The organism is Ensifer sp. KUDG1 (assembly GCF_050434285.1).
Taxonomy (GTDB): Bacteria; Pseudomonadota; Alphaproteobacteria; order Rhizobiales; family Rhizobiaceae; genus Ensifer.
The window spans coordinates 275,430-331,689 of the sequence record NZ_JBNDIG010000005.1; the positions used below are offsets into that span (position 1 = coordinate 275,430).

57 protein-coding genes (2 of these 57 only partly in view) are annotated in these 56,260 nt (G+C 63.6%); 25 read left to right on the forward strand and 32 right to left on the reverse strand.

The window, feature by feature from the left end:
* From mltG to fabD, 5 genes are all read right to left on the reverse strand, one after another.
* Positions 1-627: the 5' portion of an endolytic transglycosylase MltG gene (gene mltG / locus M2267_RS15775; protein WP_043611372.1), read on the reverse strand. Its footprint begins 573 nt before the window's first position; the window shows 627 of its 1,200 coding nt (coding positions 1-627); its start codon is at positions 625-627; its stop codon lies off the left edge, out of view.
* 463 nt (positions 628-1,090) lie between these two features.
* Entirely contained in the window at positions 1,091-2,356 is a 1,266-nt protein-coding gene (fabF, locus tag M2267_RS15780; RefSeq protein WP_429115336.1) for a beta-ketoacyl-ACP synthase II, read from the reverse strand.
* Between the two features lie 222 nt (positions 2,357-2,578).
* Positions 2,579-2,815 (reverse strand): acyl carrier protein, encoded by a 237-nt coding sequence (locus M2267_RS15785; RefSeq protein ID WP_003531676.1) that lies wholly within the window; start codon positions 2,813-2,815, stop codon positions 2,579-2,581.
* Positions 2,816-3,148: 333 nt separating this feature from the next.
* Complete coding sequence (fabG, locus tag M2267_RS15790; RefSeq protein ID WP_043611367.1) at positions 3,149-3,886, reverse strand: 3-oxoacyl-[acyl-carrier-protein] reductase; 738 nt, start codon at positions 3,884-3,886, stop codon at positions 3,149-3,151.
* Between the two features lie 39 nt (positions 3,887-3,925).
* The gene (gene fabD, locus M2267_RS15795) at positions 3,926-4,870 is read right to left on the reverse strand and encodes an ACP S-malonyltransferase (RefSeq protein WP_429115341.1); all 945 of its coding nucleotides are present in this window, start codon (positions 4,868-4,870) and stop codon (positions 3,926-3,928) included.
* 343 nt (positions 4,871-5,213) lie between these two features.
* On the opposite strand from fabD, the gene M2267_RS15800 reads away from it, so the two are divergent.
* The 6 genes from M2267_RS15800 to rplI all read left to right on the forward strand — a co-directional run bounded on the left by M2267_RS15800 (position 5,214) and on the right by rplI (position 9,541).
* Positions 5,214-6,257 carry an aldo/keto reductase gene (locus M2267_RS15800; protein WP_402316276.1) on the forward strand — a complete coding sequence of 348 codons (1,044 nt, stop codon included), beginning with the start codon at positions 5,214-5,216 and terminating at the stop codon, positions 6,255-6,257.
* 19 nt (positions 6,258-6,276) lie between these two features.
* Positions 6,277-6,789, forward strand: a complete 513-nt coding sequence (locus tag M2267_RS15805; RefSeq protein WP_429115343.1) for a ClbS/DfsB family four-helix bundle protein — start codon at positions 6,277-6,279, stop codon at positions 6,787-6,789.
* Positions 6,790-7,064: 275 nt separating this feature from the next.
* On the forward strand, positions 7,065-7,511 hold the full coding sequence (gene rpsF, locus M2267_RS15810; protein WP_034803973.1) for a 30S ribosomal protein S6: 447 nt from the start codon (positions 7,065-7,067) through the stop codon (positions 7,509-7,511).
* Positions 7,512-7,537: 26 nt separating this feature from the next.
* On the forward strand, positions 7,538-7,786 hold the full coding sequence (gene rpsR / locus M2267_RS15815) for a 30S ribosomal protein S18 (protein ID WP_025426448.1): 249 nt from the start codon (positions 7,538-7,540) through the stop codon (positions 7,784-7,786).
* Positions 7,787-7,979: 193 nt separating this feature from the next.
* Positions 7,980-8,933: a DUF2232 domain-containing protein gene (locus tag M2267_RS15820; protein WP_429115346.1), complete on the forward strand. Its 954-nt coding sequence runs from the start codon at positions 7,980-7,982 to the stop codon at positions 8,931-8,933.
* 32 nt (positions 8,934-8,965) lie between these two features.
* A complete protein-coding gene (gene rplI / locus M2267_RS15825; protein ID WP_034803982.1) occupies positions 8,966-9,541 on the forward strand; it encodes a 50S ribosomal protein L9 in 576 nt (191 codons plus the stop codon).
* A 106-nt stretch (positions 9,542-9,647) separates the two neighbouring features.
* Here rplI and M2267_RS15830 read toward each other — a convergent pair whose 3' ends face one another.
* From M2267_RS15830 to M2267_RS15840, 3 genes are read right to left on the reverse strand one after another with little or no spacing between them, the layout of a single operon-like run.
* Positions 9,648-10,745, reverse strand: coding sequence for an HlyD family secretion protein (locus M2267_RS15830; RefSeq protein WP_429115349.1), 1,098 nt, complete (start codon positions 10,743-10,745; stop codon positions 9,648-9,650).
* 18 nt (positions 10,746-10,763) lie between these two features.
* Positions 10,764-12,476, reverse strand: coding sequence for an MFS transporter (locus M2267_RS15835; RefSeq protein ID WP_429115352.1), 1,713 nt, complete (start codon positions 12,474-12,476; stop codon positions 10,764-10,766).
* 5 nt (positions 12,477-12,481) lie between these two features.
* Positions 12,482-12,925 carry a MarR family winged helix-turn-helix transcriptional regulator gene (locus tag M2267_RS15840; RefSeq protein WP_043611356.1) on the reverse strand — a complete coding sequence of 148 codons (444 nt, stop codon included), beginning with the start codon at positions 12,923-12,925 and terminating at the stop codon, positions 12,482-12,484.
* A gap of 332 nt (positions 12,926-13,257) precedes the next feature.
* On the opposite strand from M2267_RS15840, the gene M2267_RS15845 reads away from it, so the two are divergent.
* Positions 13,258-14,760 carry a replicative DNA helicase gene (locus M2267_RS15845; RefSeq protein ID WP_043611355.1) on the forward strand — a complete coding sequence of 501 codons (1,503 nt, stop codon included), beginning with the start codon at positions 13,258-13,260 and terminating at the stop codon, positions 14,758-14,760.
* Positions 14,761-14,980: 220 nt separating this feature from the next.
* Here the strand turns inward: M2267_RS15845 and M2267_RS15850 are convergent, their stop codons facing one another.
* From M2267_RS15850 to M2267_RS15860, 3 genes are all read right to left on the reverse strand, one after another.
* Positions 14,981-15,280 carry an AzlD family protein gene (locus tag M2267_RS15850; RefSeq protein WP_429115354.1) on the reverse strand — a complete coding sequence of 100 codons (300 nt, stop codon included), beginning with the start codon at positions 15,278-15,280 and terminating at the stop codon, positions 14,981-14,983.
* Positions 15,277-15,930, reverse strand: a complete 654-nt coding sequence (locus M2267_RS15855) for an AzlC family ABC transporter permease (RefSeq protein WP_429115356.1) — start codon at positions 15,928-15,930, stop codon at positions 15,277-15,279. The genes M2267_RS15850 and M2267_RS15855 overlap by 4 nt, the downstream gene beginning before the upstream one ends.
* 156 nt (positions 15,931-16,086) lie before the next feature.
* Positions 16,087-16,944, reverse strand: a complete 858-nt coding sequence (locus M2267_RS15860; RefSeq protein ID WP_402316248.1) for an AraC family transcriptional regulator — start codon at positions 16,942-16,944, stop codon at positions 16,087-16,089.
* Positions 16,945-17,095: 151 nt separating this feature from the next.
* On the opposite strand from M2267_RS15860, the gene alr reads away from it, so the two are divergent.
* The 5 genes from alr (at position 17,096) to M2267_RS15885 (ending at position 22,921) form a co-directional block, all read left to right on the forward strand.
* Positions 17,096-18,235, forward strand: a complete 1,140-nt coding sequence (gene alr / locus M2267_RS15865; protein ID WP_429115358.1) for an alanine racemase — start codon at positions 17,096-17,098, stop codon at positions 18,233-18,235.
* A gap of 149 nt (positions 18,236-18,384) precedes the next feature.
* Positions 18,385-19,788: a DNA repair protein RadA gene (gene radA / locus M2267_RS15870; RefSeq protein ID WP_043611486.1), complete on the forward strand. Its 1,404-nt coding sequence runs from the start codon at positions 18,385-18,387 to the stop codon at positions 19,786-19,788.
* A gap of 123 nt (positions 19,789-19,911) precedes the next feature.
* Positions 19,912-20,535, forward strand: a complete 624-nt coding sequence (locus tag M2267_RS15875) for a CvpA family protein (protein WP_034803987.1) — start codon at positions 19,912-19,914, stop codon at positions 20,533-20,535.
* Positions 20,536-20,680: 145 nt separating this feature from the next.
* Positions 20,681-22,168, forward strand: coding sequence for an amidophosphoribosyltransferase (gene purF / locus M2267_RS15880; protein ID WP_429115361.1), 1,488 nt, complete (start codon positions 20,681-20,683; stop codon positions 22,166-22,168).
* A 12-nt stretch (positions 22,169-22,180) separates the two neighbouring features.
* Positions 22,181-22,921 (forward strand): SDR family NAD(P)-dependent oxidoreductase, encoded by a 741-nt coding sequence (locus tag M2267_RS15885; RefSeq protein WP_429115362.1) that lies wholly within the window; start codon positions 22,181-22,183, stop codon positions 22,919-22,921.
* 82 nt (positions 22,922-23,003) lie between these two features.
* Here the strand turns inward: M2267_RS15885 and pssA are convergent, their stop codons facing one another.
* The 4 genes from pssA to M2267_RS15905 all read right to left on the reverse strand — a co-directional run bounded on the left by pssA (position 23,004) and on the right by M2267_RS15905 (position 28,621).
* On the reverse strand, positions 23,004-23,879 hold the full coding sequence (gene pssA, locus M2267_RS15890) for a CDP-diacylglycerol--serine O-phosphatidyltransferase (RefSeq protein WP_052202086.1): 876 nt from the start codon (positions 23,877-23,879) through the stop codon (positions 23,004-23,006).
* Positions 23,880-23,888: 9 nt separating this feature from the next.
* Positions 23,889-24,587 carry a phosphatidylserine decarboxylase gene (locus M2267_RS15895; RefSeq protein ID WP_192447378.1) on the reverse strand — a complete coding sequence of 233 codons (699 nt, stop codon included), beginning with the start codon at positions 24,585-24,587 and terminating at the stop codon, positions 23,889-23,891.
* A gap of 178 nt (positions 24,588-24,765) precedes the next feature.
* Positions 24,766-26,652, reverse strand: a complete 1,887-nt coding sequence (locus tag M2267_RS15900) for an ABCB family ABC transporter ATP-binding protein/permease (RefSeq protein WP_429115365.1) — start codon at positions 26,650-26,652, stop codon at positions 24,766-24,768.
* A 205-nt stretch (positions 26,653-26,857) separates the two neighbouring features.
* Positions 26,858-28,621: a LysM peptidoglycan-binding domain-containing protein gene (locus tag M2267_RS15905; RefSeq protein WP_429115367.1), complete on the reverse strand. Its 1,764-nt coding sequence runs from the start codon at positions 28,619-28,621 to the stop codon at positions 26,858-26,860.
* Positions 28,622-28,864: 243 nt separating this feature from the next.
* Between M2267_RS15905 and M2267_RS15910 the strand changes: the two genes are divergently transcribed.
* Positions 28,865-29,485 (forward strand): TIGR00730 family Rossman fold protein, encoded by a 621-nt coding sequence (locus M2267_RS15910; RefSeq protein ID WP_192447381.1) that lies wholly within the window; start codon positions 28,865-28,867, stop codon positions 29,483-29,485.
* A 70-nt stretch (positions 29,486-29,555) separates the two neighbouring features.
* Here M2267_RS15910 and rarD read toward each other — a convergent pair whose 3' ends face one another.
* The 8 genes from rarD to cysS all read right to left on the reverse strand — a co-directional run bounded on the left by rarD (position 29,556) and on the right by cysS (position 36,665).
* Positions 29,556-30,488, reverse strand: coding sequence for an EamA family transporter RarD (gene rarD, locus M2267_RS15915; protein ID WP_043616557.1), 933 nt, complete (start codon positions 30,486-30,488; stop codon positions 29,556-29,558).
* 217 nt (positions 30,489-30,705) lie between these two features.
* Positions 30,706-32,322 carry a citramalate synthase gene (gene cimA, locus M2267_RS15920; RefSeq protein ID WP_402316224.1) on the reverse strand — a complete coding sequence of 539 codons (1,617 nt, stop codon included), beginning with the start codon at positions 32,320-32,322 and terminating at the stop codon, positions 30,706-30,708.
* A gap of 24 nt (positions 32,323-32,346) precedes the next feature.
* Positions 32,347-33,315: a prolyl aminopeptidase gene (gene pip, locus M2267_RS15925; RefSeq protein ID WP_429115371.1), complete on the reverse strand. Its 969-nt coding sequence runs from the start codon at positions 33,313-33,315 to the stop codon at positions 32,347-32,349.
* Between the two features lie 2 nt (positions 33,316-33,317).
* Entirely contained in the window at positions 33,318-33,839 is a 522-nt protein-coding gene (locus M2267_RS15930; protein ID WP_429115373.1) for a GFA family protein, read from the reverse strand.
* Positions 33,812-34,288 carry a GFA family protein gene (locus M2267_RS15935; RefSeq protein WP_192447384.1) on the reverse strand — a complete coding sequence of 159 codons (477 nt, stop codon included), beginning with the start codon at positions 34,286-34,288 and terminating at the stop codon, positions 33,812-33,814. The genes M2267_RS15930 and M2267_RS15935 overlap by 28 nt, the downstream gene beginning before the upstream one ends.
* Entirely contained in the window at positions 34,285-34,776 is a 492-nt protein-coding gene (locus M2267_RS15940) for a GFA family protein (protein WP_429115375.1), read from the reverse strand. Before M2267_RS15940 ends, M2267_RS15935 begins: the two co-directional genes overlap by 4 nt.
* A 12-nt stretch (positions 34,777-34,788) precedes the next feature.
* Positions 34,789-35,166 carry a VOC family protein gene (locus tag M2267_RS15945; RefSeq protein WP_429115377.1) on the reverse strand — a complete coding sequence of 126 codons (378 nt, stop codon included), beginning with the start codon at positions 35,164-35,166 and terminating at the stop codon, positions 34,789-34,791.
* A gap of 107 nt (positions 35,167-35,273) precedes the next feature.
* Entirely contained in the window at positions 35,274-36,665 is a 1,392-nt protein-coding gene (gene cysS / locus M2267_RS15950; protein ID WP_205239206.1) for a cysteine--tRNA ligase, read from the reverse strand.
* Between the two features lie 414 nt (positions 36,666-37,079).
* Here cysS and M2267_RS15955 point away from each other — a divergent pair, with 414 nt between their 5' ends.
* On the forward strand, positions 37,080-37,223 hold the full coding sequence (locus tag M2267_RS15955) for a hypothetical protein (protein WP_429115380.1): 144 nt from the start codon (positions 37,080-37,082) through the stop codon (positions 37,221-37,223).
* 20 nt (positions 37,224-37,243) lie between these two features.
* Here the strand turns inward: M2267_RS15955 and M2267_RS15960 are convergent, their stop codons facing one another.
* Entirely contained in the window at positions 37,244-38,023 is a 780-nt protein-coding gene (locus M2267_RS15960; RefSeq protein WP_429115383.1) for an SOS response-associated peptidase, read from the reverse strand.
* A 58-nt stretch (positions 38,024-38,081) separates the two neighbouring features.
* Between M2267_RS15960 and M2267_RS15965 the strand changes: the two genes are divergently transcribed.
* The 9 genes from M2267_RS15965 (at position 38,082) to M2267_RS16005 (ending at position 43,766) form a co-directional block, all read left to right on the forward strand.
* Complete coding sequence (locus tag M2267_RS15965) at positions 38,082-38,555, forward strand: NUDIX hydrolase (protein ID WP_429115473.1); 474 nt, start codon at positions 38,082-38,084, stop codon at positions 38,553-38,555.
* Positions 38,552-39,004, forward strand: coding sequence for a TIGR02301 family protein (locus tag M2267_RS15970; protein ID WP_192447390.1), 453 nt, complete (start codon positions 38,552-38,554; stop codon positions 39,002-39,004). Before M2267_RS15965 ends, M2267_RS15970 begins: the two co-directional genes overlap by 4 nt.
* Before the next feature lie 158 nt (positions 39,005-39,162).
* Entirely contained in the window at positions 39,163-39,432 is a 270-nt protein-coding gene (locus M2267_RS15975) for a hypothetical protein (RefSeq protein WP_089043914.1), read from the forward strand.
* 15 nt (positions 39,433-39,447) lie between these two features.
* A complete protein-coding gene (locus M2267_RS15980; RefSeq protein ID WP_429115385.1) occupies positions 39,448-40,242 on the forward strand; it encodes a hypothetical protein in 795 nt (264 codons plus the stop codon).
* A gap of 156 nt (positions 40,243-40,398) precedes the next feature.
* Complete coding sequence (locus M2267_RS15985; RefSeq protein WP_429115387.1) at positions 40,399-41,247, forward strand: YgfZ/GcvT domain-containing protein; 849 nt, start codon at positions 40,399-40,401, stop codon at positions 41,245-41,247.
* Positions 41,244-41,852 (forward strand): YfbR-like 5'-deoxynucleotidase, encoded by a 609-nt coding sequence (locus tag M2267_RS15990; protein WP_429115390.1) that lies wholly within the window; start codon positions 41,244-41,246, stop codon positions 41,850-41,852. Before M2267_RS15985 ends, M2267_RS15990 begins: the two co-directional genes overlap by 4 nt.
* 1 nt (position 41,853) lies before the next feature.
* Complete coding sequence (locus M2267_RS15995) at positions 41,854-42,393, forward strand: tyrosine phosphatase family protein (RefSeq protein WP_429115391.1); 540 nt, start codon at positions 41,854-41,856, stop codon at positions 42,391-42,393.
* Complete coding sequence (locus M2267_RS16000; protein ID WP_402316186.1) at positions 42,329-43,363, forward strand: NUDIX hydrolase; 1,035 nt, start codon at positions 42,329-42,331, stop codon at positions 43,361-43,363. Before M2267_RS15995 ends, M2267_RS16000 begins: the two co-directional genes overlap by 65 nt.
* A 157-nt stretch (positions 43,364-43,520) precedes the next feature.
* Positions 43,521-43,766, forward strand: a complete 246-nt coding sequence (locus tag M2267_RS16005) for a hypothetical protein (RefSeq protein ID WP_043616603.1) — start codon at positions 43,521-43,523, stop codon at positions 43,764-43,766.
* A gap of 12 nt (positions 43,767-43,778) precedes the next feature.
* Here M2267_RS16005 and nadC read toward each other — a convergent pair whose 3' ends face one another.
* The 5 genes from nadC to M2267_RS16030 form a co-directional block, all read right to left on the reverse strand.
* Entirely contained in the window at positions 43,779-44,687 is a 909-nt protein-coding gene (gene nadC / locus M2267_RS16010; RefSeq protein ID WP_429115394.1) for a carboxylating nicotinate-nucleotide diphosphorylase, read from the reverse strand.
* A 50-nt stretch (positions 44,688-44,737) separates the two neighbouring features.
* A complete protein-coding gene (locus M2267_RS16015; protein ID WP_429115397.1) occupies positions 44,738-46,336 on the reverse strand; it encodes an L-aspartate oxidase in 1,599 nt (532 codons plus the stop codon).
* Positions 46,337-46,391: 55 nt separating this feature from the next.
* Complete coding sequence (nadA, locus tag M2267_RS16020) at positions 46,392-47,471, reverse strand: quinolinate synthase NadA (protein WP_043616689.1); 1,080 nt, start codon at positions 47,469-47,471, stop codon at positions 46,392-46,394.
* 173 nt (positions 47,472-47,644) lie between these two features.
* The gene (locus M2267_RS16025; protein ID WP_429115400.1) at positions 47,645-48,883 is read right to left on the reverse strand and encodes an MFS transporter; all 1,239 of its coding nucleotides are present in this window, start codon (positions 48,881-48,883) and stop codon (positions 47,645-47,647) included.
* Positions 48,884-48,981: 98 nt separating this feature from the next.
* Entirely contained in the window at positions 48,982-49,848 is an 867-nt protein-coding gene (locus M2267_RS16030; RefSeq protein ID WP_429115402.1) for a helix-turn-helix domain-containing protein, read from the reverse strand.
* A gap of 126 nt (positions 49,849-49,974) precedes the next feature.
* On the opposite strand from M2267_RS16030, the gene M2267_RS16035 reads away from it, so the two are divergent.
* Positions 49,975-50,907: a phytanoyl-CoA dioxygenase family protein gene (locus M2267_RS16035; RefSeq protein ID WP_429115404.1), complete on the forward strand. Its 933-nt coding sequence runs from the start codon at positions 49,975-49,977 to the stop codon at positions 50,905-50,907.
* Positions 50,908-50,947: 40 nt separating this feature from the next.
* Here the strand turns inward: M2267_RS16035 and M2267_RS16040 are convergent, their stop codons facing one another.
* The 3 genes from M2267_RS16040 to M2267_RS16050 all read right to left on the reverse strand — a co-directional run bounded on the left by M2267_RS16040 (position 50,948) and on the right by M2267_RS16050 (position 55,484).
* On the reverse strand, positions 50,948-51,799 hold the full coding sequence (locus tag M2267_RS16040) for an MOSC domain-containing protein (protein WP_429115405.1): 852 nt from the start codon (positions 51,797-51,799) through the stop codon (positions 50,948-50,950).
* A 172-nt stretch (positions 51,800-51,971) separates the two neighbouring features.
* Positions 51,972-52,628, reverse strand: coding sequence for an HD domain-containing protein (locus M2267_RS16045; RefSeq protein ID WP_429115407.1), 657 nt, complete (start codon positions 52,626-52,628; stop codon positions 51,972-51,974).
* Between the two features lie 6 nt (positions 52,629-52,634).
* Positions 52,635-55,484 (reverse strand): DUF2339 domain-containing protein, encoded by a 2,850-nt coding sequence (locus M2267_RS16050; protein WP_429115409.1) that lies wholly within the window; start codon positions 55,482-55,484, stop codon positions 52,635-52,637.
* 195 nt (positions 55,485-55,679) lie between these two features.
* Between M2267_RS16050 and M2267_RS16055 the strand changes: the two genes are divergently transcribed.
* Positions 55,680-56,260: the 5' portion of a PhoX family protein gene (locus tag M2267_RS16055; protein WP_429115411.1), read on the forward strand. Its footprint extends 1,432 nt past the window's final position; only the first 581 of its 2,013 coding nucleotides appear in the window; the start codon lies at positions 55,680-55,682; the stop codon falls past the right edge of the window.

Here is a 56,260-nt window from a genome sequence, read left to right on the forward strand (position 1 = left end):
CTTGGTGCCGCGCGTGAACTTGTAGGTGTCAGGCATCAGCGAGCCTTCGGCCGGCAGTTCCGACGGCAGATCGCCGACGAGCACCGGATCATCGGCGAGCCTGTGGAACATCTGCTTGACGGTCAGGCCTTCGGGCAGGGAAACGGAATAGAGGATCGACTTGCCCGACTTCAGGAGCTGCATGACCTCCTGCATCGACGAGCCTGCCTTGATCTCGTATTCGCCGGCCTTCAGCGTCTCGTTGTCGAGATAGGCTTCGGAGACGAAACGGAAAACACGCGCATCGGTGATGATGTTGCCGCGCTCAAGGCCGCTTGCGATCTCGCTCATGCCGGCGCCGCCGCGGACGATGAAGTTTTGGTTCGCCTGCAGCGGGCCCGGCTTTTCGTACTGGTGCATCGCATAATAGACCGTGCCGGCGGCGGCGAGCGCTGCAAACACGATGACGGTCATGACGAAGTTCAGGAAGATCACGACCTGGCTGCGTGCTTTGCGCGATCGTTTCGGCGGCTGCGGCACCTTTTCCGGACGCAGCGCTTCGTTTGCCGATTTCGGAATGATCGGTCCGTTGCTCGCGTTTTCACTGCGGCCGAATTGCGCCGCGCCGTTATCGTTTGAGTCGCTCACGATTATCCCGAACCCGAAATTCGCGGCCTCATTCTCTTCCTGCTTCCGGTGCGAATTTCGGACTGGACCGTGGCAGGCATAGGTCAAATTTATAGAACGGTGCCGCCCAGAAGGCCGGCGTCCGCAGTTACTCAAAAATCCGCGGCCGGTGCAATCTCACCGAAGAACCACAGAAATGTGTCGAATCACCGTCCGTTCAAGGGAACGCGGCGGACGACCGACACTTTAATCCGGAACCTCGGCCCGCGGCAAAAACCGGGCAAACCGTCGTTCCAGGCAATGGCTGAATGGCAATCTGACAGATATGCCTTGCGCGAACATCGCGGTCGGCGAGCGCCATCTTCCATGACGGCGCCTCCTCCCAACACATGCTTGTAGCGAGCAATACGGCAAAAGCTGGATCATCGCGCCGCCTTCTGCGGTCGGCGCAATGATTGGCTCAGGCGACGCTCCGGGCGCGCGATCAGGCGCCGGTGTAGCGACGCAGGACCAACGAAGCGTTGGTGCCGCCGAAACCGAAGGAATTCGAGAGCGCCACGTTGATTTCACGCTTGCGTGCGACATGCGGCACGAGGTCGATCTTCGTCTCGACCGATGGGTTGTCAAGGTTCAGCGTCGGTGGCGCGATGTTGTCGCGGATCGCCAGCGCCGAGAAGATCGCTTCCACCGCGCCGGCAGCGCCGAGCAGGTGGCCAATGGCCGACTTGGTCGAGGACATCGAGATCTTCGACGCGTGCTCGCCAACCAGACGCTCGACGGCGCCAAGCTCGATCGTGTCGGCCATGGTGGAGGTGCCGTGGGCGTTGATGTAGTCGATATCGGCAGCCGTCAGACCGGCGCGCTTCAGCGCCATCTGCATGCAGCGATAGGCACCGTCGCCGTCTTCCGACGGGGCAGTGATGTGGAAGGCATCGCCCGAAAGGCCGTAACCGACGACTTCCGCATAGATCTTGGCGCCGCGCGCCTTGGCATGCTCGAGCTCTTCGAGGATGACGACGCCGGCGCCCTCGCCCATGACGAAGCCGTCGCGGTCGATATCGTAGGGGCGCGAGGCCTTCTGCGGATCGTCGTTGTGCTGGGTCGACAGCGCCTTGCAGGCGGCAAAGCCGGCGAGCGAGATCCGGCAGATCGGCGATTCCGCGCCGCCGGCCACCATGACGTCGGCATCACCGAGCGCGATCAGACGGCTCGCGTCGCCGATCGCATGCGCGCCGGTCGAACAGGCGGTGACGACAGAGTGGTTGGGGCCGCGCAGCTTGTGGCGGATCGACACCTGGCCAGAGGCAAGGTTGATGAGGCGGCCAGGAATGAAGAACGGCGAGATGCGGCGGGGGCCCTTGTCGCGCAGCGTGTAGCCGCCTTCGACGATGCCCTCGAGGCCGCCGATGCCTGAACCGATCAGCACGCCGGTCGCGATCTGGTCCTCGTCCGTCTGCGGCTTCCAGCCGGCATCGGCGAGCGCCATGTCGGCAGCCGCCATCGCATAGACGATGAAGGCATCGACCTTGCGCTGCTCCTTCGGTTCCATCCAGTCGTCGGCGTTGAACGTCGCGTCCGGACCGTCGCCGAAGGGAATGCGGCAAGCGATCTTGGCGGGAAGGTCCTCGACCTCGAATTCGGTCACCTTGCGCGCGGCATTCTGTCCGGCAAGCAGGCGCGCCCACGTCGCCTCAGTTCCGCAACCCAAGGGAGATACCATGCCGGTACCGGTGATAACGACACGTCTCATAGTCCGCGACCCACCCTGATCTTTTCAGTTTCAGAGCCGGATCGGACCACGTGTAACGAACCCGATCCGGGCATCCATTTTAAGGTTCTTATTCACGATCAGAGGGAAATGCGGAAAACGCTTGCTGATCGAAATCCCCGCTCAGCGCGGGATAGCCCACTTCCCTGGGCTGAAACGGGCCGCTTTAGGCGGCCCGTCCACGGCCGAAGCCGCTTCAATATATTAGGCCTGGGCCTTTTCGATGAACTTGACGGCGTCGCCGACAGTCAGGATCGAGTCAGCAGCGTCGTCCGGGATTTCAACGCCGAATTCTTCTTCGAAAGCCATGACCAGTTCGACGGTGTCGAGCGAGTCCGCGCCGAGGTCGTCGATGAAGCTTGCGCCTTCGCTGACCTTTTCGGCGTCGACGCCAAGATGATCAATAACAATTTTCTTTACGCGTTCTGCGATATCGCTCATGTCGGAGTTCCTCGACCTTCGTTTCTGTAGGCGCCTATTCCGGCACCGGTACTCTTCTGTAAGCCTGATAGACCAAGACGGCCCACCCGGCAATCCATCCAACCGGAACTGCGGCAAACCCAAGGCAGCCAAGGCTGCCGGACGCCTGGCGGGACCGGTCGACTGCTAACAGTCATGGCCCGATTAACACGGTTTAACGCTGTCGCAAAGTCCGAAAATGCCTGTCATTCGCTTGCTCAACATTGAATTTCAGGCATTTGGCAGGCGGCATCCCGGGACGTTGAAGATCGCCCGCCGCACAATCTCGGCGGGCGGCCCATCCCGGAAACCGGATCAGATCATCGCCATGCCGCCATTGACGTGAATCGTCTGGCCGGTGACATAACCAGCTTCGTTGGAAGCGAGGTAAGCGACCGCCGAAGCGATTTCGGCGCCGGTGCCCATGCGCTTCATCGGGATCGCGCCCATGATCGCGTCCTTCTGCTTGTCATTGAGCTTGCCGGTCATCGCGCTTTCGATGAAGCCCGGAGCCACGCAGTTGACCGTGACGTTGCGCGTCGCGATTTCCTGGGCAAGCGACTTGGAGAAGCCGATCATGCCGGCCTTGGAGGCGCAGTAGTTCGCCTGGCCAGGGTTGCCGGTGACGCCAACAATGGAGGTGATGTTGACGATGCGGCCGAAACGGCGACGCATCATCGGATGGGTGAGTTCGCGCGTCAGGCGGAATACGGCCGTCAGGTTCACTTCGAGAACGGCATCCCAGTCCTCGTCGCTCATGCGCACGAAGAGGCCGTCCTTGGTGATGCCGGCATTGTTGACGAGGATGTCGACGCCACCGAGTTCGGCTTCAGCCTTTTCGCCGAGCGCCTTGACTTCGGCGCGGTCGGAAAGGTTTGCCGGGAAGAGCTGCACGCGATCGCCAAGTTCGTTGGCAAGCGCTTCGAGCTTTTCGACGCGGGTGCCGTGCAGGCCGACGATGGCGCCCTGAGCGTGCAGCATGCGGGCGATTTCTTCGCCGATACCGCCGGATGCGCCGGTAACGAGAGCCTTGCGGCCGGAAAGATCAAACATCTCTTTGATTCCTTATAACTGGAGCGCCTAGGCGCTCGCTCAGGCGAGCAAGGCGGCGAGTGCTGCGTCGATATCGGCGGGCGTATTGACGGCGATACCGTTGACGGTCTTGTCGATACGGCGGGCAAGCCCGGTCAGGACCTTGCCGGAACCGAGTTCATAAAGCGTCGTGACGTTGTTGGCGGCAAACCACTCGACCGTCTCGCGCCAGCGGACCTGGCCGGTGACCTGCTCGACCAGCAGACGGGCGATCTCTTCGGCATCGCTGACGGGGGCGGCAAGCACGTTGGCGATGACGGGCACCACCGGATTGCGCTTTTCGACCTTGGCCAGCGCCTCGCGCATCGCGTCGGCAGCCGGCGCCATCAGGGCAGAATGGAAGGGTGCCGAAACTGGCAGCATCAGCGCGCGCTTGGCGCCCTTTTCGGAAGCGAGTGCCGCGGCCTTCTCGACGGCAGCCTTCTCGCCGGAGATCACCAGTTGGCCACCGCCATTGTCGTTGGCGATCTGGCAGGAACCGAGGGCCGACGCTTCGCGGCAGACGGCTTCGACGTCCGCATGTTCGAGGCCGATGATCGCCGCCATCGCGCCCTTGCCGACGGGAACCGCCGCCTGCATGGCGTTGCCGCGGATGCGCAGCAGGCGCGCCGTGTCGGCAATGGAGAACGTACCGGCGGCACAGAGCGCCGAGTATTCGCCGAGCGAATGGCCGGCGACGAAGGAAACCTTGGACTTGAGGTCGAGGCCCCTGGCTTCGAGCACGCGAATGACGGCCATCGATACGGCCATCAGCGCCGGCTGCGCGTTCGCCGTCAGCGTCAGCGTTTCCTCGGGGCCGTTCCACATGATCTCGGACAGTTTCTGGCCGAGTGCTTCATCGACTTCGGCAAAGACGGCTGCCGCTTCCGGAAAAGCGTCGGCCAGATCCTTGCCCATGCCGACAGCCTGGCTGCCCTGGCCTGGAAACGTGAATGCAATGCTCATGGGATCGTCCCTTCCCTAGATCACTAGGATTTCGGGTCAGCGCGACACGAAATCCTAGTGATCGGTTCTTATGAGTTAGAGCGGGATGCAGGCAGAAACCATACATCTCCGGTTTCCTCTCCATTCACATTCCTTACCGACGAGTCAAGCTTGGAGGGCGGCGGGGACGCGGCCGACAGGCCCTTTTGCCCTTGATCTTCAACAATCAAGGCGTAAGTTTGCCGCCCGATGTCGCTCTGCCCTTTCCCCAACCACTGGGGCTGAGGCGACCGCTCCATTCCCGGTGCCGGCGCCCCTTCCCTCCCCAGGTCGGCGCTCGCCCTTCACAAGGATACTTATCTAGATGCGCTACAACACGCTTGGCCGCACCGGCATCAAGGTTTCGGAAATCTGCCTGGGCACCATGACCTGGGGCTCGCAGAACTCCATCGCCGAGGCGCATGAGCAACTGGACTACGCCTTCGACAAGGGCGTCAACTTCATCGACACCGCCGAACTCTATCCGACCACCCCGCTGTCGCCGGAGACCTACGGTGACACGGAACGCTTCATCGGCGAATGGCTGGCCAAGCGCGGCCGGCGGGATGACGTCGTTGTCGCGACCAAGGTTGCCGGTCCCGGCCGCCCCTATATCCGCAATGGCAACCCGACGACACCCGAAGGCATCGATCAGGCGATCGACGCCAGCCTCAAGCGGCTGAAGACCGACTACGTGGATCTCTATCAGCTTCATTGGCCGAACCGCGGCCACTATCATTTCCGCAACGCCTGGTCCTACGACCCGTCCAAGCAGGACAAGGACCATGTCGCGAGCGACCTCCGGGCGATCCTCGACAAGCTCGGCGACCTCGTAAAAGCCGGCAAGGTGCGCGCCATCGGCCTCTCCAACGAAACGGCGTGGGGCACGATGAAATTCATCGACATGGCTGAGCGTCATGGCCTGCCGCGCGTCGCTTCGATCCAGAACGAGTACAACCTGCTTTACCGCACCTACGACCTCGACCTTGCGGAACTGTCGCACCATGAGGATGTAGGCCTACTCGCCTATTCGCCGCTCGCCGCCGGCCTTTTGAGCGGCAAGTATCTCGACGGCGCGAAGCCGAAGGGCTCTCGTCTCTCGATCAACGGCGATCTCGGCGGCCGCTTCACGCCGCACCAGGAGCCGGCCGTCGAAGGCTATGTCAAACTGGCACGCGAGCACGGCCTCGATCCGGCGCAGATGGCCATCGCCTTCTGCCTGGCGCGGCCGTTCATGGCGTCCGTCATCATCGGCGCGACGTCGATGGAGCAGTTGAAGACCAACCTCGGCGCCATCGATCTCACGCTGTCGCAGGACGTCGTGAACGGGATCCGGCGTCTGCACCGAATCTATCCGATGCCGATCTGAGTGTGAGAGCAGATCGCCGATGCCGGTGCCCCAGACGAAAGCCGAACTGCTTGAGGCAATCGACCTCCAGTTCGCCAGGCTGATGCGCGAGTTGGAACGGGTTCCTGACCAGCGCTACCGCGAACCTTCGCTCGAGGGCCACGCCAAGGGCACCGTGATGAGCGTCGGCGATCTCGTCGCCTACCTCATCGGCTGGGGCGAACTGGTGATCAAATGGATCGATCGCGATCAGCGCGGCGAGCCGGTCGACTTCCCCGAGACCGGCTATAAATGGAACGAACTCGGACGGCTGGCGCAGAAATTCTATGCGGACTTCCAGGCTCTTTCGCCGGGCGAGCTTGTCGCCAGGCTGAAGCAAAGCAAGGAGGCGATCGAAGCACGGATCAGGGATCGCGACGAGCAGGCGCTCTACGGGCGGCCATGGTACGGAAAATTCACGCTCGGACGCATGATCCAGTTCAACACGTCCTCTCCTTATGCCAATGCCCACGGCCGCCTGCGCACATGGAAGAAGGCGAACGGGCCGACGTAAAAAGCGGAAAAGATGTGGCAAGCCTTGCCTTCCGCGGAAAAATGCGTATAAGCGCGCTGTTCGAAATGCCCGGTCTTCTGGCTGGTGGCTGAACGGAGGGCCGGCTTCCTCGAGGGGAGCCGTTAGGATTGCACGTCATTCCGGCCTCCCGTGTCTCCGCTCTCGACCGTCTCGATACAACACTTTCTTGCCGGCTGCCTGTCAGCCCCTAAGAACAGTCGTTGAGGCTTAGCCGCCGAGGTCCGGGCTGATTAACGCAAGAAAGGCAAGCCACAATGGCTCTTTATGAACACGTATTCCTGGCCCGCCAGGACATCACGCCGCAGCAGGTCGACGGTCTCGTCGAGCAGTACAAGGGCGTGCTCGAAGCAAACGGCGGTAAGGTCGGTCGCGTCGAGAACTGGGGCCTGAAGTCCCTCACCTACCGCATCAAGAAGAACCGCAAGGCTCACTACGTTCTCATGGACATCGACGCTCCGGCAGCGGCTGTTCACGAAATCGAGCGTCAGATGCGCATCAACGAAGACATCCTGCGCTACATGACGATCGCCGTCGAGAAGCACGAGGAAGGCGCATCGGCCATGATGCAGAAGCGCGACCGTGACGACCGTCCGCGCCGCGATGGCGACCGTCCGGAGCGTGGCTTCGGCGACCGTGGTCCGCGTCCGGACCGTGGCGACCGCGAAGACCGCCCGCGCCGCCCGCGCGAAGACCGCGCGTAATCAAGAAACTTTAGGAGATTAAGACAATGGCTGAAGTTTCTTCCGCTCCGGTTCGTCGCCCGTTCCACCGTCGCCGCAAGACCTGCCCCTTCTCGGGCGCAAACGCTCCGCGGATCGACTACAAGGACATCCGTCTTCTGCAGCGCTACATTTCCGAGCGCGGCAAGATCGTTCCGTCCCGCATCACGGCCGTTTCCCAGAAGAAGCAGCGCGAACTCGCCCAGGCGATCAAGCGTGCACGCTTCCTCGGCCTGCTGCCCTACGTCGTTTCCTAAGAACGGCTGACCGTCCGTCCGTCTTCTGACTCGACGGAACCCGACGTGTTGGGAGAGGCGCTCCCCTAAGGTGAGCGCCTCTTTCACTCCCTTCCGCGATGGGCGCGGATCGGAACCGGCGCGATGCGCCAAAATCCCATGCTGGGGACAAGGCTTCGGCCATCCCCTAACTGCACGAAGCAGGACAGCGAACGTGACGAATTTGAACAGGACATCGCTGCTGACCGGCGTTCTCGCCGGCTTTACCGCCGCCCTCTTGTCGATGGGCGCGAATACGCAGTCGTCTCTTGCGATCGTCCTTTACGCCGCCTCGGCCCTTCCGATCCTGATTGCCGGCCTCGGCTGGGGCAATGCCGCCGCGATCACCGCGATCGTCACGGCCGGCGCCACCGGTGCCGTTCTCGTTTCGCCCTATTTCTCGCTGCTGATCCTCGTCGTCACGCTGATCCCGGCCGGTTGGCTGAGCCACCTCGCCAATCTCGCCCGCCCGGCGTCCGAACTCGGCGGTCCGGACGAGGCGCTCGCCTGGTATCCGCTTTCCGATATCCTGAGCCATCTCGCTGGTCTGGTGACCGTCGGCATGATCATCGTCGGCGTCATCGTCGGCTATGGCGCCGATATCTCCGATCGCATGGTCGATATCGTCATTCAGGCGGTGAAGGCGCAGGACAGCGCCTATAACCCCGATGCAGCCGCCATCGCCCAGATCAAGTCGCTCTTCACCCTCGCCTTGCCGCTCGTCCAGGGCGCGATCTGGGTGCTGATGCTGTTTACCGCCTACTACCTTGCCACCCGCATCGTGCAGATGTCCGGCCGGTCGTTGCGCCCGCGCGAGGATATTCCTTCGACGCTGCGCATGCACCGCAACGCGATCTTCATCTTTCTCGGCGGCCTGGTCCTCACCTTCCTCGGCGGCGCACCCGCAACGATCGGCGCGCTGATCTGCGGAACATTCGGCGCGGGCTTCCTGCTTGCCGGTTTCGCCTCCTTCCATTTCCGCACGCGCGGCAAGTCCTGGCGGCTTCCCGTGCTGTGGATCGCATACCTGTCGGTGCTCGTGTTCACGATCCCGGCATTCTTCTTCCTCCTGTCCGGCCTGATCGATACGCGACGCACCATCGCGGTCACGCCGGTTGGAAAAAACTGACCAACGAACTGGAACTCTGAAAGGAAACCAACATGGAAGTCATTCTTCTCGAACGTATCGCCAAGCTCGGCCAGATGGGCGAAACCGTAAAGGTTCGCGACGGCTTTGCTCGTAACTACCTCCTGCCGCTCGGCAAGGCGCTGCGCGCCAACGCTGCCAACAAGGCCCGTTTCGAAGCTGAGCGTTCGACGCTCGAAGCTCGTAACCTCGAGCGCAAGTCGGAAGCCCAGGCTGTTGCCGAGAAGCTCGACGGCAAGTCGTTCATCATCGTTCGCTCGGCTGGCGAAACCGGCCAGCTCTACGGTTCGGTTGCTGCCCGCGACATCATCGAAGTGCTCGCTGCCGAAGGCTTCAACGTCGGCCGCAACCAGGTCGACCTGAACCAGCCGATCAAGTCGATCGGCCTGCACAAGGTCACGCTGCACCTGCACTCGGAAGTCGAGATCTCGGTTGAAGTCAACGTTGCCCGTTCGGCCGAAGAAGCCGGTCGCCAGGCCAAGGGCGAAAGCCTGACCTCGGCCGACGCCATCTACGGCGTTGACGAAGACGCCCTGAAGCCGGAAGACTTCTTCAACCCGGAAGCCGAATTCGAAGGCGAAGAAGAATAAGCCTCAAAGGCCATTCAACACGCGAAAGCCCGGATCATCGATCCGGGCTTTTTTCTTGGCCGCTGCACGGCCCGCTCTGGCAATGACCTCCGAGAAGTCCAGCCCCTTATCCGTGAGCGGCAACGGGCGTGCCGCCCTTGTTGGCCTGATCCGGTGCAACATGCACCGGCGCATCCTTGTCGACGCGCACGACGACCGAGAGACCGGGTGAGAGCATTTCCGCCAGCGGCTGGCCGGGATCGACGGCGATGCGCACGCCGACGCGCTGGGCCACCTTGGTGAAGTTGCCGGTGGCGTTGTCCGGACGGATGATGCTGAACTCCGAACCGGCGGCGGGCGAGAACCGCTCGATATGCCCCGTCAGCTCGTTCCTCTGCAGGGCGTCGACCGCGATGGTGACGGGTTGGCCCGCCTTCATGCCGTCGAGCTGCGTTTCCTTGAAATTGGCGACCACCCAGACGTCGTTCGGCACCAGCGCCAGGAGTTGCGAGCCGGCCGTCACATATTGACCGATCCGCGCGCCGATCTCACCGAGCCGGCCGTCCCGCGGCGCGACGATGCGGGTGTTGTCGAGATCGATACGCGCGAGTTCGACGGCCGCTTCCGCCCCGCTCACCGCGGCCTGCAGTCCGGAACGCGCGCCGAGCGTCGTCGCCAGTGCCTGCTTCGAGACTTCCAGCCCAGCTTCTGCCTGGCTCACGGCAGCGTCGGCCTGCTCGAAGCCCGCACGCGCCTGATCGGCGTCGCTGCGGGTCGAAACACCCATTTCCGCAAGCGGGCGAATGCGGTCCCAGGTCGCACGCGCCCGGTTGAAGGCGGCCTTGGCGCTGTCGATCTGCGCCTGGCTTGCGGCGATACCAGCCTTGGCCGAAAGCTCCTGCTGGAAGGAATTGGCAAGGGCTGCCTTCTGACCGGCAAGCGTGGCTTCCGCCTGCGCCACCTTCTGCGCATAGATGCGGTCGTCGATCTTCACCAGCAGTTGCCCGGCTTTGACCGTCTCGTAGTCGTGCACCGGAACGTCGGCGACATAGCCCGCAAGCTGTGGGCTCATGATCGTGACAAAGCCACGCACATAGGCGTTCTCGGTCGATTCGACCGAACTGTGGAACGGCGGCAGCCGCCAAGCGTAGAGCACGAGGGCGATACCGGCAATGCCGGCGAGAAGAACGATGATGCTCGTGGGGGAGCGCAGGGATTTCAACATGGTCGTCAACTCTGTCAATCAGGTGGCCGGCATCGGCGCAGGCGCGGACAATCTCTGCCTGAGCCAGTTGTAGAAGATGTGCAGCAGCAGCCCGGCGAGCGCGAAGAGCGCGACCGCCGAGGCAAGCAGGAAGGCGTCGTTGTAGGCGAGGATGTAAGCTTCGCGGGTCACCTGCTGTGACAACAGCACGGTGCCCTCGCCGCCGAGCAGGGTCTTGTCGCCCATCACCTTGGCGTAGGCGGCGGAAAGCTGGTTGACGCGCTGGGCAACCAGCGGGTTCGAGAGCACGATCTGTTCGGCGAGAATGTTGGAGTGAAACTTTTCGCGGATCGTGACGAAGGTGCCGAAGGCGGCAGAGCCGATCAGGCTGCCGATGCTCTGGGTGAAGAGGAAGATCACGATGAAGCTCAGGATATAGCTCGGCCCCTTGGCGAGCGCCGCCTTGAAGCCGCGCGCCATCGCCGGGGGCAGGAAGAGCGCCGTGCCAGACGCAATCATCGCCTGGCTCAGATACATCTGCTCCGGCCGCGTGAGGCTGGTCGCCTGGCTATCCATATAGGCGCCGGTCGCCAGAAGGCCGAGCGCCAGGATATGCACGCGCTCCGCATGCTGAGGGTTCATCAGCGCGGCGCAAAGCAGGCCGCCACCGATCGCCGCGGCAAGAATGATCCAATAGAGCGTCGCGACCTGCTCGAACTGGAGACCGAGCTGCTGGTAGAAGTTCGCCGCGACCGTCGATTGTTCGGAGGCCACCAGGCGGAAAATGAGGAGAACGGCGGCAAAGTGCACGATCTCCTTGGAGGCGATCCAGCGCACGTCGATCAACGGTACCGGGCGATGGAGCTCGATCAGCACCGCGGTCGTCAGCGTCGTGATCGAGACGATCAGCAAGACACCGAGCCATGGCGCCTCGCCCCACCAATAGAGGCGCCCCATGGTCAGGACCACGGCGAGGCAGCCGAAGGCGACGGCGACGAGCAGGTAGCTCAGGATATCCATGCGCTGGATGACCTTCGCATGCGGGACCGGCGTCAGCGGCAGCAGGTAGATGATCGGCAGCGCGATCAGCGCCAGCGCCATTTCCAGCGTGTAGAGCGCGTGCCACTGGCCGTATTCGATCAAGGTCGGCGAGATCAGGCGGGTGACCGGCGCGGAAATCGTCGTGCAGGTGAGCGCCAACGCCAGACCGACGGTCAGCTTGCGCGCCGGCGGAAAGGCTTCGAGCATGTAGAGAAAACCGAGCGTCGACATCGGTGCGGCGGCAATGCCGCTGATGAAGCGCACGACGATCGCCGAATGCAGATCGGAAACGAAGACGTTCATCAGCGAGACGACGACGAAGCCGGCGATGCTGATTTCGGCAAAACGGCGCAGCCCGTACTGGGCGCGGATCTTCACCAGCGCAATCGACAGGCTGACATTCGGCGCCATGTAGGCCGCCGAGAGCCAACCGGCCTCGATGGCGGTCGCCGAAAGCGAGCCCTGGACCTGCGTGAGGTTGGCGAGCGCCAGGTTCATGCCGAGCCCCTGCGTCAGGAACAAAAGCACAGAGCCCAGGACATAGACCGCCGAAAGCAACAGGCCTTTCTCGACCGGGGCCGGTACGGGCGCTGGCGCCGGTTCTGGCGCAATCGCGGTTTCCCCGCGTTGATCCTCGTCGATGGTCTCCGCAGCCTCAAGCTCGATGGCGAGGCGATTGTCGTTTGCGGCGGCCGTCGCGCCTGCACCCATCGCCGTCACTCCCGCGCCAGCGACTGGACATTGTCGGCGATCGCCCGGATCACCCGCTTCGTCACCGCAAGCTCGGCTGCGTCGATGCCTTGCAGCACTTCGGCCCGGATCTCATCGGCAAGCCTGAGGATCTCGTCGGCAACCGTGCGGCCGAGTTCGGTCATATGGATCTGCTTGGCGCGGCGGTCGGAGACCTCCACCCGCCGCTCGATGAAGCCCTGCTTCTCCATGCCGTCGAGCAGGCGCACCAGGGTCGGGGTCTCGATGTCGAGCTCGTCGGCGAGCTCCCGCTGGTTCAGGCCGTCCTTCTTCGTCAGGGCAAAGAGCGCGCGGGCGCGCGACAACGTCAGCCCCCTCTCCTTCACCCGCGCATCGAACACGGCGCGCAGCTTGCGATTGACCAGTGACAAGGCATCGAACAGTTCGCGGTTCACGGTTGGCTGATACATTGGTATCTTTTCCATATTACTAGCATGCTAATTATATTGCCTCTATCTAATCCAAATGCGGTGGATTTTCAAGATGCGGATTTGAGGCAGAGGAGGACGGCGTTACACTTCGGCCTGTCGGGAAGGTTCGGGTGATTCGCGGCGTCAACGACCAAATTTGTGACGACGGCATAATCCGCACATTTGCGAACCCCCGCCTGTGGATCAGTCGAACAACGGGAACAGCGCCGGGTGCGGTGACGTCGCTCTGCGACTGTGTCCCTCGTGCACTTGACCCGGCCCGCGCTTAGACGCAAACCGGTGCCACACCAGACAGAGGCAGAGATAATCGAATGAACGAAGCGTCGCGAAAGCTATCCCCTATCGGCAAGGATCAGGCGGACCAGCACTACCGCGAGGCCCCGAACAACCTCGAGGCCGAGCAGGCGCTGCTTGGCGCGATCCTCGTCAATAACGACGCCTACTACCGCGTCTCGGACTTCCTGAAGCCCGTGCATCTGCACGAGCCGCTGCACCGCAAGATCTACGAAGTCGCCGGCGACATCATCCGCATGGGCAAGATGGCGAACCCGGTCACCATCAAGACCTTCCTCAAGGCCGACGAGAAGGTGGGCGACGTCACCGTCGCGACCTATCTTGCGCGCCTTGCCGGCGCCGCCGTGTCGATCATCAACGCAGAAGACTATGGCCGGGCGATCTATGACCTGGCGCTGCGCCGCTCGCTGATCACCATCGGCGAGGACATGGTCAACATCGCCTATGACGCGCCGCTCGACATGCCGCCGCAGGGCCAGATCGAAGACGCCGAACGCCGTCTGTTCGAACTGGCAGAGACCGGCCGCTACGACGGCGGCTTCCAGTCGTTCAACGACGCCGTGGCGCTCGCCATCGACATGGCAGGCCAGGCCTTCGAGCGCGACGGCAGCCTTTCGGGCATTTCAACGGGCATCCTGTCGCTTGATGGCCGGATGGGCGGCCTGCAGCGCTCCGACTTGATCGTGCTTGCCGGACGTCCGGGCATGGGCAAGACCTCGCTTGCCACCAACATCGCCTACAATATCGCCGCCGCCTACGAGCCGGAAGTCCAGGCGGACGGTTCGTTCAAGGCCAAGAACGGCGGCGTTGTCGGCTTCTACTCGCTCGAAATGTCGTCCGAACAGCTCGCTACCCGTATCATCTCCGAGCAGACCGAAGTCTCCTCGTCGAAGATCCGCCGCGGTGACATCTCCGAGGCCGATTTCGAAAAGCTCGTCGCCTGCTCGCAGATGATGCAGAAGGTGCCGCTCTATATCGACCAGACCGGTGGTATCTCGATCGCCCAGCTTTCAGCCCGCGCGCGTCGCCTGAAGCGCCAGCGCGGCCTCGACTGCCTGGTGGTGGACTATATTCAGCTCATGACCGGTTCGGGCAAATCCAGCGACAACCGCGTGCAGGAAATCACCCAGATCACCACCGGCCTCAAGGCGCTCGGCAAGGAGCTGAACGTTCCGATCATCGCGCTCTCGCAGCTCTCCCGTGGCGTCGAAAGCCGCGAAGACAAGCGGCCGCAGCTCTCCGACCTTCGTGAATCGGGCTCGATCGAGCAGGACGCCGACGTCGTGCTCTTCGTGTTCCGTGAGGAATACTACGTGAAGAACCTGGAGCCGCGCGACGAGTTCGACCCGAAGTACGAAGAATGGAAGATGAAGATGGAGCAGGTGAAGGGCACGGCCGACGTGATTATCGCCAAGCAGCGTCACGGACCGACCGGCACCGTGAAGCTCGCCTTCCAGTCGGAATTCACGCGCTTCACCGATCTCGCCGATCCATCCTTCACCCAGTACGAAGAACACTAGACAGTTTCATTGTTTCGTCGAAACAGCGAAACAATCCATCACTTGAAGAACGCAATTCCGGACGGAAAACCGTTTCACACGTTTCCTGGGATTGCTCTTAAGTTCCGTGGGGGCGGCCGGAGCGGGCTGGGAAAAATGTTTGCGGTTTCCCAGCCCGCTCTCAATTTCAAAGGTACGTGACCTTCTCGCTGAAGCGCCCCGCCCGTTTCAGCACAAACTCTCAGAATACGAGGCGCAGCAACGCCACCGAGACGACGCCGACGGCGACCGACACCAGGAGCGGCAGCCGCATGGCGGCCACCGCCGTCGCGGCAGCGGCGATCGTTTCCGCTGGACCGGTCACGAAGGCAGTCGGCGCGATGACCGCCATCAGCACGGCCGGTGGGATCGCCTCCAGCGCGCGCTTCTGGTTTTCCCCGATCGTCACATAGCGAATCAGCACGAGGCCGCCGATGCGAGTCGCGATCGTCGCAATCGCCATGGCAAGGATTGCGAGCAGCGTATTGAGATCGACGGTCATGCATGGGCCTCCTTGCGGGCGCCGGAGAGAAGTGCCACCACGACGCCGGCCGCAGCCCCGGCAGCGATGTACCAGACCCCCGGCAGCAATTGATGCGTCAGGACCGCGGCGAGCGCGCTTGCAGCCAGAACGGCCCCGGTCTCGCGCCCCTTCCAGAAGCCCATGACCAGCACGATGAAGACGGCGGGGAACGCAAAATCGAGGCCCGTAACCTTCGGATCGCCCAGGAAGGCGCCGAGCAGCGCGCCGCCAAGGCTCGTCAACACCCAAAGGCAATAGAACGGCACCGCAAGGCCCGCATACCAGGCAGGCGTCAGCTTGCCGTTGCTCGCGCGCATCTCGGCCATGGCCCAGATCTCGTCGGCCAGAAGCAGCATCGACGCATAGCGCGCCGGCCCGGAGAAACTGTCGAGCTTGCCGCCGATCGAAGCGCTCATCAGCACATGGCGAATGTTGACGAGCAGGGCCGAAAAGCCAAGCGCTGCCCAGGACGCCGGATGCGTCCAGATATCCATAGCGACGAACTGCGATCCGCCGGCAAAGACCAGCGCGCTCATCAGCGCCACCTCGGCCGGCGTGAGCCCCTTGCTCGCAGCCACCGCGCCGAACACGAGGCCAACCGGCATGACCGCAACGATCAGCGGCGTCATGGCGACTGCCGCGGCCCGAAATTCCTGAAACGCACTTCTTTCCTGCAACGTCCACGTCTCCATTCGCGCGATGCGCCGCCTTTCCACGCAGGCGCGCCATCGCAATCACCCGCGTGTTCTAGGTCTCGGGTTGAGGATCGTCTTGAACGAAAGTGATCAGCCGGCGCGGAAGGCCCCGGGGGTGACGCCGGTGCGCGCCTTGAAATGACGGCTGAAATGCGCCTGGTCGGCAAAGCCGCATTGATAGGCCGCGTCCACCGCCGACCAGCCGTGCCGCAGCAACGTCTTTGCCGCCCGCACGCGCTTGTCGGTCAGGTACGCGTGCGGCGTGATGTGGAACTCCTTACGGAACGCGCGGATGAGGTGGGCGCGGCTGAGGCCGGCGACTTTCGCCAGTTCCTCGAGCCCGACATCCTCGGCATAGTTTTCCGCCAGGAAGTCGCGCGCCCGGTGCACGGCCGATTGCTCCCGCGTTTCGATCGGCGTGATGATCGTGCTGCCATGGCGCTCGAACATCGTGGCGAGAACACTGAACATGCTCTCTTCCGCCTCGAGGGTGCTGCCATTCAGCTCGAGCATGCGGTGCGCGTGATGAAAGGCTATCGCCAGGTCCGGCGCCTGCAGCACGCGCCTGGAAAAGGACGGCGTGCCCTTGAAGGCGCGGCCGGTCACGTCCTCGATGATGTTCACCAGAAGCTCGGCGCTCGGGTAAACCATGCGATAACGGTAACCGCTGCCACCGGGATGGCCGTCATGGATCTCGTCGGGGTTGATGAGATAGAAAAAGCCCGGGCCTGCTTCCGAGCGCTCGCCCTTGATCTTGCTGATCTGCGAACCGGCCTCGATGGCGCCGATGCTGAAAGTCTCGTGCGCATGCGGCGCGAATTCGTGGGTGATAAAAGTCGCCGTCAGACATTCCATGCCCATGAAACGGGGATCCCGCCAGAAGCGCGTGCGCTCGGCGCCCTCAATCGGCGTGTCATCGATGGCCTGCTGCTGCGAAATCGTCTGCATGGGGAGAGAATAGTGATGCCACGCGCCCGCGTCTTGCACAAAAGTGCTCGTTCAAAACCGAGGCGCTTTCAATCGGTGCGACAGGCCGGCATTTGCGACAGTGGGCGCTAGGCTGTATTGCTCTTGGATCGTCCACGGCAGAGTACCCGGCATGCTCCCTCCAGAATTTCTCGCCGCCTCCAACCGGCTCACCATCGACCTCGGCGCCCTCACCGACAACTGGCGCGCGATGAATGCCCGCTCGGGCAAAGCGCGGGCGTCGGCAGTCTTGAAGGCGGACGCCTACGGCCTTGGAATCGATCAGGCAGCCACTGCCCTCTATGCCGCTGGCGCGCGCGACTTCTTCGTCGCCAATGCCGAGGAAGGTGCCGATCTCCGCCCCCTGGTTCCGGACGGCCGGATCTACATTCTCGCCGGCATGTGGCCCGGCAACGAGGCGCTTTTCTTCGACAATGACCTGGTGCCGGTCATCAATTCGGACGAGCAGCTGGCCGTGTTCATGGCCGCACTCTCCGAACGGGGCGACCACCCTTGCGTGCTGCATGTCGATACCGGCATGAACCGGCTCGGCCTTACGGTCGAGCAGGCCGCTGCGCTTGCGACAGACCCGGCGCGGCCGGCGAGCTTTTCGCCGGTGCTGATCATGAGCCACCTCGTCTGCGCCGACGATCCCGACCACCGGCTGAACGGCATTCAGCTCCGGCGCTTTCACGAAGCGACCGCCGCCTATGAAGGCGTCGATGCGAGCCTTGCCAACTCCGGCGGCGTTTTCCTCGGGCCCGACTATCATTTCGACCTGACCCGGCCGGGCATCGCCGTTTATGGCGGCGAGGCGGTGAATGACGTCCCCAACCCGATGAAGCCGGTGGTGACCGCCGAAGCGCGGATCATCCAGGTGCGCGATGTGGCCGCCGGCGGCACAGCGAGCTATGGCGCATCCGCCCGCTTCGACCGCGACAGCCGTATCGCGACCGTCGCAGTCGGCTACGCCGATGGATACCACCGCTCGGTCTCCGGCGGCGGCGTAACCCTCAGGCAGGCAACGCCATCAGGGGCCTTCGGCTTCCTGCATGGCCGGAAAGTGCCGCATGTCGGCCGCGTCACCATGGATCTCAGTCTTTTCGACGTCACCGACCTTCCCACGGGTACTGTGCGGCCGGGCGATTACATCGAGCTCTTCGGGCGGCACGTCGCCATAGACGATGTCGCGCGCGCCGGCGGTACGATCGGCTACGAGATGCTGACCAGCCTCGGACATCGCTATGCCAGGCACTATGTCGGCGGCGCGTGACGCCGTCCCTCATATCATTTTTCAGTCATTCCCACTGAAATTCACCTTTTGTTCCGCGTTTCGCGGCATTATGTGACGATACAAGTGATTCTTTTCCGCCGACGTCCGATCGCGACGTCGGCGGTCTCACATTCCGAAAGTCGATGCCGATGGCGAAAGCGCGTACCCAATTCATCTGCCAGAACTGCGGCACGGTCCACACCCGCTGGGTGGGCAAGTGCGAAGGCTGCGGCGAGTGGAACACGATCATCGAGGACAATCCGACGGCAGGCATCGGTGGCGGTCCGTCGCGGGCGCCGAAGAAGGGACGCCCGGTGGCGCTCACCACGCTCTCGGGCGAGATCGAAGACGCGCCACGGATTCAGACAGGCATCTCGGAGCTCGACCGGGTGACCGGTGGCGGCTTCGTGCGCGGCTCGGCGCTGCTCGTCGGCGGTGATCCCGGCATCGGCAAGTCGACCGTACTGATGCAGGCAGCGGCAGCACTTTCGCGCCGCAATCATCGCGTCATCTATGTCTCGGGCGAAGAGGCCGTGGCGCAGGTGCGCCTTCGCGCCCAGCGGCTCGGCGCTGCCGACAGCGACGTGCTGCTCGCCGCCGAGACCAATGTCGAGGACATTCTGGCAACGCTTTCTGAAGGCAAGCGCCCGGATCTGGTGATCATCGATTCGATCCAGACGCTCTGGAGCGACATCGTCGATTCGGCGCCGGGCACGGTGACCCAGGTTCGCACCGGCGTGCAGGCGATGATCCGCTTTGCCAAGCAGACGGGAACTGCCGTCGTGCTCGTCGGCCACGTCACCAAGGAGGGCCAGATCGCCGGTCCGCGCGTTGTCGAGCACATGGTCGATGCCGTGCTCTATTTCGAAGGCGACCGCGGCCATCACTACCGCATCCTGCGCACCGTCAAGAACCGCTTCGGCCCGACCGACGAGATCGGCGTGTTCGAGATGTCGGACAAGGGCCTGCGCGAGGTTGCCAACCCGTCGGAGCTCTTCCTCGGCGAACGCAACGAAAAATCGCCGGGCGCCGCCGTCTTTGCCGGCATGGAGGGCACCCGCCCCGTCCTCGTCGAAGTGCAAGCGCTGGTCGCGCCGACCTCGCTCGGCACGCCGAGACGCGCGATCGTCGGCTGGGATTCCGCGCGGCTCTCGATGATCCTCGCCGTGCTCGAAGCCCATTGCGGCGTGCGGCTCGGCCAGCACGACGTCTATCTCAACATTGCCGGCGGTTACCGCATTTCCGAGCCGGCAGCAGACCTGGCTGTGGCTTCCGCACTGGTTTCATCGCTTGCCGGGCTTGCCCTTCCGGCGGATTGCGTCTATTTCGGCGAAGTCAGCTTGTCGGGTGCCATCCGGCCGGTTGCGCATACCGCACAACGCCTTAAGGAAGCCGAGAAGCTCGGGTTCTCGCAGGCGGTCCTGCCGTCCGCTTCGACCGAACTGCCGAAAAACGGCAATGGCCGCTGGAGCGAGATGGAAAGCCTGCCCGATCTGGTGGCGCGCATCGCGGGGTCGCGAAACGCACTGAGACCGGCGGAGGACGAAGACTGAAGATGCGGATGTCGCAGGCCGCCCTTTAAGGGCCGCAAACAGGCTGAAAATGCCCTGAACTCAGGGCCGATGGCGGATAGGCTTGAGGAGACCCGGACGAACCGGGTCCGGAGTAAGGACAAAATGCCCATTACAATTCTCGACGGTATCGTTCTCGGCGTCGCCCTGTTTTCCGCAATCCTGGCCATGGTTCGAGGCTTCTCGCGCGAGGTGCTCTCGGTCGCGAGCTGGGTGGGTGCGGCAGCTGCCGCCTACTTCCTCTACCCGCATCTCCTGCCCTATGCGAAGCAGTACACCAACAGCGACACGGTCGCGATGATCGGATCGGCGGCGGTGATCTTCCTGATCGCGCTGATCATCATCTCCTTCATCACCATGCGGATCGCCGATTTCATCATCGACAGCCGCATCGGCGCGCTCGACCGCACGCTCGGCTTCCTCTTCGGCGCCGCCCGCGGCATCCTGCTGGTCGTCGTCGCCATGCTGTTCTTCAACTGGCTCGTCGCGCCGCAGCAGCAGCCGACCTGGGTCACCCAGGCCAAGTCGAAGCCGCTGCTCGACAACCTCGGCAACAAGCTGATCGCTCTGCTGCCCGAGGAAGCCGACGCCACCATTCTCGATCGCCTGCGCGGCAAGGACACGACCGGCGAAGGCGAAGGCGAAGCGCCGGCGACGACGCCCGGCCAGGCACCTGCGACGACGCCGGACCAGGCGCCCGCCGACGACGCCCCGGCCACCAACGGCTGAGACAGGAACGATTTGCCGACAAAGCCCGCCCCGCGGGCTTTGTCCTTTTGGGGAATAACGCTTGCAGCCGTTTTCAGCTAAGATTGCTTGAAGACGGCGGGCCTGATCACGATATGCGCACCGGTACGGAGCAAAGGCGACTGTGATGACCGATAGATCCATCGAAATCCGCGATGAACTCGAAGGCGACGAGCTGCACGAAGAGTGCGGCGTCTTCGGCATACTGGGGCACTCGGATGCGGCGGCGCTGACAGCGCTCGGCCTGCACGCGCTCCAGCATCGCGGTCAGGAAGCCGCCGGCATCGTAACCTTCGACGGCAAGCAGTTCTGCACCGAAAAGCGCATGGGCCTCGTCGGCGACCACTACACAGATCCGGCGACGCTCGCGAAACTGCCCGGCTTCATGTCGATTGGCCACACCCGCTATTCGACCACGGGAGAAGTGGCGCTGCGCAACGTGCAGCCGCTCTTTGCCGAACTCGAAGTCGGCGGCATCGCCGTCGCCCATAACGGCAACTTCACCAACGGCCTCACGCTTCGCCGGCAACTGATCGCCGACGGCGCCATCTGTCAGTCGACCTCGGACACCGAAGTCGTGCTGCACCTGATCGCCCGCTCGAAGCAGACCTCCTCCTCCGACCGCTTCATCGACGCCATCCGCCAGATGGAAGGTGGCTATTCGATGCTGGCGATGACCCGCACGAAGCTGATTGCCGCGCGCGACCCGATCGGCATCCGCCCGCTCGTCATGGGCGAACTCGACGGCAAGCCGATCTTCTGCTCGGAAACCTGCGCGCTGGACATCATCGGCGCGACCTATGTGCGCGACGTCGAGAACGGCGAAGTCATCATCTGCGAAATCCAGCCCGACGGCTCGATCACCATCGATGCACGCAAGCCCGAGGTTTCGCAGCCCGAGCGGCTGTGCCTGTTCGAATATGTCTATTTCGCCCGGCCGGATTCGGTCGTCGGCGGCCGCAGCATCTATGTGTCGCGCAAGAACATGGGCATCAACCTCGCCAAGGAAGCGCCGGTCGAGGCCGACGTCGTGGTTCCGGTGCCGGACGGCGGCACGCCGGCTGCGCTCGGCTATGCCCAGCAGAGCGGCATTCCCTTCGAATACGGCATCATCCGCAACCACTATGTCGGCCGCACCTTCATCGAGCCGACGCAGCAGATCCGCGCCTTCGGCGTCAAGCTGAAACATTCGGCCAACCGCGCGATGATCGAGGGCAAGCGCATCATCCTCGTCGACGATTCGATCGTGCGCGGCACGACGTCGGTGAAGATCGTACAGATGATGCGCGACGCGGGCGCGCGCGAAGTGCACGTGCGCGTCGCCAGCCCGATGATCTTCCATCCGGACTTCTACGGCATCGACACGCCGGATCGCGACAAGCTGCTCGCCAACCAGCATGCAGATCTCGCCTCCATGTGCCGCTACATCGGCGCGGACTCGCTCGAGTTCCTGTCGATCGACGGCCTCTATGAGGCGGTCGGTGGCGAGAAGCGCAATCCGAAGGCGCCGCAGTTCACCGACCACTATTTCACCGGGGACTATCCGACCCGCCTCCTCGACCAGGAAGGCGCCAGCAATGTCCGCAAACTCTCGGTTCTCGCCAGCAACGGATAATCAGACACTAAAATGACGATCGATCTCAAAGGCCGGGTGGCCGTGGTCACCGGCGCATCGCGCGGTATCGGCTATTTCACCGCTCTCGAACTGGCCAAGGCCGGTGCCCATGTCGTCGCCTGCGCGCGCACCGTCGGCGGTCTCGAAGAACTCGACGACGCGATCAAGGCGGCGGGCGGTTCTGCGACGCTGGTGCCCTTCGACCTCGCCGACATGCCGGCGATCGACAAACTCGGTGGCGCGATCAACGAACGCTGGGGCAAGCTCGACATCCTCGTTGCCAATGCCGGCGTGCTCGGCACGATTTCGCCGATCGGCCATGTCGAGGCGAAGGTGTTCGACAAGGTGATGAACATCAACGTCAACGCCACCTGGCGGCTGATCCGTTCGCTGGAGCCGCTGCTGATCAAGTCGGATGCCGGCCGTGCGCTGATCCTGTCGTCGAGCGCTGCACACAAGTGCAAGCCCTTCTGGGGGCCCTACTCCGCATCGAAGGCTGCCGTCGAGGCTCTGGCCCGCACCTGGGCCGGCGAGACGCAGCGCCTGCCGCTGCGCATCCTCTCGGTCGACCCCGGCGCCACCCGCACCGCGATGCGCGCGCAGGCGATGCCCGGCGAGGATCCGGAGACCGTGCCGCATCCTTCGGAAGTCGCAGCCAAGCTGCTGCCGCTGGTCGGCCCTAACCAGACCGAAACCGGCAAGCTCTACATCGTGCGCGAAGACAAGATCGTCGATTACCGGATGCCCGAATAAGCTTCGGCACACCGCTCAAAAGAGAAAGGCCACCGTGTCGTCACGGTGGCCTTTCTCTTTTTGCGTGTCGTTTTGGTCTCGGTCAGTCCTTGTCGCCGGGCAAGCCGTCGCCGCCGGTCGAAGGATGGACCGGCCAGTCGCCGCCATACTTGCGCTGCCAGGAGCGCGCGCCGAAGGGCAGCGTGATCAGATAGCCGAGCGCCGTTACCGCCATCGTTTCCCAGGTATAGGTCATCAGCGTCGCAACGTAGAAGACGACGCCGAGGATGGCCGGCAGGACGAGGTCGCGGCGAACGCGGCTGTTCTCCGACTTGCCGGACCAGACCGGCAGGCGGCTGACGAGCAGGAAGGCGATCAGCACCGTATAGGCCGACGCGATCAGCGCGAAGGTGCGCTCGGGAGCAAGGCCCAGGAGACCCAGGTAAACCGGCAACAGAACGAGCATGGCGCCGGCCGGCGCCGGCACGCCGACGAAGTATTCCGACTGCCAGGACGCCTTGACCTGGCGCTCTGCCATCACGTTGAAGCGCGCGAGCCTCAGACCCATCGCGATTGCGTAGACCAGAGCCGCGATCCAGCCGATCGAGCGCGCCTGATCGAGGATGAAGACGTAGAGCACGAGAGCCGGCGCGACACCGAAGTTGATGATGTCGGCAAGCGAATCCATCTGGCCGCCGAAGTTCGATGTCGCCTTCAGGGCGCGCGCGACACGACCGTCGATGCCATCGAGAAAGGCGGCGAGCAGCACCATCGCAACGGCAAGCTCGATGCGGTTTTCAAAGGCGAGCCGGATGCCCGAAAGACCGGCGCAGATCGCGAGCACCGTAATGAGATTGGGGATCATCAGCCGCAGCGGAATCTCCCGCAGCCGTGGGCCGCGCGCGGTATCGCTCGAACCGTTGGTGTCCTCGGACACCTGCGGCGCTTCGATCGGTTTTTGCTGTTCAGAGCCTTCCATGGACACTCCTTATGCGCGGCGGCTGATGACCGGGCCCTTGGCCGAGCCAAACTCGGCAAGCACCGTTTCACCGGCAACGGCGGTCTGCCCGACGCTGACACGCGGCTCGGCGCCGGCCGGCAGGAACACGTCGAGGCGCGAGCCGAAGCGGATCAGGCCGAAGCGCTCACCGGCCTCCAGCGAGCCGTTCTCATACTTCCAGCACAGGATGCGGCGGGCAACGAGGCCGGCGATCTGAACGACGCCGATGGCACCGTGCTTGGTATCGATCACCAGACCATTGCGCTCGTTCTCCTGGCTGGCCTTGTCGAGCTCGGCATTGACGAACTTGCCGGCGCGATAGGCGACGCGGGTGATGGTACCGGCCATCGGCGCGCGGTTCACGTGGCAGTTGAACACATTCATGAAAACGGAGATGCGCAGCATCGGTTCCGAGCCGAGGTTCAGTTCTTCCGGCGGCAGAACCGTCGCGATCGACGAGACGCGGCCGTCAGCCGGGCTGATCACCAGATCGTCGTCAAGCGGCGTCATGCGCTCGGGATCGCGGAAGAAGTAAGCGCACCACGCGGTCAGCACGAAGCCGATCCACATCAACGGCTCCCACAGGAAGCCAAGCACCAGCGACACGACGAAGAAGATCGCCACAAAGCGGTAGCCTTCCTTGTGCACCGGGACGAGCGTGTTGCGGATCGTATTGACCAGGCTCATGAACTCTACTCCAGATTTTCCGTGGAACGTGATCGTTTTCTATAAGTTAGCGCGGGATGCGGACGGAAAACCGCAAACGCATTTCCTGCCCCCGCTCTAGCGCGAAATGTCCCGGCGGGCAACGCCGCCCGCCCGGTAGCGACAAAACGCGTCGCGCTCAGCAAAGAAAAAGACGCCATCAAACCGCCGGCTCGCCGCGCGTGACGATGCCGAGATCGTCGCTTTCGCGCACGCGCTTCAGTTGCTCTTCGGCCTGCGTCGCTTCGCGCTGGCGGCTCCACATCGAGGCATAGAGGCCGTCGCGGTCGATCAGTTCGCCATGGGTGCCGCGTTCGGCAATGACGCCGTCCTTCAGCACGATGATCTCGTCGGCGTTGATGACGGTCGAAAGCCGGTGCGCGATGACAAGCGTCGTGCGGTTGCGCGACACGACGTCGAGGGCCGACTGGATCTCCTGCTCCGTGCGGGTGTCCAGCGCAGACGTCGCCTCGTCGAGGATCAGGATCGGCGGGGCTTTCAGGATCGTGCGGGCGATCGCGACGCGCTGCTTCTCGCCGCCCGAAAGTTTCAGGCCCCGCTCGCCGACCATGGCCTGGAAGCCCTCCGGCAGCGTGCGGATGAACTCGGCGATCTGCGCGGCTTCGGCCGCCGCCTCGACTTCGGCTTCGCTCGCCGAAACGCGGCCATAGCGAATGTTGTAGGCGATCGTGTCGTTGAAGAGCACCGTGTCCTGCGGCACCATGCCGATCACCGAGCGCAGGCTCTTCTGCGTCACTGTGCGCACGTCCTGGCCATCGATGGTGATCGCCCCTTCCTGCACGTCGTAGAAGCGATAGAGCAGCCGCGAGAGCGTCGACTTGCCGGCACCGGAGGGGCCGACCACGGCAACCGTCTTGCCGGCGGGCACCTCGAAGGTGATGCCCTTCAGGATCGGGCGCGCCGCATCATAGGCGAAATGCACGTCCTTGAAGGCGATGGCGCCCTTGCCGATGACGAGTTCGCTTGCATCCGGGCGATCCACTACTTCGGCACGAACGTCGAGCAGGTCGAACATATGCTCGATGTCGGTGAGCCCCTGACGGATTTCGCGGTAGACGAAGCCGATGAAGTTGAGCGGGATCGCAAGCTGGATCAGCATGGCGTTGATGAAGACGAAATCGCCCAGCGTCTGCTCGCCGCGCTGCACGGCCAGCGCCGACATGATCATCATCACGGCCGTACCGGCGCCGAAGATCAGCGCCTGGCCGAAGTTGAGCCAGCCGAGCGACGTCCAGACCTGGGTCGCCGCCGCCTCGTAGCGTTCCATCGACTTGTCGAAGCGACGGGCCTCCATCTCCTCGTTGCCGAAATACTTGACCGTCTCGAAGTTCAGCAGCGAGTCGATCGCCTTGGTGTTGGCGTCGGTGTCGCTGTCGTTCATCGAACGGCGGATGGCGATGCGCCAGTCGCTCGCGCGCACGGTGAACCAGATGTAGAGCCAGACGGTGACAGCGGTGACGAGGAGATAACTGAAGCCGTAGCCCCACCAGAAGATTACCGCTGTCAGCAGGAATTCGATCAGGGTCGGCACGCTGTTGAGGATCGTGAAGCGGACGATCGTTTCGATGCCCTTGGTGCCGCGCTCGATGACGCGCGAAAGCCCGCCAGTGCGCCGCTCGAGATGGAAGCGGAGCGACAACTGGTGCATATGTATGAAGGTCTTATAGGCGAGTTGCCGGACGGCATGCTGGCCGACGCTTGCAAACAGCGCGTCGCGCAACTGGTTCAAACCGGCCTGCAAAAGACGGGCAAGGTTATAGGCAAGCACCAGCATGACCGCGCCGGTCATGAGCACGGGCAGAAAGCCCAGGACATCCGGCTTGCCGTTCAGCGCATCGGTTGCCCATTTGAAGGAATAGGGAACGAGGATCAGCACGACCTTGGCGATGATCAGAATGACCGTTGCCCAGATCACCCGGAGCTTGAGATCGGCCCTGTCCGACGGCCACATGTAGGGCCACAGATTGGCGATCGTCTGCAGGGGATTGCTGGTATCGGCCGAAACGGTTTTCTTCTGGGGTGCCACGTTCTGATCCGCTCTTACGTTTGCGCGCTTGGAGGCAGGTTGTCGCGCATCCAAGCTCTGCGCCGAGCCCTCCCTGTAAACGAAGACCTCAGGCGCCGTCATCACCGTTCAATGAAAAGCGGCGCCCTGTCGAAGGCGCCGCCCTTGGTCGGGAGATAGGCATCCGCCGCAGCCGCCGCAATGTCGGCGGCCGCAGATCGGCTGCTTATTGCTCTTGTTTCATGTGCTTCTTGTGAATTTCCCGCGATTCTTCGTCCGGCAGCGCCTTGTCCGGTACACCGAAGACCTGGCCAGGACGAATGCGGTCCGGGTCCTCGATCTGGTCCTGGTTGGCGAGATAGATCGTGGTGTAACGCAGGCCCGCGCCGTAGACGCGGCGCGAGATCTGCCACAGCGTGTCGCCGCGGCGGATGATCACCGAACTCTTGCTCTCCTTGAGCGGAGCCTGCTCGAGTGTCTGGGGCTGGTCGGGCGAGGCTGCAACGGCTGCGGTTTCGGTCGCCGGCTGTGCCGGTGCGGCATCGTTTACAACCGCGCTTCCGGCACCCATCGCCTTTGCCAGTTCACCCGGCGCCGGGGCATTGTCCTTCGGCTGAGCCTTCTCGGGTGACGCCGGCGTGGCGCTGCCCTGCTCGGCCAGGACCGCACCGACGGTCGCATCAACCTTGGTAAGGGCCGTCGCCACGCTCGACGGGTCCTGAGGCGCTGCCTTCAGCGCCGCGAGCGCGCTGGCCGCGGCCTTTGCGGCCCGCGTCGCCGAGGCGACGAGCGTCTGGTCGGAATTGTCGGCAAGACGGAAATCCGCAAGCGACTTCAACGCGATCTCGGTCGCCGAACGGGCGGCAGCCAGCTGCTCGCCGTTCGGAACCTTGCCATTGGCATAGAGCCCCTTCAAGAGCGCCAGCGCCTTTCCAGCTTCCGCACGCAGGCCATCGAGACCCGCGGTTGCCGACGGCGTGCCCGAAGGCGCAACGGCCGCAACCTGCGATCCTGCGGGCCGGTCGAAGGGAACCGAGGCGCGCATCACGACCTTGGTGCCGTCCTCGTTCAACATGTCCGCCCGGATGATGTGGCTGCCAACCGTCAACTCGATCTCACCGTCGACGACGAAGTGGCCCTTGTCGTCGGCCTTCATTTCGCCGACGAGCCTGTCGTCGGCATAGACGCGCACCAAAGCACCGGCCTTGGCGCTGCCGGCGACGAACATCTTGCTGCCTTCGATCTCGACCGCACTCACCTGCAGGCCCGGAACGCCGGAAAGCTGCGCCGGCGACGTGGCGGCATCGACCGCCTGCGGCGTCGCGGAGGCAACCTCGGCCGGCTTGAGGTCCGCAGCCGCGACTTCCTCCGCCGCACCCGGCGTCGTGATCAGACGGCTCGCCGTACCCGGCTTCGAGACCATGGCAAGCAATTGACCGGACGGATCCTTGGGAACGGAAACGGTCGCAACTTCCTCGGAGCTCTTCACCGCACCGTTTTCACCGGTGCTGCGCAGCGTGAGCTGATGGTCACCCGCCGGAAGGGGATTGTCGAAGACCGCGGCGAAGTCGCCGGTCGCGCCGACATCGGCGGTGCCGACCACGGTGTCGCCGCTGAGGATCTCAAGCTTCGAATTCGGCTGGGCGTGGCCGGCGATCACGGTCGAGCCATCGGGCTCCACGCGCAGCACGTCGAAACCGGGAACGGCCGGATCGGTCGCAGGCACGTTGGCGGCGGTCGCCGCTTCGGCCTTCGGCTGCTCCTGCTGCGGCGCAGCATCCGTCTTGGCGGTCTCGGCAGAGGCGCCGGTCGCCTGCGGTCCACCGGTCGCGGGCGTCGCCTCGGTCGACTGCGTCGCGGTGCCTGCCGCCTGATCGGCTGCCGGCTTCTTGCCGTCGCCGCGCAAGTTCGGTTGAATTACGAATACCATCAACGCTGTTGCTGCCACGAGGACAGAAATGGCCACCCAGCCGGCCTTATTTTTGATCATGCCACTCTCCACACGGAGCGGAGCAACGCTCCGCGCATGCCCTCTCATCGGCCTGCGGTGCGGGCTTGCGCCGTCATTATAGCGCAACAGCAAGCAACTCGTCCGATTTCTTCAATCAATCACTGAAATTGCTAGCGATTCGCGATTCGGCATACAAGCAGCCGAAGGGGCGGCAACCCGCAGAAAACCGGGTTTCCCCTCATTTTTCTTGACCCATGCTGCGCTGCAATGTTTTTTGAGGGCATGAGCACCGAGAACAGCACGATTCGATCCATCTGCGTCTACTGTGGTTCACAGCCGGGACGTGACAATGCCTACATGGAAGCCGGGCGCGCGCTTGGCCGATCCATCGCCGATCACGGGCTTCGCCTGGTCTATGGCGGCGGCACCCGCGGCATTATGGGAGCGGTCGCCAGCGGTGTGCTTTCCAACGGCGGCGAAGTCACCGGGATCATCCCCGAATTCCTGATGGACAAGGAAGCGACCCGCCATTCGCTCGGCCAGCTGAACGAGCTGATCGTGACGGCCGACATGCACGAGCGCAAGCACACGATGTTCGAACGTGCCGACGCTTTCGTGGCGCTGCCCGGCGGCATCGGCACGCTGGAAGAGATCGTCGAGATCATGACCTGGGCGCAGCTCGGGCGTCACCGCAAGCCGATGGTCTTCGGCAACATCAACAATTTCTGGAGGCCGATGATGGACCTCCTGCAGCACATGCGCGAGGAAGGCTTCGTCCACACGGCGCATCTCGTGCAGCCGCTTGTCGTCAATGACGCGGCCGACATCGTGCCGACCATCCTGGCGGCCGCTGGCGGCGGCAACGGCCGTGAGGGCGAAACCGAAATCATCTCCAAGCTTTAAGAAACGCATTCGGCCAACAAAAAAGGCGCGCCACCCGGCGCGCCTTTTTTTGTTTCTATCGCAACCGGCCTTATTCGGCCGGGCTTGCCTGCAGGGCGCGGCGCGCCCTGCTTTCCGCCAGCATGGCGCCGGTATAGATCACCAGCGCCGCCCAGATCAGGCCGAAGGCGATGAGCTTTGCCGTGCCGAAGGGCTCGTGGAAGACGAAGACGGCGATCACGAAGATCATGGTCGGCGCGATGTACTGCATGATGCCGATCGTCGACAGGCGCAGGAGCTTGGCGCCGTTGGCATAGATCATCAGCGGCACGGCCGTGACGATGCCGCAGGACAGCAGCCACAGGACGTCCGCCATGCCGGTATCGCCGAAATGGCCCTGCCCCGTCGTCTCCAGCCAGATGATGTAGCCGATGGCCGGTACGCTCAAAAGCAGGACTTCCAGGAAGAAGCCCTGGTTGGGGCCAACCGGCAGGGTCTTGCGGAAGAAGGCGTAGAAGCCCCACGACAGGCAAAGACCGATGGACACCCACGGCAGACCGCCGGCGTCGAAGGCAAGCACGGCAACGGCGGAGGCAGCGAGCGCGATGGCAACCATCTGCGCCGGGTTCGGCCTCTCCTTCAAAAGCACGGCGCCGAGAAAGATCGAGAAGAGCGGATTGATGTAATAGCCGAGCGCAGTTTCGATGGCGCGGCCCGCACCGATTGCCCAGACATAAATGCCCCAGTTGATGGTGATGAGCACGGCGGTCAGTGCGGCCATGCACAGCATGCGCGGCGAGCGCAGCGCCGCCTTGATGTCGTCGGTACGCCCGAGCCAGAGCAGCACGAGACCCGCGAGCGGCACCGACCACACGATCCGGTGCGCCACCACTTCCGGCGCCGGGATATGGGCGACCGCCTTCATGAAGAAGGGCAGGAAGCCCCAAAGCAGATAGGCGGTCAGCGCGAAGGCAAAGCCTTTCGCGGAATCGGTATTTTCGGCGGGTGCTTTCGGCTCGGCCATATCATCTTTTCCTGGTGTTTTGCCGGAGAGCCCTGGCGGCAATGGCCGCTCACCGGTCAGAAGGGAGGCACAGCCAGTCGGCCGGCACAATCTCCCATCGATGCGTCCTACCCCAATGGCCGGTGATGCACCAATTCATTTCCGTGAAGGGAGAATGAGTTTTGCTCACCCTCCCCCAGGCCCAGTCCATCAACGTTTCTGGACCGATCGCCGGAGATTACTCGGCGGCGATCAGTCCGACGTGGTCGCGGTTCTTCAGCAGCTTGAAGACGATACTGTCCATCAGTGCCTGGAAAGACGCATCGATGATGTTGTCGGAGACCCCCACGGTCCACCAGCGCGCGCCCGTGCCATCGGTCGATTCGATCAGAACGCGGGTGATCGCCTCGGTCCCGCCATTGAGGATACGGACCTTGTAGTCCGCAAGCTCCAGGTCTTCGATTTCCGACTGGTACTTGCCGAGGTCCTTGCGCAGCGCCAAGTCCAGCGCGTTGACCGGGCCGTGGCCTTCGGCGACCGACATCATCGTCTCGCCGTCGACAACCACCTTCACCACGGCTTCCGACACCGTCTTCAGATGACCGTTGGCATCGAAGCGGCGCTCGACCATCACCCGGAAACTTTCGACATGGAAGAAATCCGGCACCGTGCCGAGGATGCGGCTGGCGAGCAACGCAAAGCTCGCATCCGCGCCTTCATAGGCATAGCCGGTCGCTTCGCGTTCCTTGACGATGGCGATCAGCTTGTCGAGCTTCGGATCGTCCTTGCTGACAACGATGCCGCGACGCTTTAGCGCGTTGATGAAATTGGCCTTGCCGCCCTGGTCTGACACCATGACCTTGCGCAGGTTGCCGATGCTTTCAGGCGCCACATGCTCGTAGGTGCGCGGATCCTTGAGCAGCGCTGAGGCGTGGATACCGGCCTTAGTGGCAAAGGCCGACGCGCCGACGTAAGGGGCCTGCTGATCAGGCGAACGGTTCAAGAGTTCATCGAAGGAATGGGCGAGCTTGGTCAGCTCCAGCAAGCGGTCGGCGTCGATCGCCGTTTCGAAGCGGCTGGAATACGTCTCCTTCAGCGCCAGCGTCGGGATGAGCGTGACGAGATTGGCGTTGCCGCAACGCTCGCCAATGCCGTTCAGCGTTCCCTGGATCTGCCGCACGCCTGCCTCGACCGCGGCAAGCGAATTGGCGACCGCCTGGCCCGTATCGTTATGCGCATGGATGCCGAGATTGGCACCGGGCACGCCGGCAGCGATCACGGCGGCGACGATCTCGCGCACCTCCGGCGGCTGCGTGCCGCCATTGGTGTCGCAGAGCACCACCCAGCGCGCGCCGGCGTCAAAGGCCGCCTTCGCGCAGGCAAGCGCATAGGCGGGATTGGCCTTGTAGCCGTCGAAGAAATGCTCGCAATCGACCATCGCCTCGCGACCCGAGGCGACCACCGCCTCGACCGAGGCGCTGATGTTGTCGAGGTTCTCCTCGTTGGTGCAGCCGAGCGCCACTTCGACGTGATAGTCCCAGCTCTTGGCGACAAGACAGATAGCGTCGCTTTTCGCCGCCAGCAGTGCCGCGAGGCCTGGGTCGTTCGACGCGGAAACCCCGGCGCGCTTGGTCATGCCGAAGGCGACGAAGGAGGCCTTCTGGGTTCGCTTGCGCCCGAAGAACTCCGTGTCGGTCGGGTTCGCGCCGGGATAGCCGCCTTCGATATAGTCCATGCCGAACTGATCGAGCAGGCCGGCAATCGCAATCTTGTCCTCGACGGAAAAGTCGATGCCGGGCGTCTGTTGCCCGTCTCTCAGCGTCGTGTCGAAGAGGTAGATGCGTTCCCTGGTCATGGCTCTCGTCCAAAAATGCTCTGTTTAGTTTTGCTCGGTCTTGCCTGCGAACTGGTCCGTGGTGCGGATCAGCCGATCGAGGATGCCCGGCTCGGAATAGGCGTGGCCTGCGCCTTCGATCAGATGAAGCTCCGATCCCGGCCAGGCCTTGTGCAGTTGCCAAGCGTATTTCGCCGGGCACGGCATGTCGTAGCGCCCATGGATGATGACACCTGGAATGCCGTGCAGCCGGTGGACGTCGCGCAGCAATTGGCCATCCTCCATCCACCCGGCATTGACGAAGAAGTGGTTCTCGATCCGCGCGAAGGCGTCGGCGTAATCGTCCTCGGCGAAGGGCGCGCTGGTTGCGAGTTCCGGCAGAAGCGTGATCGTCTCGCCTTCCCAGATGCTCCAGGCCTTGGCGGCCTCAAGGCGCGTCGCCTTGTCGTCGCTCATCAGGCGGCGGTGATAGGCCTGCATCATCTCGTGGCGCTCGTTCTCGGGAATGGGCGCAATGAAACGCTCCCATTTGTCCGGGAACATTTCCGAGACGCCGAACTGGTAGTACCAGTCGAGCTCGGCCTTGGTCAGCGTGTAGATGCCGCGCAGCACCAGTTCGGAAATCCGTTCCGGGTGCTTCTCGGCATAGGCGAGCGCCAGCGTCGATCCCCAGGAACCGCCGAAGACCAGCCACCTATCGGCGCCGGCCATCTCGCGCAGCCGCTCGATATCGGCGACGAGATGCCAGGTGGTGTTGGCTTCGATCCTGGCATTCGGCGTCGACTTGCCGCAACCGCGCTGGTCGAACAGCGTTACGTCGTAGAGCGCCGGATCGAAAAGGCGGCGATGGTTCGGCGAGATCGTGCCGCCGGGGCCGCCATGCAGGAACACGGCGGGCTTGGCGCCTGGCGTGCCGACCCTTTCCCAATAGATCACGTGCCCGTCGCCGACGTCGAGATGGCCCGAGGCATAGGGTTCGATTTCCGGGTAGAGGGTACGCAAAGCAGTCGTCATTTTCAGTCTTTCGTGAGCGGCCAGTGCACGGTGTCGTAGTCGGGATGCTGGCGGTTCGTTTCGAGTATGATCAGATGCCGGGTCGCCGCAGCCTCGCTGCCGTCGTCCGTTTCCTTCTCCTTGAGCCCGGCAAGCCTGGAGAACCAGATGACGCGCGACTCGGTGCCGGACTGGTAGATCGGCTGCACGTCGTCGGGATCATCAAGCGACCCGAGCGCGATGTTGACGAAATCTGCGTCCGGCATATCGTAGAACAGCGGCGTGCCGCAATCGCTGCAGAAGCCGCGGCGCACCAGATGCGACGAGCGGAACCAGGACGGCTGGCCGCGCGTGATGTCGAACGTGTCGCGGGACGCATTGGCGAGCGGCATGAAGTAGTTGCCGGTCGCCTTCTGGCACATGCGGCAATGACAGATATACGGGTCCGAAAGCACGCCCTCGGCGCGGTAGCGCACGGCGCCGCATTGGCATCCGCCCGTATAGATGCGCGCGATGGTCACCGGAATGCTCCCGAAGGATGCCATTGGTCTGTCTCGTGGTCCGGGTGCTGGAACGAGATGATGCTTTCCTGCCTGGCGTAGAAATCCTGATCCTCAAGCACCGGCTGCTCGAAGATCGTCTCGACCCAGGGCAAACGCGAGGCGTGGTTGACCTGGATTTTCGGCGCAAGATCGGAACGATCGTCGAAGGTGCCGATGGCGATCTCAAGGCCACCCGGATGCCGGTAGGTCATCGGCGTTCCGCATTTCGGGCAAAAGCCGCGGTCGATGTTGACCGAGGACTGGAAGTAGCTCGGCTCGTCCCGTACCCATTCGACTCCATCCTTCGGCGCCGTCACCAGCGCCGAGAAGAACGAGCCGAATTGTTTCTGGCACATGCGGCAATGGCAGATCGACGCGCGCCCGAGTTCCCCCTTGATCCGGAAGCGGACCGCGCCGCATTGGCATCCACCTGTTCGAACGTTTTCGGTCATCGCTTCTCCTCCGGGGGCCAGGTCTCGGTGTCATGGTCGGGATGCTGATAGGAAACGAGTTTCTCCAGGAATTCCACCGCGTCCGGGTCTTCCATCGTGTGAACACCGGGCAGCGCAGCCACGTGATCGGTATAAGGCAACTTGCTTTCGATGGCCCATTGCACCGTTGGCGTGATGCCCTGCGGTTCGTCGAAGGCGGCAATCGCCAATGCCATGCCGTCCGGCGCCTCATAGGTCAGCGGCGTGCCGCAATCGCCGCAAAAACCGCGCCAGCCGAAATTGGACGACTGGTAGCGCTTGCGCTCGCCGCGCGTCCAGGTGACATGCGCGCCGCCGACGGAAACCAGCGGCAGGTAGAAGTTGCCACTCGCCTTCTGGCACATGCGACAATGACAGACCGACGCATCGCCGAGCCTGCCTTCGATGCGAAAACGCACTGCGCCACACTGGCAACCGCCTGTGTAATAGGGCCTGTTGTCCAGACTCATCGCGATTTCTCCTCAACCCGAGCAAACGGCTTCGATATTGTTGCCGTCGGGATCGAACACGAAGGCACCGTAATAGTCCGGGTGGTAGTGCGGTCTCAGCCCCGGCTTGCCGTTGTCACGCCCGCCGGCGGCCATTGCCGCTTGATAGAAGGCATCGACCTCGGCGCGACTGCGCGTCGAAAAGGCGTAGTGCCGGCCCGGCCCCGTTGCAGCCGTCTCATGCAGCCAGAAGACCGGCCGCTCGCGGCCATAACCACCCACCTTGAGACCACCGGTGTGTTCCAGCGGCACCATCATCAAAAGCGAGGCGCCAAGCGGAGCAAAGGCCTTGTCGTAGAACGACTGCGCCCGCTCGAAATCCGCGACGGGAATGCCCGTATGGTCGATCATCGCACGAACTCCTCTTTCATGCATGCGCTCCGCTTTTCGCCGCCCTTTCAGATACCCTGCCCGAACCGATCAGAAGGATTGGACAGGGCTCGATAGCTAGGCAGCCGTCACCGTTTGATATCCCAGGTCGTCACCCGCTCGCCGGTTGCCGGATCCTTGCCGTCCTTGAGCTGAACGCCGCGCGCCAGCAGATCGTCGCGGATCTTGTCGGCCTCCGCGAAGTTCTTTGCCTTCAGCAGTTCCAGACGGGCCCGCACGCGGCTGTCGATGTCGCGGACCAGCCCCTCGTCGAGTTCGACCGCCTGCGGCACCACGCCGATCAGCGCGGCACTTGCGGCAAAGGTCCCGAGCAGCTTCGGATCGGCCGCCGCCTTCTGGGCGAGCGCATGGACCGCCTGGACGGCCGCGACCGTGTTGAGGTCGTCGGCAAGTGCAGCGACCACGGCCGGATCGGCCTCACCCTTGGCGTCACCCGGGACCGGCCACTTGGAGAGCAGATGCTCTGCTTCTTCCAACCGCTTCACCGAAAAATCGATCGGTTCGCGATAGTGCGTCATCAGCATGGCGAGCCTCAGCACATCGCCCGGCCACTGGCGGCCGGCGAACTTTTCCGTGTGCAGCAGTTCGTAGATGGTGACGAAGTTGCCCTCGGACTTCGACATCTTGCGGCCTTCGACCTGCAGGAAGCCGTTGTGCATCCAGACATTCGCCATCACCTCGGTGCCGTGAGCGCAACGGGACTGGGCAATCTCGTTTTCATGGTGCGGGAAGATGAGATCGAGCCCGCCGCCGTGGATGTCGAAGACTTCGCCGAGGTAGCGGCTGCTCATGGCCGAGCACTCGATGTGCCAGCCGGGACGGCCCCTGCCCCACGGACTTTCCCAGCCCGGCTCGTTGTCGCCAGAAAGCTTCCACAACACGAAGTCGCCCGGGCTCTTCTTATGCGCCTCGACGGCGACACGGGCGCCGGCCTGCTGTTCGTCGAGATTGCGCTTCGAGAGCTGACCGTAATCGGCCATCGACTTGGTATCGAACAGCACCTCACCACCCGCCTGGTAGGCGTGGCCTTTGGCGATGAGCTTTTCGATGATGTCGATCATCTGCGCGATGTTGTCGGTGGCCCGCGGCTGGACATCCGGGTCAAGGCAGCCGAGCGCCTTAGCATCGTCAAGAAACTGGGTTTCTGTCTTCTCCGTCACCCGCCGGATCGCGTCGTTGAGCGGCAGGGTCGGGTAGTCCCGCAGCGCCCGCGCGTTGATCTTGTCGTCGACGTCGGTGATGTTGCGCGCATAGGTGACGTGATCCGCGCCATAGACATGACGCAGCAGCCGGAACAGGACGTCGAAGACGATGACCGGCCGGGCATTGCCGATATGGGCATAGTCATAGACCGTCGGGCCGCAGACATACATGCGAACGTTGTCGGGATCGATCGGCTTGAACTCGACCTTCTCCCGCGTCAGCGTGTTGTACAGCTTCAGTGTCGGCGTTCCGCCCATTGCCATTCTCCAAGATGCATACGACCGTAAAATACCGCGCCCGGGAGGCCCGCGCGTTTGTCATCTTGGATTTTAGGAGACGAAAACGGCCAGGCCAGCGGAGCGCTAGCGAATAATGTTCCGGCAGATAATGCAGATAACCGTTTTCATGGCCTCACTTATCGCGCGTCACCCGATTTCGGTCAAGAGGTCAGCCGCATGCAAGCACAGCCGACTATCGAAAGGATTCCGCGGTCATGGATTTGTCATGATTAGGCTTATCTGAGATCGCCATGCGGAAAACAGATTCGCGGTGTAGTTGGTAACGCACCACGAAATCCTGTCTCCGGAGAGCAAGGAGGAGCGTCGCTTTCGTGAAGACGTGCGAAAGCGGCAGTGTATCCGGTTCGGGAAAGCATCAAGGAGTGAGTGCAAGTGAAAGCCGCAAAGACCAAAGACATCGTCAAATCCGCCAATCTCGTCGAACAGTATCGCCCGCTCGGCCTGAAGGCCGTGCTTGCCGCAGCGCTGCAGGCGAAGGCGAAGCCGGCTGGCAAGCTGGCCAAGCGGCCGGCCTGACGCTTCCGGCGCTCTTTTCCTTAAAAGAGAGACATCTGCCCGCCATCCGGCTCGGTCGGCTTGCTCTTGCCTTTTAGCTGGGCATCCGCGACCGGCCTGGGTGTGACGGCGTCCTGGATTTCGGGCCCGGTGTTGACGACCTTGTTGACCTTGTCCGAAACCGGGATCGCCTCGAAGTAGTCCTCCGCGACCGGGCCGAAGAGATCGGCAACCTCGCGCGGCTCCTGCGTCTTGCAGTCCAGCCAGCGGGCAAAATCCTCGGGCTGGATGACGACCGGCATGCGGTCATGGATCTGCCGGATCGAGGCGTTGGCGGCCGTCGTCAGGATGGCCGCGGTATCGACCTCGGAGCCGTCGGCCGAGGACCAGGTTTCCATCAAACCGGCGAAGGCGACGATGCCGCCCTTCCTCGGGCGCACCCAATAGGCCTGCGACGGCTCGCGGCTACCCTTCGGCGGCCGGCGCCATTCATAGAAGCCGGAGGCCGGCACAAGGACCCGCCGGTGCCGCATGGCTGCACGGAACGACGCCTTTTCGATTGCCGATTCGACCCGCGCATTGATCAACAGTGGAAAGTCGCGCGGGTCCTTGACCCAGCCCGGCGTGAAGCCCCAGCGCACGAGCAGCGCCCTGCGCTCCGGCAGGTTGCTGCCTGGTGCCGCACGCTCGCCGGCCACGACGACCATGATCGGCTGGGTTGGCGCGATATTGAAGCGCGCCGGAAAGTCGTCGCTTTCCAGCAGGCTGAACAATTCCATTATTTCATCGGGTGTCGCCGTCAGCGCAAAACGTCCGCACATGACATCGATGTGGCACTTCACGTAGGATGGGTCAACGCTACCGAGACGATTTGATTCCCTGATGCCGACCAAGCCCGAACTTGCTTCCTCCGTCATTCTCGAACGCGACGGCCGCTATCTGCTCGTCCGCCGGGCCAACCCGCCGTCGGCCGACATGTACGCCTTTCCGGGCGGCCGGGCGGAAGCCGGCGAGACGCCGGCGGAGACAGCACTTCGCGAATTGCTCGAGGAAACCGGCATCAAGGCGCGCGATCCGGTGCTGTTCGAAGTCTACGATCTGCCGGGCAAGGAGTCCGAAGGGCGCCACTTCCTGCTGTCGGTCTTCAGGGCCGAGGCCGATGCCGACGCAGTTGCCGTCGCCAGCGACGACGCCGCAGGGCTCGGCTGGTTCACGGCTGAAGAGATCTTCGCCTTACCGATCCCCGACAGCGTGCGCGAATGTGTGGAAAGGCTCTCCGGCGCCGGAGCGAACGCTGCGACATCGGGCGACGGCCTTGAAACCGCCGCCAATTCGGGCTTGGTGAAATCATGATCCCTGTCCCGATCCTTACAAGGCTTACGCTCGCCGGCATCGCCTTGACAGTCGCCACTGGCGCGGCAGCGCAAAAATCACCGACGAAAGAGCCGGCCAAGACCGAGACCGCAGCCCCTGCCCCGGCCGCCGTGGAGGAAAAGCCGACGCCCTATGACCAGCGGCTGGTCCGGCTCTCCGAGATCCTCGGCTCCGTGCACTACCTCCGCAATCTCTGCGTCAAGGAACCGGAGGATGTCTGGCGCCGCTCGATGCAGGAACTGATCGACAAGGAAACCGCCACCGAAATCAAACGGCGCGAGCGGATGACGGCCGCCTTCAACCGCGGGTATCGCACCTTCGCATCCGTCTATACGAGCTGCACGGGCCCCGCGATCGTCGCCGAACAGCGATATCGTGCCGAAGGCGCAACACTTGCGTCAGAAATCGTCGCCCGCTTTGGAAATTAGCAATAAATTAACCTCTTTTCTCACGACCCCGTGTCGTTTCGGGAAAAGGCTGCTAAGTTCGTTAAGAGAGTGGTAAGAAGTGGCGAGTCCGTCACGGCCGTTCAGTCGGAGTTCAGCCGAACGGCCATAAAATGAACCGCTTGCACAATGGAAGTCGCATGGAACGAATGATGGAACCAAGCCTGACCGACATCGATGACATGATCGTCCACGAGAAAATGCAGGCTGCGCTGGAACACCAGAGCGAGGCCTGGGCGGACGGAATGGCCGACGGTATCGAGCCGGAAATCATCGCCGATGCAGCCATTGCCCTTGCCATGCGGGAAACCGTTCGGCTTCATGGCGAAGACGGCGCCGAAGCAATGCTCAATTCGCTTCGCGAGCGCGTGCTCGCCGGCGAGTTCTCGCCCCAGCGCACGATTCAGTAATATCAGGACTGCCCGATGCATCGGAATCTCGCAAACCGGACCCTTCCGGTTCGCCTCGCTACACTGCTGTTGGCCGGTGTCGCCTTGACCACCCCGGCAGCGGTTTCTCCCGCCTTCGCTCTCAGCGAATTGCAGGGCGCGCCGCAACCCGTCCCGACCGAGCAACAGCCTGCCGCGGGCGACCAGAAGGCGACTCCGCCCGTAGCCGAACCCGTTGCCGAAGAGCCGGATGAGGAAGAGAAGCTTCCGCTCGAAATCCCGATGCCCGATCCGCTGATCAACAAGTCGGCGACAGCCACCAAGGAAGACGCTCCCGAAGCCGAAGAGCCGGAGCCGACCGGGCCTGTCGAAGTGCTGACCGATGTCTCCAAGATCCCTGCGCCGGTCGCCCGCATGCGTGAGCTGATCGTCGAGGCAGCGGCTTCCGGCGATATCGAGCGGCTGCGCTCGCTGCTCGGCAAGGGCCCGAACCAGACCCAGGTCACCGGCGTCACCGGCGACGAAGACCCGGTCTCGATCCTGAAGAGCCTTTCGGGCGACCAGGAAGGCGTCGAAATCCTCGCGATCCTGCTCGACGTGCTGTCGACCGGCTTCGTGCTGGTGGACAAGGGTACGCCGCAGGAGGCCTATGTCTGGCCCTATTTCGCGGAAAAGAAGCTTTCGACCCTGACGGCACCGGAAAAGGTCGACCTGTTCCGCCTGGTCACCGCCGGCGACTTTGCCGACATGGAAGAATTCGGCAGCTACAACTTCTATCGCGTCGGCATCATGCCGGATGGCAAGTGGAAATTCTTCATCGCCGGCGACTGAGCGCCGGCGACCTGCTTGCCGATGACAGCCGAACATCCTACCTCTTCGCCAAGAGATCACCGGTGGAACCGGGGCCTGAGTCGGCCGCGGCCATTCAGGTGATCGTTTGCTAGGTTAGCGCGGGATTCTCCCCTCCCGTCGAACAGGATTCGAACGATGCCCAGAGTTCGCCTCGACGATCGCGCGATCGTCGCCATTTCCGGCAAAGACGCCGAAGATCTTCTCCAGGGACTGATCACCACCGATCTCAACGCGCTTGCACCCGACGAGGCGCGTCCCGGCGCTCTGTTGACGCCACAGGGCAAGATCCTGTTCGAGTTCCTGATCTCCCGCGACGGCGACGGCCTACGGTTGGAAACGGCACATGACCAGGCCGAAGCGCTGCTGAAGCGCCTGACGATGTACAAGCTTCGCTCGGCAGTGGAGCTTTCGATCAAGGCATCCGACGCCGTCACCGTGATATTCGACGAAGCAGCACCCACGGGTGCCTATCGCGACCACCGTTTCGAGAAGGCGGGCATTGCGCTCTTTCGCGCCTATGGGGAAGCCAGCGGCGACACGGCCGGCGCAGAAGACCTCGAACGGCTGCGGATCGCGGCGGGCATTGCCAATGCCGGCGCCGATTATGCGGTGCAGGACGCCTTCCCCCATGATGTGCTCATGGACAAGAACGGCGGCCTTTCCTTCAAGAAGGGCTGCTATGTCGGCCAGGAAGTGGTGTCGCGCATGCAGCACCGCAGCACGCCGCGCCGCCGGGTCGTGATCGTTTCTGCCCACGCCGCCCTTCCCCCGACGGGAACGACGATCACCGCGAACGACAAGTCGATCGGCACGCTCGGCACGGTACAGGGCAAGTCGGCGCTCGCGATCGTGCGCATCGACAAGGCCGGCGAAGCGATGGCGAACGACATCCCGCTGCTTGCCGGCGACGTGCCGGTGACATTGGTCCTGCCCGAATGGGCCGGGCTCACCTTCCCGACGTCTGCCGACGAGGCGAGCGCGTGACGACGGCCCGCGCCTGGCAGCGCATGCTCTCCGGCCGCCGGCTGGACCTGCTCGACCCGTCGCCGCTCGACGTCGAGATCGGCGATATCGCCCACGGTCTCGCGCGCGTCGCCCGCTGGAACGGGCAGACCGCCGGCGACCATGCCTTCTCGGTCGCCCAGCACAGCCTGATGGTCGAGGACATTTTTCGCCGCAGCAACAAATGCAGCAGCGACGATTGCCTGCTGGCGCTTTTGCACGACGCGCCGGAATACGTGATCGGCGACATGATCTCGCCGTTCAAGGCGGTGGTCGGCGGTGGCTACAAATCGGTCGAAAAGCGGCTGGAAAGCGCCATCCATCTCCGTTTCGGCCTGCCGCCGCATTGCTCCAAGGAATTGAAGGACAAGATCAAGAAGGCCGACCATGTCGCCGCCTATTTCGAAGCGACCGTTCTTGCCGGCTTCTCCGTCGAGGAGGCGCGAAAATTCTTCGGCCAGCCGCGCGGCATCACCCGCGAGACGCTGCTGATTGACCCCGTGCCAGCGGTCGAGGCGCAGCGGTTGTTCACCGAGCGGTTCCTGGCGCTGGAAGCGCGGCGCCTGCCTGCGCGGGCGGAAATTTGACATGCCCGACATCATTGTTTCACCACTTTCCCGCATCGCCGAAATGGCCGTCCGCCATGGCTGCACAGAGATGATCAGCCTCGTCGCCAAGGGCCAGGACTTTCATCGCCCCGGCGTCATCGCCAAGGCGCGGCATCTCACGCTCGGCATGAACGACATCACCTTTGCCGGCACCGGCGACCTCATCGCGCCGCAGGAAGACCATGTCCGGCAGATCGTCGCCTTTGCGCGCGAATGGGACCGCGCACGGCCGCTCCTCGTTCATTGCTGGATGGGCGTCTCCCGCTCGCCCGCAGCCGCCCTCATCGCCGCGCTTGCGGCCGAGCCGAACCAAGACGACACGCAACTGGTGCAACGGCTGCGCCGAGCCTCGCCCTTTGCGACCCCCAACAGCCGGCTTGTCGAGATCGGTGACGCCGTACTCGAGCGCAACGGCCGGCTCGTCGCAGCCGTTCGCGCGATCGGTCGCGGTGCGGATGCCGACGGCAACGCACCGTTCCTTCTGCCGCTTGCTTCCGAAGGAGCAGCCGTTGCCGATTGAGACACAGCCGACAACGGTCGAGATCGGCCTCAATGCGGCGATCGTCGCCGTGGTCAACCGCAGCCCGCGCATCCTCGCCGTCAGCGAAAGCGACGGCGACGCGCGCGACAGCCTGCCCTTCGGCCCCTTCGATCCGGCGCTCCACCGGACGTTTGAGACGAGCCTGCGGGATCGCGTCGAAAAGCGCACGGCGTTGAAGCTCGGCTATATCGAGCAGCTCTACACCTTCGGCGATCGTGGCCGCCAGCGGCTGCCAGGCGAAGAAGGCAAGCACATGGTCTCTGTCGGCTATCTGGCGCTGACCAGAACCGATGCCGAGAATACCGAACGGCTGGCCGAAGCGGGCGCGCACTGGCGCGACTGGTACGGTTACCTGCCCTGGGAAGACTGGCGGCAGGGACGCCCGGCGGTGCTCGACCAGGCCATCCTGCCGGCGCTTGCCCGCTGGGAAACCGGCGTATCCGGCGAGGAGCAGGCCGCCCGGATTGCCGGGCGCCGGGCGCGCATTCGCCTGGCCTTCGGCCTCGGTGATTTTCCCTGGGACGAGGAGCGCGTGCTCGAGCGTTATGAGTTGCTGTACGAGGCAGGGCTCGTGCCGGAGGCGGCGATCGACGGCCGCGGCAACGGCAGCGACATTCTGACCGTCGGGCTGGCAATGCGCCACGACCATCGCCGCATCGTCGCCACGGCGATGGCGAGGCTGCGCGGCAAGATCAAGTATCGGCCGGTCGTCTTCGAACTGATGCCGCCCGAGTTCACGCTGACCGATCTGCAGGCAACCGTCGAGGCGATCTCCGGGCGCCACCTGCACAAGCAAAATTTCCGGCGCCTCGTCGAAGGGGCCGAACTGGTAGAGCCGACGGGCATGACGCTCTCTTCCACCGGAGGACGGCCGGCCGCCCTCTTCCGTTTCCGCCGCCAGATCCTCGACGAACGCCCTGCCCCGGGGCTCAAGGTCGGCGGGCGATGATCGCAGCCACCAATCCCTGAGCGGGACCGGCACCTAAAAACATCCGGCGGCACGCCCTACATAGGAGGGATGGTGCTATGATCGGTGCTGCGGGACGAGGCCGAATAGTCGCCACCTGCCGCCGAGCGACCCGATATCTACGACCGAGGTGACAATCATGCTGCTCGCACTGGCCTTTTTGACGTCGCTGCTCGGCACCTCACCGCAATCGGGAACCGACGAGAAGCCGAAGATGCCCGACTACTTCAAGAACCAGCAGGGCGGCGGCATGCAACCCCAGACGACCATCTGCAATCTCAACAGTCAGGACACGAACGGACAGTTCAAGACCTGCCGTTATGATTGCGGTACGCAGATCACCGTCGGCGAGCGCTTCTCCTGCCCCTTCATCATGCAGCGTTGATCGTGTCTTCGACTATTTCTTGATGGCGATGTCGAGACCGATGTCGAGCGTCGGGGCGGCCATCGTGATCTTCGAGGTCGAGATGTAGTCGATGCCGCTCTCGGCGATTGCCCGCACCGTATCGATATTGACGTTTCCTGAAGCCTCCAACCGCGTCCGGCGGGCATCGACCGCATAGGCATCGGTGGAAAGCTGCCAGAACGCCTGGTTGACTGCGACGGCTTCGCGCAGCAACTCCGGCCCCATGTTGTCGAGCAGGATGACGTCGGGCTGGGCGGTGAGCGCCTCGCGCATCTGATCGAGACCGTCGACCTCGATCTCGATCTTGACGAGATGGCCGCAATAGGCGCGCGCCGCGTTGACGGCGCTCGCAACACCACCGGAAACGGCGATGTGGTTGTCCTTGATCAGCACCGCGTCGTCCAGCCCGTAGCGGTGGTTGGAGCCGCCACCGAGGCGCACGGCATACTTCTCGAGCGCGCGCAGGCCCGGGATGGTCTTGCGGGTGCAGCAGACTTTGGCGCGCGTATGGGCGATCTCGTCGGCGAATTTCGCCGTGTAGGTGGCGATGCCCGAGAGATGCATGAGGAAGTTCAAGCCGACACGTTCGGCCGACAGCAGGCCGCGAGCGCGACCGGAGATCCGGGCGATCGCCATACCCGGTTCGACCCGGTCGCCGTCCGCCACCAGGGCCTCGAAGCGGATCGACGGGTCGACCAGACGGAAGGCTGCACGCGCGAGCTCCAGTCCGGCAATGACGCCGGGATCGCGCGCATTCATACCGGCCGTTGCCGTCAGGTCCGGCCCGATCGTCGAAAGTGTCGTGATATCGCCGGCGCGGCCGAGATCCTCAAGCAGTGCCGCGCGCACTTGATCCTCGATCATCAGTGCGGGCAGTTCGGGGCGGAGGGCTGCTGTCATCGTGTCACTCATTCCAAAGGTTCAATTCGAAAGCGGCCGACCAGGCTGCCTCAGGCTGCTTCCGTCTCTGCCAGTTCACGCGCCAGGCGATTGGCTTCAGCGAGCGTCAGATAGGTGCGGCGACGCCATTCCGGGCGTTCCTGCGGGCAGTCGGCGCGGAAGTGACCGCCGCGGCTTTCGGTGCGGCGAAGCGCGCCGACGGCGATCAGCTTGGCTGTCGTGATGATGTTGGTGAAGCGCATGCGGGTGTTGTCGCGCTCGAGCTGCTCGATCTCGCGGATCGCCCGCACCAGGCTTTCGCGCGTGCGGATCACACCGACGCAGTCGCTCATGACCTTGCGCAGGATCGTCAGCTGCGGGCTGTCTTCGACCGTCACCGGATCGTCGTTCTCGCCGGCATTGTCGCCCCATTCGGTCAACTGCGGTGTCGGCAGCGTGCCCTTGATGTTTTCGGCAATGCGCGCGGCAAAGACCACGGCTTCGAGCAGCGAGTTGGAGGCAAGGCGGTTTGCGCCGTGCACGCCGGTCGAGGTCACCTCGCCGGCTGCCCAGAGGCCATCGATCGAGGTGCGGCCTTCGGCATCGGTGAGCACGCCGCCCATGTGATAGTGAACCGCCGGCACGACCGGGATGGCTTGCGTCACCGGATCGATGCCGGCCGCCATGCAGGAAGCATAGACGGTCGGGAACATCTCAGGAAAATGCTTGCCCACGGCCTTGGTGCAATCGAGGAAGGCGCCGCGGCCGGCCTGGACCTCGGCAAAGACACCACGCGAAACGATGTCGCGCGGCGCAAGCTCGCCGTCCGGGTGGATATCGAGCATGAAGCGATGGCCGGCGGCGTTCAGAAGCTGGGCGCCGTCACCGCGCAGCGCCTCGGTCGCGAGCGGCGCCGGATCCTTGCCGATGTTGATGGCGGTCGGGTGGAACTGCACGAATTCCGGATCGGCGATGATCGCGCCGGCGCGGGCGGCCATGCCGAGCCCCTGCCCGCAGGCTTCCCACGGGTTGGTGGTGACCGCATAGAGGTGGCCAACGCCACCGGAGCAGAGCACGACGGCGCGGGCCGGAAAAGCCACGCGCTTCTTCGATTGTCCGGCATCCGGGCGCGCGATGACGCCGGAGATGAAGCGACCTTCGCGCACCAGCTCCTCGACCACATAGCCTTCGATCACGCGGATCGACGGCGTCCGGCGGACGGCGGCAATCAGCGCTTCCATGATCGCCTTGCCGGCCATGTCGCCCTTGACGCGGACGATGCGGCGCTCGGAATGCGCCGCCTCACGCGAGAGCAGCAGCTTTCCTTCGAGGTCACGGTCGAAGGGCACGCCATAGTCGAGCAGGTCATGGATGCGCGCCGGGCCTTCGGCCACCATCATGCGCGTCATCTTCTCGTCGACGATGCCGGCACCGGCGGCAAGCGTATCGGCGACGTGTTTTTCGAAGGTGTCGCCGGGGCTCATGGCGGCGGCAATCCCCCCTTGCGCCCAGGCCGACGAGGCGCCATGGCCGATCGGGGCTGCGGCAAGGATCGTCACCGGCCTCGGGCTCAACTTCAGCGCGCAGAAGAGGCCGGCCAGGCCGCCACCGACGATGACGATGTCGTCAATCCCGTTGAAGGATTGCGGGCGGAAATGGTCGGTCAGCATGATTCATTCTCCTCCAATGCGCATGCCTGCATCCGGTGTGAGCCGGTTGAAATTGTTACTGCTTGAGGTTCACCATGCGCTCGACCGCAAGGCGGGCGCGATCAGCAATCGCGGGATCGACGAGAACCTCTTCCGTCATGGTCAGCAGGCTGTCGAGGATCTTCGGCAGCGTGATGCGCTTCATGTGCGGACAGAGGTTGCACGGCTTGACGAACTCGACGCCTTCGATCTCCGCCTGGATGTTCGACGCCATCGAGCATTCGGTGACGAGCAGCACCTTCGACGGGCGGTTGTCCTTGACGTAGTTGATCATGCCCGACGTCGAGCCGGCGAAGTCGCAGACAGCGATTACGTCCGGATGGCATTCGGGATGGCCGATGATCTCGATGCCCGGATTGGCTTCCTTGTAGGCGAGCAGTTCGGCGGCGGTGAAGCGCTCGTGCACCTCGCAGTGGCCCTTCCAGGTCAGGATCTTCTTGTTGGTCTGGCGCGCCACGTTCATCGCCAGGTACTCGTCGGGAATGCAGAGCACCGTGTCGGATTCCAGGCTCTCGACGACATCGAGCACGTTCGACGAGGTACAGCAGATGTCGGTCTCGGCCTTCACGTCGGCAGACGTGTTGACATAGGTGACGACGGGAACCCCGGGGTAGCGCTGTTTCAACAGGCGGACATCGGCGCCGGTGATCGATTCCGATAGCGAGCAACCTGCCTTGGCGTCGGGGATCAGCACGGTCTTTTCCGGGCTCAGCAGTTTCGACGTTTCGGCCATGAAGTGCACGCCGCACTGGATGATGATCTCGGCATCGACCTTGGCGGCATCGCGCGCCAGCTGCAGCGAGTCGCCGACGATATCGGCGACGCAGTGGAAGATATCCGGTGTCTGGTAGTTATGCGCGAGGATGACGGCGTTGCGCTCCTTCTTCAGCCGGTTGATGGCGTGAACATAGGGCGCATAGACCGGCCACTCGATCGCCGGAATGAAATCCTTGACCTTCTCGTAAAGATGCTCGGTTTCGCGCGCGACCGCCGGCGTAAAGGCAAGCTCGGGTCTTTCGATGATGCCGAAGCGCTCAGCGGCGCTGACAAAAACCGGTTTCGCCACGGTCGCGGTGCGGGGTGCAAGGCGCGTCATCGACATCTCCTCTCCGCCCCTCTTCCTGGGCGGCTCTTCAATTATGCTCAATCTGAGCATAATTGAACCAAAACAAAAGCGGCAAAGCCGCATGGGTTGATTTAGAAAGTTTTGTGACAGAATTCAAGAATAGAAGCGCCGCTTTTCGCAGCGCTTCTGATTTTCGTTTTCGTTCAGGCCATGGCGGGGCGTGCCACGCCCTTCTCCTCGATCGGCCAATGGACGATTGCCGCGATGATGCCGAGCGCTACGCCGAGCCACCACACCGGATCGTAGGACCCGAAGTGGTCGTAGAGGTAGCCACCCATCCACACGCCCAGGAACGAGCCGACCTGGTGCGAGAGGAAGACGATGCCGCCGAGCAGGCCGAGGTGCCGTGTGCCGAACATAATCGCGACCAGCGCATTGGTCGGCGGCACCGTCGAAAGCCAGAGCAGGCCCATGACGATGGCAAAGACGATGACCGAGGTCGGCGTCTGCGGCAAAAGCAGGAAGGCCGTCACCGCCACCGAGCGCGCGATATAGATCAGCGCCAGGAAATAGGGCTTCGAGTAGCGCTGGGCGATGAAGCCTGCCGACAGCGAGCCGATGATGTTGAAGAAGCCGATCAGCGCCAGCGCGATCACCGCGTAACGCGCGTCGATGCCGATATCGCCGATATAGGCCGGGAAGTGCGCGGTGATGAAGGCAACCTGGTAGCCGCAGACGAAGAAGCCGGAGACGAGCAGCAGGTAGCTCTTGTGGCCAAGCGCTTCCTTCAGCGCCTCGCCGATCGATTGCTTGTACTGAGCCTCGCTCTGGCGGCCGGAGGACGCGTTGCCGCGCAGCGGGATCGCGAAGAACGGCACCAGCAGCATCAGGACGCCGAGATAGACCAGGCTGTCCGACCAGCCATAGGCGGAGATCAGGCCCTGGCTGAGTGGCGCGAACAGGAACATGCCGGCCGAACCCGCCGCCGTGCAGATGCCGAAGGCAAGCGAGCGCTGATGCGGCGTTACATTGCGGGCAAAGGCGGAGAGCAGAATGCCGAAGGAGCCGGAGCCCACCGCCATGCCGACGAGCACGCCGCCGCCGATGTGCAGCCAGATCGGCGCATCGGCAAAGGCCATGATGAACAGGCCTGCTGCGTAGAGAAGGCCCGACATGGCAAGCACCCGCCACGTACCGAACTTGTCCGCGATCGCACCGAAAAACGGCTGGCTCAGGCCCCAGCAGAGGTTCTGCAGCGCCATGGCAAGACCGAAGGTCGTCCGGTCCCAGCCGGTATCTGCGAGCATCGGCAGCTGGAAAAAGCCCATCGCCGAGCGCGGGCCGAAGGTGAGCATCGCGACGACCGAGCCGGCCGCAATGATCAGCCAGGGCATCTCCTGACGGGCACTGGACGGCGCGGATGCTCCGGAAACAGCGGACATGGAATCTCTCCGATTGATGGAGCGCGATCCTATGCGGCTGCTAAAACAGATAAAAGCCAATTAAATTGACGCCGCAATCACCGGAATTGATGCCTTGATCAAGCGGCACTGCGGAAGCGGTCGCGAAACGCTCGGGGCGTCATGCCCTTGGCCGCCTTGAACTGACGATTGAAGTTGGCAAGCGAACGATAGCCGACGGCATCGGCGATATGGGCGATCGAGCGCGTCGAACCACTGAGCAGCGCGCAGGCCTCGCCGATCCTAAGCCGCATCAGATATTCCGAAACCGGCATGTTGAGGTGGCGCAGGAACAGGCGATGCAGGCCGGAAAGGCTGAGCGCTGCCAGATCGGCGAGTTCGTCCATCGACGGGTTTTCAGCGTAATGCAGATGGATATGGTCGAGCACCCGGTCGAGGCGACCGCGATCGACCGATCGGCCCGACGGCGTGACGACCCGGCTCGACAGCGGTGTGACCGCCTGCTCGCGCGCCAGGATCGTCAGCATCGACAGGACGTCCGGCAGCCGCTCCTCCGGTGCCAACCGGCGCAAGCCTTCAAACAGCGGCCTGACACGGGCGGCCACGTCCGCTGAGAATTGCAGCCCGGGGGCCGAACGCTCGAACATCGCCTTGACGCCGGCGAGTTCGATGAAGCCCTCCTCCAGGCGCTCCACCCACTCCGGATGGAACCAGAGCACCAGCGCCACGTGCGGCTCCGCCTCCTCGAGCTTGCCGGCGGAATGCCAGGTGTGCGGCAGGTTGGAACCGACCAGCACGAGGTCGCCGTCGTCATAGGCGCCGATATGGTCGCCGATGAAGCGCTGGCCACGCGAGTTGAGGGTCAGCGTCAGTTCGAACTCGGGATGATGGTGCCATTGGAATGGGATGGCATCGTCGAGCCGGCGGTCGAGCAGGATGGATGAGGCATTGGTCGGCCTCGATATCTTCTGCAAAACAGCCTTCATGTTGCGCCACTTTCTCCCTGGAAGCCAGAATAGTATCAATTTTGGCAGGCTGCGTGCAACAGCGGCAGCAGTGAAAGGTCTAGGTTTCTCATCACCAACCAACCTTCCCGAGGCGAGGAGATACCCATGCAGCCACTCAGAGACAGCCACCCGACAGCGGCCCATCTCGACATTCAACTGAAGGACATCCGGAAGCGGCTGCCGTTGCGCGTGCTTTCGGAAGCGGACTGGCAGCACTGGATCACGAAGGGCTATGTCATCGTTCGCCAGGCGGTAGCGCCGGCCAATGTCGAGCGCCTCGTCGATCTGCTCTGGCGCTTCGACGAGAAGGATCCGAACGATCCCTCGACCTGGTACGCGCCGCAGCGACGCGAGCACAAGATGAAGGAACTCAACAACACCGGCATGCTGGAGATCTACAATCACCAGTATCTCTGGGACAATCGCCAGGAGCCGCACATCTACGGCGCCTTCGTCGACATCTGGGACCGCGAGGACCTGTGGGTGACGATCGACCGCGCCAACCTCAATCCGCCGAAGAAGGTCAAGGGCAATCCCAACGGCTTCATTCACTGGGACGTCGACACCTCGATCCGGCCGCTGCCGATCGGCGTCCAGGGCGTGCTCAGCCTGAAAAAGCAGGACGGCGACGTGGGCGGCTTCCAGTGCGTGCCGGAACTGTTCGAAAACTTTGAAAGCTGGGAAAAGACACAAAGCACCGACCGCGACCCCATGCACCCCGACATGACCGGTCTCTCAACGGTCAACATCGAGATGGAGGCCGGCGACCTGATGATCTTCAACAGCCTGCTCGCCCACGGCGTGCGGCCCAACCACTCCGACGGCCGCGTGCGCATGGCGCAATATATCTCGATGCACCCGGCGGAATGGAACAATGTCGCCGAGCGCGAGGAGCGGGTGCGACTGTGGCGCGAGCTCGATCATCCGAAGCGCGACGCCTTCCCCGGCGATCCGCGCGAATGGGAGAAGCACAACGCCTCCCCCGCCAGCCTCTCGGATCTCGGCGCCAAACTTCTCGGCATCACGCCCTGGGCGTGAGAGAGGCTTGAAATGGTTTCCGTTCGGAACTGCTTCTGAACTAAGCCGAAGCCCGCACCTTCATCGGCCAGCGCTCGCCGCGTCGGCCGGTGACCTTGACCTCGTCGCCGAGCGTCACGGTGCCTTCGCTCCGCGGCACCGCATTCCAACCGAAGAGAACGCCGGGCACTCGCCGGTCAGAGGACATGCGCTTTTCCGCGAGTCCCTGGATCGGGTTGCCGCCAATGCGTTCGCCGGTGATCTGATCCTGCGTGGTCATGATGCAGCGGGCGCAGGGTTTGACGAGATCGAAGCGGATGCCACCGATCTCGACGCTTTCCCAGAAGTCTTCATCCCAGGCGTCATCGCAATCGACGAGGATATTGGTGCGGAAACGGTCCATGCCGACGGGCTCCTGCCCCTTCTCGGCAAGCGTCCGGTTGAGATCGGCGAGCGAACCCGTCGTCGTGATCAGGACCGGAAAGCCATCGGCAAAGCCGACGGGCGCCGCGGTACCCGCCCATTCGGCGCCGACATGGCGCTCGGCTGAGGCGTCCATATGGGCGAGCCTGACCGGGCGGCCAAACCATGAGGAGAGGACCGCGTCCGTCGTTTCGTCCGACACGGCTGCATCGACTTCGCTGCCCCAGACGACGACGTTCAGCCTGCGGTCGGGATCGAAGCGAACCGAGATCTCTCGGTCACCCATCTTCAGGTGCACGCCGCCATCGATGTGGCTGGCCTCGACCTGCGCCAGCAGCTGCAATTCGCGCTGGGTGATGAAGCGCCCGTCCGGTTCCACCAACATGAAGCGCCGATCGCCCTCGACGCCGTCGAGATTGACCGAGACCGTCTCGCGGACAATCGCGCGACCGCTCTTCAGCGGATGAATGTTGAGACCGGTCACCTTCATGGGCACTTCCCTCGTCTTCAGAAACTGATTCACGTGCCTGACGATCCGATTCATCAGCGCCGCACAATATGTTGAAAGGCCTAGATCATTTCTGGGATTGATGGAAACGGAGAAATGTTCCGGTGCAATCTACACACCCGCACAAAGAACCGCGTCACGCCCTTCCCGGCAACTAGATTTCATCGAGCATCATGGCAAGCACGTCGCGCAGCCGCTGCTCGCGTTCCGTGGCGAGCCGGCGCCCGGCGTTGGTCTTGAAGCCGTCGGCCAGTCGGAAGAGCTTGGTCTCGAAATGATCGATGGCGAACGCCTTGTCGTCGAGCGCCCGCGCCTCGGCCAGTGGATCGAGCGGGTCGTAAAGGCCGCTCCCCATGCGTCCGGCGATATAGAAACAGCGGGCAGCGCCGACCATGCCGATCGCATCCAGCCGATCGGCATCCTGAAGGATCTTCGCCTCCAGCGTTTCCGGCGGGATGTTGGCCGAGAAGCTGTGCGTCAGGATGGCATGCGCCACCGCGGCAATCTCATCCGCGCCCCAACCGAGATCTTTCAGAATGCCCGTTGCCTTCTCAGCTGCCAGTCGCGATGCCTGGGTGCGCAAGGGCGAATTCTTCTCGACCGAGACGCAGTCATGCAGCAGCACCGCGGCGGCGAGCAAACGCGCGTTGCCGCCCTCTTCCGCCTGGATGCGGGCGGCATTCTTCCAGACCCGGATCAGATGCGCTGCATCGTGCGAGCCGTCATCGGCGGCAAAGGCATGCGGCAGCAGCGCTGCAGCAAGCTCCTCATGCGGCGCGAAGGCTGCCGCGAGTTTCGAAATCTCTGTCATGCTGTCCTATTGCTGTTCGGCAGGCTTTGCCGGCGCCGTCGGTGCAGCGACAACGCCGGACAGGATCTTCTGGTAGAAGAGCCCTATTCCGATCAATACCCCGCCGAGGCCGATGAAGGACAGAGCCCTGAGGAAACCTTCGAGGTTGGACATGTCGATCAGAAACACCTTCAGCACGGCGACGAAAACGAGAACGGCCGAAGCGATGCGGATGCTCTTGGCGTGGAAGCGCGAGCCCAGCACCAGCAGCAACACGCCGAGCAGCAGCCAGACGACCGAGTAGGTGTAGGTCTCGCCCTGCAGGAAGCCCTTCCACTCCGCGATGTTTTCCCCCTGCCAGACACGGCGGACCGTGAGGCTCGCCCAGGCGAAGGCAAGCACCGCGCCGCTGACGGCAAGCGCCATGACATAGGGCAAGGGCCGCTTGTCGCGCGCATACCAGGCAAGGCCGGCATAGCCGAGCCCCGGCAGCAGATAGCCGATCAACAGCAGATCGAAGAACGGGATACGTCCCAGCAGTTCGCCGCTGAAATAGGGGTTGAGGCCGAGGAGATGTGCCGAAAGCACCGACAGCATCGAAAGCACGCCGAGGCCCATGCCGCCATAGCGGAAGACCGGGCTCGGCGACTTCATGTCGAGGCTCATGAAGATCGCCGAGGCGCCGATTGCCAGCAGCGTGTAGATCGACTGCTCGCCGAGCGTCGGCACAGCGCTGTCGAGCACGCCGCCGTTCATCGCGTGGCGCACCAGGATCGCGAGCGTCAGCAACACGAAGAGGCTGGCGAGCGCCTGTAAAAGGTTGCGCACGCGGATGCCGGGCCAGGATCTCAGGAAATAGGCGGAGCCTGCAAGCAACACGGCGGGAACGCCGTAACCCGGCAGCAGAGCATTGAAGACAGGCGTCGTGCCAAGATTGCCGGCACCGACGATCGTCGGTTCCCAGGCGATGCGCCCCAGAACGACGATGGCCGCCGCGCCGGTCATCCACGGCAGGATCGGCCAGGTGCGAACGCGGGTCGCGAGTGTGTAGGCGGTACCGAGCACGGCGATCGCAAGCGTCGTGACCAGCCCGTCCGTCCAGGCATGGAGAGCAAGCACGAAGAGGGCGAACGAGCCGGCCACCAGCAAGCCGGCCGCCGTATCGCGCGCCTCTGCCGCGCCGTCACGGCGGTAGAGCCAGTCCGCAAGCGCCAGCAGCGCTGCCCCAGCGATGAGCGAGAACAGGCCGTGCGGCAGGTCGAAGGAATAGTTGCCGGTCATCAGGAACGACATGGCGACAAGCGCGATCGGAACGACCGCGGCAATGCCCGCCCAGAGCGTCGAATATTGCGGATGGGCGACGAGCCGGCGCGACAACACGAAACCACCGAGGCCGATAAACAGCGCAGCAAGCAGCATAGCGGTGAACATGGCGGTGCGCCCGGGCAGGACGACGGCCGGAAGGGCATCGGCTAGCGAAGGATCGAGATAGGCGAGCACGCCGCTCAGCGCCGTCAGGCTCCAGACGCCAGCGACAGCGCCGACCGCCGAAAGCGCGGCGGGGTACACGGCCGTCGGCCGCCAGGCCCCCAGGGCTGCCAGCGCCGCAATGACGACGGCAAACTCCGTCACCGGATATTCGACCGCGGCCACCGCCGGGCTGATGAGAAGGAGCGCAAGCACGGTGGCGGCGACGGCAGCCGAAATGGAGATGGCCGCATGCGGCGGGATGAACAGCCGCTCCCAGGGACGGGCAACGGCCCCGCGTCGCTCGGCCCCTTCTGGCGCTTCGGGCGCAGGCGCCGCTTCCGTGGCGCCCGGCCAGATGAGGCCGACGCCGATGATCATCACCAGCAGCGCAAAGGCGACCGGCCGCGGGTCGAATGGCGCGACGGCGGTGATGTAGGCCAGGCCCCAAAGCCCGACGCCCGCATTGGCCAAGGTCGGAACGACGGTCCAGCTGCGCAGGCGCGACGCAAGCAAGGTCGCGAGCCACACGATCGAGAGGAAGCCGAAGAGCACCCAGGGGCGCGGTTCATTGCTCGAGACGAGCAGCGGCGTTGCGAGCGAGGCAAGCAGGCCGAGGCCAGCGAGCGCCTGCCCATGCAGCAGCGACAGGCCGACGGTCGCAAGCGAAATCGCCGCCAGCAGAACGAAGGCCGTGCCCGTGCCGATATAGTCGTAGATGCCATAGGCGGCATAGGCGACCCCGAAGAGTGTGACGGCACCGGCGGCCGTCAGGATGCCGGGGATCATGGCATTCTGGAATTCGTTGGCGATCACGGGCACGGCGCGCCGACGGATGACCTCGCCAGCGGCCATCAGCAGGAGGCCGAACAAAGCGGCAAGCGTCAGGCGAACCGCCGGGCTCAGCAGGCCGGCGTCGATCGAGTACTTGACCATGAAGACGCCGCCGAGCGCCAATGCGATGCCGCCAACCCAGACGGCCCACCGGGCTCCGAGACGGCTTTCCAGGCTCTCGGTCTGACGGGGTGCCGTTGCGACCGGCTGCGGTGCTTCCGTGCTGGCAGCGATCGTCTCCTCGCCCTCGATTTCGGCCGCGGTTCCCTCTGCATCGCCGAAAATCCGGGCGCCTTCGCGCGCGCTGGCCGACATGGCGGCAGCAGCATCGTCCAACGTCTCCGGCCCCAGCGTCTCTGGCCCCAGCGTCTCCGGCACAGCCGGCAATTCGTCCGCAGCCGTAAGCGCCTCGGTCGCTCCTTCGGCCGGAGCGCGATCGCCCGGCGCGGCCTTCAGCGCCACGACCTCCGCCTTGAGGGCGGCCAGTTCGGCACCAAGGCGCTCGGTCGTCCTGCGGTTGCCGAGATAGGCGGACAGGGCCAGAATAAAGGCAGCTAAAGCAATAAGTTCGAACATACTTTCCCCTGGCAGGCGCAATCGCCGGCGCGCGCAACCATACAGACTTTTGTGCAAGCGCCAAATCTATAGACGGCCAAGCGCTGTAATCTCTTCACGGAAATGTCGCAGAACTGTCATCGGGCAGCTGGTACAGGCGGATGAACACCGCTGCCTCGCGCGGTGGTTTCCATCGTTCAACCAGGAGACCCGATCATGGACAAGCATCTCGCCCAGACGGAAGAGACCGAATTCAAGACGCTGACGGAACGCAGGGAAGAGCTGGAAGATGTCGGCCACAACTGTTCCGCCAATCCGACGATGGGTGACATCATCCATCGCCGCTTCTCGCGTCGCTCGTTCATCGGCGGCTCGCTGGCCGTTGCCGCGATCTCGACCACCGTCAGCCCGCTCGCTCTCCTGACCGCCGAAGAGGCACGCGCCGAAGACGGTTCGCTGTTCGACTTCACCGAGATCGAAGCCGGCGTCGACGAGAAGCACCATGTCGCCGAAGGTTATGATGCAGACGTCCTGCTTCGCTGGGGCGACAAGATCTTCGCCGACAGCCCGGAGTTCGACCCGAAGAACCAGACGGCCGCCACCCAGGAAAAGCTGTTCGGCTACAACAACGACTATGTCGGTTTCATCCCGCTCGACGGCAGCGCCGACCACGGCCTGCTCGTCGTCAACCACGAATACACCAATGCCGAGCTGATGTTCCCAGCCTTCGCCAGCGTCGTGAAGGAAAAGGTGACGAAGGACGGCAAGGAAGTCGAGGAAGAGAAGGTCGTTCTCGG

Bases quoted from the DNA above. Each gene is read 5' to 3' on its own strand.
- M2267_RS15980 (WP_429115385.1), top strand. From the start codon at position 39,448: ATGCATCGGAATCTCGCAAACCGGACCCTTCCGGTTCGCCTCGCTACA.
- M2267_RS15840 (WP_043611356.1), bottom strand. From the start codon at position 12,925: ATGTATCAGCCAACCGTGAACCGCGAACTGTTCGATGCCTTGTCACTG.
- M2267_RS16050 (WP_429115409.1), bottom strand. From the start codon at position 55,484: ATGTTCGAACTTATTGCTTTAGCTGCCTTTATTCTGGCCCTGTCCGCC.
- M2267_RS15970 (WP_192447390.1), top strand. From the start codon at position 38,552: ATGATCCCTGTCCCGATCCTTACAAGGCTTACGCTCGCCGGCATCGCC.
- M2267_RS15800 (WP_402316276.1), top strand. From the start codon at position 5,214: ATGCGCTACAACACGCTTGGCCGCACCGGCATCAAGGTTTCGGAAATC.
- M2267_RS15995 (WP_429115391.1), top strand. From the start codon at position 41,854: ATGCCCGACATCATTGTTTCACCACTTTCCCGCATCGCCGAAATGGCC.
- pip (WP_429115371.1), bottom strand. From the start codon at position 33,315: ATGACGACTGCTTTGCGTACCCTCTACCCGGAAATCGAACCCTATGCC.
- M2267_RS16040 (WP_429115405.1), bottom strand. From the start codon at position 51,799: ATGAAGGTGACCGGTCTCAACATTCATCCGCTGAAGAGCGGTCGCGCG.
- M2267_RS15895 (WP_192447378.1), bottom strand. From the start codon at position 24,587: ATGAGCCTGGTCAATACGATCCGCAACACGCTCGTCCCGGTGCACAAG.
- M2267_RS16035 (WP_429115404.1), top strand. From the start codon at position 49,975: ATGCAGCCACTCAGAGACAGCCACCCGACAGCGGCCCATCTCGACATT.
- M2267_RS15805 (WP_429115343.1), top strand. From the start codon at position 6,277: ATGCCGGTGCCCCAGACGAAAGCCGAACTGCTTGAGGCAATCGACCTC.
- M2267_RS15940 (WP_429115375.1), bottom strand. From the start codon at position 34,776: ATGAGTCTGGACAACAGGCCCTATTACACAGGCGGTTGCCAGTGTGGC.
- M2267_RS15910 (WP_192447381.1), top strand. From the start codon at position 28,865: ATGAGCACCGAGAACAGCACGATTCGATCCATCTGCGTCTACTGTGGT.
- nadA (WP_043616689.1), bottom strand. From the start codon at position 47,471: ATGACGCGCCTTGCACCCCGCACCGCGACCGTGGCGAAACCGGTTTTT.
- fabG (WP_043611367.1), bottom strand. From the start codon at position 3,886: ATGTTTGATCTTTCCGGCCGCAAGGCTCTCGTTACCGGCGCATCCGGC.
- M2267_RS16005 (WP_043616603.1), top strand. From the start codon at position 43,521: ATGCTGCTCGCACTGGCCTTTTTGACGTCGCTGCTCGGCACCTCACCG.
- alr (WP_429115358.1), top strand. From the start codon at position 17,096: ATGCTCCCTCCAGAATTTCTCGCCGCCTCCAACCGGCTCACCATCGAC.
- M2267_RS15935 (WP_192447384.1), bottom strand. From the start codon at position 34,288: ATGACCGAAAACGTTCGAACAGGTGGATGCCAATGCGGCGCGGTCCGC.
- M2267_RS15975 (WP_089043914.1), top strand. From the start codon at position 39,163: ATGGAACGAATGATGGAACCAAGCCTGACCGACATCGATGACATGATC.
- M2267_RS15845 (WP_043611355.1), top strand. From the start codon at position 13,258: ATGAACGAAGCGTCGCGAAAGCTATCCCCTATCGGCAAGGATCAGGCG.
- M2267_RS15860 (WP_402316248.1), bottom strand. From the start codon at position 16,944: ATGCAGACGATTTCGCAGCAGCAGGCCATCGATGACACGCCGATTGAG.
- pssA (WP_052202086.1), bottom strand. From the start codon at position 23,879: ATGGAAGGCTCTGAACAGCAAAAACCGATCGAAGCGCCGCAGGTGTCC.
- cimA (WP_402316224.1), bottom strand. From the start codon at position 32,322: ATGACCAGGGAACGCATCTACCTCTTCGACACGACGCTGAGAGACGGG.
- M2267_RS15830 (WP_429115349.1), bottom strand. From the start codon at position 10,745: ATGTTGAAATCCCTGCGCTCCCCCACGAGCATCATCGTTCTTCTCGCC.
- M2267_RS15960 (WP_429115383.1), bottom strand. From the start codon at position 38,023: ATGTGCGGACGTTTTGCGCTGACGGCGACACCCGATGAAATAATGGAA.
- M2267_RS16025 (WP_429115400.1), bottom strand. From the start codon at position 48,883: ATGTCCGCTGTTTCCGGAGCATCCGCGCCGTCCAGTGCCCGTCAGGAG.
- purF (WP_429115361.1), top strand. From the start codon at position 20,681: ATGACCGATAGATCCATCGAAATCCGCGATGAACTCGAAGGCGACGAG.
- M2267_RS15945 (WP_429115377.1), bottom strand. From the start codon at position 35,166: ATGATCGACCATACGGGCATTCCCGTCGCGGATTTCGAGCGGGCGCAG.
- M2267_RS16015 (WP_429115397.1), bottom strand. From the start codon at position 46,336: ATGCTGACCGACCATTTCCGCCCGCAATCCTTCAACGGGATTGACGAC.
- radA (WP_043611486.1), top strand. From the start codon at position 18,385: ATGGCGAAAGCGCGTACCCAATTCATCTGCCAGAACTGCGGCACGGTC.
- M2267_RS15835 (WP_429115352.1), bottom strand. From the start codon at position 12,476: ATGGGTGCAGGCGCGACGGCCGCCGCAAACGACAATCGCCTCGCCATC.
- rpsR (WP_025426448.1), top strand. From the start codon at position 7,538: ATGGCTGAAGTTTCTTCCGCTCCGGTTCGTCGCCCGTTCCACCGTCGC.
- M2267_RS15855 (WP_429115356.1), bottom strand. From the start codon at position 15,930: ATGACGCCGCTGATCGTTGCGGTCATGCCGGTTGGCCTCGTGTTCGGC.
- M2267_RS16030 (WP_429115402.1), bottom strand. From the start codon at position 49,848: ATGAAGGCTGTTTTGCAGAAGATATCGAGGCCGACCAATGCCTCATCC.
- M2267_RS15905 (WP_429115367.1), bottom strand. From the start codon at position 28,621: ATGATCAAAAATAAGGCCGGCTGGGTGGCCATTTCTGTCCTCGTGGCA.
- M2267_RS16000 (WP_402316186.1), top strand. From the start codon at position 42,329: ATGCCGACGGCAACGCACCGTTCCTTCTGCCGCTTGCTTCCGAAGGAG.
- rplI (WP_034803982.1), top strand. From the start codon at position 8,966: ATGGAAGTCATTCTTCTCGAACGTATCGCCAAGCTCGGCCAGATGGGC.
- nadC (WP_429115394.1), bottom strand. From the start codon at position 44,687: ATGACAGCAGCCCTCCGCCCCGAACTGCCCGCACTGATGATCGAGGAT.
- M2267_RS15875 (WP_034803987.1), top strand. From the start codon at position 19,912: ATGCCCATTACAATTCTCGACGGTATCGTTCTCGGCGTCGCCCTGTTT.
- M2267_RS15930 (WP_429115373.1), bottom strand. From the start codon at position 33,839: ATGGCATCCTTCGGGAGCATTCCGGTGACCATCGCGCGCATCTATACG.
- M2267_RS15850 (WP_429115354.1), bottom strand. From the start codon at position 15,280: ATGACCGTCGATCTCAATACGCTGCTCGCAATCCTTGCCATGGCGATT.
- M2267_RS15885 (WP_429115362.1), top strand. From the start codon at position 22,181: ATGACGATCGATCTCAAAGGCCGGGTGGCCGTGGTCACCGGCGCATCG.
- fabD (WP_429115341.1), bottom strand. From the start codon at position 4,870: ATGAGCATTGCATTCACGTTTCCAGGCCAGGGCAGCCAGGCTGTCGGC.
- M2267_RS16045 (WP_429115407.1), bottom strand. From the start codon at position 52,628: ATGACAGAGATTTCGAAACTCGCGGCAGCCTTCGCGCCGCATGAGGAG.
- M2267_RS15785 (WP_003531676.1), bottom strand. From the start codon at position 2,815: ATGAGCGATATCGCAGAACGCGTAAAGAAAATTGTTATTGATCATCTT.
- fabF (WP_429115336.1), bottom strand. From the start codon at position 2,356: ATGAGACGTGTCGTTATCACCGGTACCGGCATGGTATCTCCCTTGGGT.
- rpsF (WP_034803973.1), top strand. From the start codon at position 7,065: ATGGCTCTTTATGAACACGTATTCCTGGCCCGCCAGGACATCACGCCG.
- cysS (WP_205239206.1), bottom strand. From the start codon at position 36,665: ATGGGCGGAACGCCGACACTGAAGCTGTACAACACGCTGACGCGGGAG.
- rarD (WP_043616557.1), bottom strand. From the start codon at position 30,488: ATGGCCGAGCCGAAAGCACCCGCCGAAAATACCGATTCCGCGAAAGGC.
- M2267_RS15985 (WP_429115387.1), top strand. From the start codon at position 40,399: ATGCCCAGAGTTCGCCTCGACGATCGCGCGATCGTCGCCATTTCCGGC.